Here is a 56,239-nt window from a genome sequence, read left to right on the forward strand (position 1 = left end):
GGTCCCCAGATGTCCAGCTCCGGCTCGAACAGGCAGAGCGACATGGGCAGTCCGTAGCCGCTGATGGACTTCGACAGGGTGACGATGTCGGGGGTGACGCCGGCCTCCTCGAACGAGAAGAACGCCCCTGTGCGCCCGCAGCCCATCTGGATGTCGTCGACGATCAGGAGCATGTCGCGGCGGTGGCACAGATCGGCGAGCGCCCGCAGCCACTCGGGGCGCGCCACATTGATGCCGCCCTCGCCCTGCACCGTCTCGACGATCACGGCGGCGGGCTTGTCGAGACCGGATCCCTGGTCCTCCAGGAGCCGTTCGAACCAGAGGAAGTCGGGCACTCTGCCGTCGAGGTAGTTGTCGAAGGGCATCGGGGTGCCGTGCACCAGCGGGATACCCGCCCCGGCCCGCTTGAAGGCGTTGCCGGTGACGGCCAGCGAACCCAGCGACATGCCGTGGAAGGCGTTGGTGAACGAGACGATCGACTCGCGCCCCTTCACCTTGCGGGCCAGCTTCAGCGCCGCCTCGACGGCGTTGGTGCCGGTCGGGCCGGGGAACATCACCTTGTACGGGAGGTCGCGCGGGCGCAGCACGTTGTTCTGGAAGGACTCCAGGAAGGCGCGCTTGGCGGTGGTGGCCATGTCGAGGCCGTGGGTGATGCCGTCGCGCTCGATGTAGTCGATCAGCGCGCGTTTCAGCACGGGATTGTTGTGGCCGTAGTTGAGAGAGCCCGCGCCGGCGAAGAAGTCGAGGTAGCTGTGGCCGTCCTCGTCGGTCAGACGGGAGCCCTGCGCACGGTCGAACACCGCGGGCCAGCCGCGGCAGTAGCTCCGTACCTCCGACTCCAGGGTCTCGAAGACACTCAGTGCGGGCGGGGTGATGGTCACAGGGGGATCTCCTGCTTGAGGGGGGTGTGACGGACGACGGTGCGGGGGTGCGGGGGCTCGGGAACGGAGCGGCCGGGGCAGGCGGACACGGTGGCGGCCGACGCGCCCGGAGACGGAACAGCGGACGCGCTCAGGTGTGGAAGGGACCGATGCGGTACAGCACTTCCGGCAGATGCGTTCCCTCGGGGAACAGTTCGCCCTCGAAGAGCACTTCGCGTTCCAGGGCGACGTCGTGGCGCTGCGCGTAGGAGGTGAACAGCCGGTCCGACGCGGTGTTGTCCGGGGTGACGGTCGTCTCGACCGAGGCCAGCCCCTGTGCGGCGGCGACCCGCGAGGTCAGTGCGTCCAGCAGCCTTCCCGCCAGTCCGGTCCCGCGGCGGCCGTGGTCGACGGCCACCTGCCAGACGACGAGGGTCCCGGGGCGGTCCGGCCGGAGGTATCCCGTCACGAAGGCGATGGGTTCGCCGGTCTCGTCGCGGGCGACCACGGAGGTCTCCGCGAAGTCACGGCACCACAGCAGGTAGCTGTACGAGGAGTTGAGGTCCAGGACCTCGGAGTCGCGGGCGATGCGCCAGATCGCGGCCCCGTCCTCCACTCGTGGGGTGTCGATGGTGAGAAATTCGCTTCGGGCACGTGCAAAATCTGCTGGTGCGGCGGTCATGCGAATTGAATTTACCCAGCAAATTCTCAAATTGCATCGACGCAAGGGGTTGGGCGGGGTGATCCGTCGTGTTATCACGCGGGCGCGTGCGCCAGTGCGATCCGGCTGCGTTTTCTACCGTTTTGGTGGTTATTTATCCGGCATAGCGGTCGCGTTGTGGAGTCGGTCACAAGGTCGTAACTCTCCTGTGGCGCAACGGAATTGCGTGGATCGGTCGCGAGTCGGACGCCGGAAAACTCAGGTGTTTAGGGGTCGGCAAAGCGGGCAGAAGAATGCGGGGAGCTGCTCTGAATGGAGCAGCTCCCCGCATTTGTGGAATATTGATGTCCCGGAGTGGATCTACTCGCTCGGCCAGGTTTCCGAAACGGCTTTGCGGGCAGCTTCGAAGTCGACCTGCCGGCCCGCATCGGCCAGCGCCGCCCCCAGAGCCGCGAGCGAGGACCGCACCGCGCCCCGCGTCGCATCCACACCGTAGTGATTGACCCGGATCATCTCCTTGGACAGCGCCCCGCCACCCGCGATCAGCGGCAGCGACGGGTCGGCCGCGAGCGCCCGCGCGACCAGCTCCGCGGCGTCGACCCCCGCGGGGGCGCGCAGCGTGGTCGCGACCGGTGCCGCCTCCTTCGCCTCGTGCACGTACGGCGACAGCCCGCCGCCGAGAGCCACCGCGCCGGCACGGGTCGCCGCGGCGGCCGAGGCGTGCCGGGCCGTCAGCGCGTCCAGGCCCTCGGTCTCGATCCGCTCCACACAGGCCTCCAGGGCCAGCATCTCCAGCTGGGCGGGGGCGTGCAGCAGCGCCTTGCGGCCGCCGTCGATCCAGCGCTCCTTCCAGTCCAGGAGCGAGAGGTACGAGCGGCGCGGGGCCTCGGGGTTGGCGGCGATCCGCTCCCAGGCCCGTTCGCTCACCGACACCGCCGAGACCCCGGCCGGGCCGCCCATCGCCTTCTGCGCGCCGATCACGCAGAGGTCGACGCCCCACACGTCCGGCAGCAGCGGCTCGGCGCCCACCGAGGCGACGGCGTCCAGCATGAACAGGGCCCCGTGCGAACGGACCACCTCACCGATCTCGGCGACCGGATTGGTGTTGCCCGTCGCCGCCTCGGCGTGCACCAGGGAGACGAAGTCGATCTCCGGGTGCTCGGCCAGCGCCCGCGCGACCTGGTCGGCGGTGACCGCCGTGTGGAACGGAACCGCCAGATCGACCACATTGGCACCGCAGTCCCGCAGCCAGTTCCCGAAGGTCTGCCCGTACGGGCCGGTGACGACGTTCAGCGCGGTCGAGCCGGGCCGGGCGCTGCCCCGGATGCAGCCTTCGAGGGGGAGCAGCGCCTCGCCCTGCATGATGACGACGTCCTGCTCGGTGGCGAGGAGGCCGGCCACCCGCTTCTCGATGGCCGCGAAGCGCGCGGCGGTGAGCGGGGCGAGGTCGAGGAAGGGGTGCGTCACGGTGGTGCTCTCTTCGGATCGGCTCGGCGCGGCGCGGGTGCCGCGTACGGACGGGGTTTGTCTCGAAGCGTACCCAGGGGGCCGCACCCCGCCTCGTACAGTGCTGCTCATGAGTGATCACACGGCACCGCGGGTGCTGCACGTGAAGGGGCGGGTGCTCGTCGGTCCCGAGGACGTCCGGGACGAGCTCTGGGCCGTCGACGGACGGATCTCGTACGAAAGGCCGGCCGGCGCGGACGACGCGGTGACCGTCACCGGCTGGGCGCTGCCGGGCCTGGTCGACGCGCACTGCCACGTCGGGCTCGACCATCACGGCGCCGTCGACGCGGCCACCAGCGAGAAGCAGGCCCTGGCCGACCGGGAGGCAGGTGCGCTGCTGCTGCGGGACGCGGGTTCGCCGGCCGACACCCGGTGGATCGACGACAGGGAGGACCTGCCGAAGATCATCAGGGCCGGCCGTCACATCGCCAGGCCCCGCAGGTACACCCGGAACTACGCCCACGAGATCGAGCCCGACGAACTGGTCGCGTACGTCGCGCAGGAGGCGCGCCGGGGTGACGGCTGGGTGAAGCTGGTCGGTGACTGGATCGACCGGGAGGTGGGTGACCTGACCGCCCTCTGGCCGCGTGAGGCGGTCGAGGCGGCCATCGCCGAGGCGCACCGGCTCGGTGCCCGGGTCACCGCGCACTGCTTCGCCGAGGACTCGCTGCGCGACCTCGTCGAGGCCGGGATCGACTGCATCGAGCACGCCACCGGGCTGACCGAGGACACCATTCCGCTCTTCGCCGAGCGCGGTGTCGCGATCGTCCCGACCCTGGTGAACATCGCCACGTTCCCCTCGCTCGCGGCGGGTGGCGACGCCAAGTTCCCCCGCTGGTCGGCGCATATGCGGCGGCTGCACGAGCGGCGCTACGACACCGTGCGCGCCGCGTACGACGCAGGGATTCTGGTCTTCGTCGGCACCGACGCGGGCGGGGTGCTCGCCCACGGGCTGGTGGCGGACGAGGTCGCCGAGCTGGTGAAGGCGGGCATCCCGGCCCTGGACGCGCTGTCCGCGACCACCTGGGGCGCGCGTCGGTGGCTCGGGCGGCCGGTGCTGGAGGAGGGCGCTCCGGCGGACCTGGTGGTGTACGACGAGGATCCGCGGGCGGACGTACGGGTGCTGGCGGCGCCGCGACGGGTGGTGCTGAACGGGCGGGTGATCGGCTGAGAGCCTGTCGGATCGCGGGGCCGCTCCGGCCCGGGGGCGTCGCGTTGACAGGCAGTTACCGCGTCCCCGCCGCGTCGTTGAACCATCTTCGCGCGCACCCCGGCGCAGTCGGCCTCCGAGCCCTCCACGCTCGGCGGATCGGGTGACTGCGAGGAACGAACGTACCGAGATATTCGAATACAAACGCGAAAACCCCCCTTTGGGGTGAACTCACGTCAGGTGTCTGCCAGTTCACCCTCCGTGCGTAAAGCTTTCGGGGTCGAGGTCACCGGTGCCCGCGATGTCCCCCATTGGACGGCGCCGGTGGCTCCATGTCTCATGTGGGGGTTCCACCATCTTGAACAGCAATACCTTCCGCCTGGCCGCCCTGGCGGTCGCCGTCGCTCCCGTCGCCCTGCTGGCCGCGGCCCCGGCGCACGCCGCCGCCGCGACCACCACGACCACCGGCGACGGGAAGGCGAGCGCGGTCGTGCTCCGTACCGCACTCGACGTCTCGCTCCTGAACAAGACGATCGATGTGCCGCTCAAGGCCACGCTCAACGAGGTGCAGGCGCCCGCCAGCGCCGACCGGACCGCGCTGAGCGTCCGGCTCGACGGGGTGGACGACGGACGGCCGTTCAGCGTCCTGAGCGCCGATGTGGCCACCGCGAGGGCCACCGTCGGCAAGCACAAGGCCGAGGGGTACAGCAATGTGGCGAAGGCCCGTGTGCATGTGCCCGGACTGCCGCTGCTCTCGCTGATCGAGGTCGAGCAGGTCACCTCCAAGGCGGTCTGCGAGGTGGGCAGGAAGCCGGTCGCCGAGTCGAACGTGCTCGGGCACGTGACGATCCTCGGCAAGCGGATCAGCCTCGCCGCGGGCGGTACCACACAGGTGAAGGTGCCGGGCGTCGGAGAGGTGACCCTCGACCTGTCGAAGACGCACACCACCTCGCGCACCGCCGCGGCGGCAGCGCTCCAGCTGAAGGTCTCCGTCAATCCGCTCAAGCTCAATGTCGCCGATGTGCAGGGCGAGGTCACGCTCGCCGAGGCGACCTGCGAGACGCCGAAGGGGGAGCCGGGCGGCGGTGACAACGGCGGCTCCGGCAACGGCGGTTCGACCGGTGGTGGCTCCAGCGACGGCGGCTCCGGCAACGGCGGTTCCACCAGTGGTGGCTCCAGCGACGGCGGCTCCGGCAACGGCGGGACCAGTGGCGCGAACACTTCCGGCGGCGGCAGCACGGGCGGCGATGTGAAGCCCCAGACCGGCACCGGCCACGCCCCCGACTCCAACCTCGCGGAGACGGGCGGCAGTTCGGCGACCCCGTACATCGCGGGCGGCGCGGCCCTGCTGCTGGCCGTGGGCGCCGGGGCGATGGTCATGGCCAGGCGGCGCGCCCAGGACTGAGCCGCTCGGCTCGGGGCTCGGGGCCCGGGGCGCGAGGGGGCGCCCGTGGGCCAGGGGGGGCGGGGAGCGGCGTTCGCGCAACGGAACGCCGCTCCCCGCGAGCCGTCGGCTCAGAGCCTGTCGGGTGACCTCGGATCGGATCGCGGGCGCGGTCTGGTGCGTGCGATTCCAAGGCGGAGGACGGAGTCGACGCGGAGCGTCGGCGACCGACGACAACGCGGGAAGCGTGCGCGCCAGGGCGTGACCGCCCGGTCCGAGGTCACCCGACAGGCTCTCAGCGCGTGACCGCGGCCAGCGTCTGCAGCGCCTGGTCGAGCGCCTGCAGGAAGCGATTGGTCGTCGCACGGTCGCGTACCGCCAGCCGCAGCCACTGCGGACCGAGCCCCGGAAACGTATCCCCACGCCGCGCCGCGAACCCCAGCGCCCGCAACCGCTCCCGTACCTCGTCGGCCCCTTCCAGGCGCACCAGCACGAACGGCGCCTCGGCCGGCTCCATCACCCGCACTTCGGTGAACTCCCTCAGCCCCGCGACCAGATGGGCCCGGTCCACCGCGATCCGCTCCGCCGCGGCGGCCGCCTCGGCCAGGGCCCGCGGCTCCACGCACGCCTCGGCCGCAGCCAGCGCCGGGGCCGACACCGGCCACAACGGCTGCGCCTTCGCCAGCACGCGGATCGTCTCCGGGGCGGCCAGTACGTAACCGATCCGCAGCCCCGCGAGCCCCCAGGTCTTGGTGAGACTGCGCAGCACCACGAGCCCGGGGACGTCCGTACGCCCGCACAGCGCCTCGCGCTCGCCCGGCACCGCGTCCATGAACGCCTCGTCGACGACCAGCGTCCGCCCGGGACGCGCCAGTTGCTCCAGCACCGCCGCCGGATGCAGGACCGACGTGGGGTTGGTCGGATTGCCGACCACCACCAGATCCGCGTCCTCGGGCACGGCCGCCGGATCCAGCCGGAAGCCGTCCTCGGCCGACAGCAGTACCCGCCGCACCTCGTGCCCGGCCGCGCGCAGCGCCGACTCCGGCTCGGTGAACTGCGGATGGACCACGACCGGACGGCGGGCCGGCAACGCCCGTGCGATCAGCACGAACGCCTCCGCCGCCCCCGCCGTCAGGAGCACGCGCTCCGTCGGAAGCCCGTGCCGGGCCGCGACCGCCGCCCGCGCCGGACGCCCGTCCGGGTAGGCGGCGAGCGTGCCCAGCGATGCAGCAATCCGCGCCCTCAGCCAGGCCGGGGGCGTATCCGCCCGTACGTTGACGGCGAGATCGGTCAGATCCCGTCCCCGTCCCCGTACTTCCGCGTCACCGTGGTGCCGCAGATCGTGCGTGCCCGCGCTTGCCGCGTCGGGACTTTCAGTGGGAGTGTGCATGACCGCCGTGGGGGTGGTGGTGATGATGGCCGTCGTCGTCGGGGTGGAAGTGCGGCTGCTGCGGCAGCCCCACCTTGTCCTCGAAGCCCGGCAGCGCGATCCGGTACACGCATGAGTCGCAGTTCATCCGCAGATCGCCCTCGACGGCCTCCCGGTAGCGCTCCATGACCAGGTCGTACAATTCCTCGGCCGCACCGATGACTTCGGCCGAGCGGACATCGAGCTCCGGGTGGGCGGCGGCCCACTCCTCGGTCTGATGACGCACCCGGTCCGGCAGGATGCCGGTGAAGAGGAAGTACGGCAGAACGACTATGCGCCCGGCACCCAGCTTCACGCAACGGTCGAGACCGGACGGTACGTCCGGGGCCGCGAGCGAGACGAACGCCGTCTCCACCCCCGCGTAGCCACGGCCCTCCCAGAACAGCCGCGCCGCCTTGTGCACCTCGGCGTTGGCGTCCGGGTCGGTCGAACCGCGCCCGACCAGCAGCACCGTCACCTCGGACCGGTCGGTGTCGCCGAGCACCGCGTCGACCCGGCGCTCCAGCACCTTCAGCAGCGCCGGGTGCGGGCCGAGCGGGCGGCCGTAGGTGTAGGAGATGCCGGGGTGACGCTCCTTCTCACGGGCCAGCGCCGCCGGAATGTCCCCCTTGGCGTGCCCGGCCGACACCAGCATCAGCGGCACGGCGGCGAAGCGCTTCACACCGCGCTCGACCAGCTCGGTCACGGCGTCGCCGAGCGGCGGCGGGGACAGCTCGATGAAGCCGCCCGCGACGGACAGTTCGGGGTGGCGCTCGCCCAGCTCGGTCACGAAGTCACGGAACGCCGCGGCCCCGCCCTCGTCCCTGGTGCCGTGTCCGGCGATGAGCAGTGCGGGCCGGTCGGACGTGGTGGTCACAGGTTCTCCTCGGTGTTCGTGGGGGGTACGGGGTGGTACAGCAGGGCGTTCAGGGCGGCGGCGGCGACCGCCGAGCCACCCTTCTCGGACACATTGCTCACGGCGGGCAGGCCGCTCTCGCGCAATGCCGCCTTCGACTCGGTCGCGCCGACGAAGCCGACCGGAAGCCCGATGACGAGCGCGGGCGCGGTGTCGAGGACGAGCAGTTCCTCCAGTGCGGTCGGCGCGTTGCCGATCACCCAGATCGCGCCGGGCCCGACCTGTTCGTACGCGAGCCGGATCGCGTGTGCCGAACGGGTCAGCCCGGGAGCGGACCTGGCCTCCTTGAGACGGCACACGGTCTCGCGGCGAGTGATGCCCGCCGCGACCATCTCCACGTCGGTGACGACCGGAGCGCCGGCGTGCAGCGCCGCGTGCGCGACGACGAGCGACGCCTCGTCGCAGACCAGGTCCGTCGCGTACGCCGGATCCGCCGCGGAGTGGATGACCCGCTCCACGACGGCCCGGGTCAGCGGGGGGAAGTGCGAGGTGTCCAGACGGGCGCGCAGCCGCCGGTACGACTCCTGCTCGATGGGGTGGACGGTTCTCTCCCAGGGCCGGTTCACTCGGCTCCCTCCTGTGCCGGGGCCGCGGTGGCCGACTGCCAGCGGTAGCCGCGCGGCGTCACCATGCGGCCGGCGATCTCCCGGGTGGCCGTGTTGCCCACCGTGACGACCGTCATCATGTCCACCGTCGCCGGGTCCAGAGCCGCCAGTGAGGTCACCCGGCTGCTCTCGTCGGGGCGCGAGGCATTGCGTACGACACCGACCGGAGTGGCCGCCTCCCGGTGCCCGGACAGGATCGACAGGGCCTTCGGGAGCTGCCAGTCACGGCCCCGGCTGCGCGGGTTGTAGAAGGTCACGATGATGTCGGCCTCGGCCGCGGCCCGTACCCGGCGCTCGATGACCTCCCACGGCGTGTGCAGATCGGAGAGGCTGATCGACACATGGTCGTGGCCCAGTGGGGCGCCGAGGATCGCGGCGGCCGCCAGCGCGGCCGTCACGCCCGGCACACCCACCACGTCGATGTCGGCACCGGCCTCGGCGAGCGCGGGTGACGCCATCGCGTACACGCCCGCGTCACCGCTGCCGATCAGTGCCACCGCATGCCCCTTGCGCGCCTCGGCGACCGCGGTGCGGGCCCGCTCCTCCTCGGCGCCCAGCCCCGACTCCAGGACCGTGGTGCCGGGCCGCAGCAGGTCCCGGATCTGGTCGACGTACTGGTCGAGCCCGACCAGCACCGAGGCCCGTCGCAGCTCCTCACGGGCGCGCGGCGTCAGCAGATCGCGTGCGCCGGGGCCGAGACCGACGACGGCCAGGCGCCCGCGCGGGGCCCGGCGCACCACCGCACACGTGGCCATCGCGGCCCGCCCCTCCACGGGGTTCGACTTCCGCTTCGGTACGAGGAGTTCGCCCCCCGCGGCGAGTGCGGCGGCCTCCGCGACGGAGGGTGTCCCGACGGCGGCGAGCGGCGCGTCGGACGGATTGGGCACCTCGACACGGGCCAACTCGTCCGCGGCGTACGTCCGCAGCGGCACGCCGAGCTGCGAGGCCGCGGCGACGATCCCCGGCTCGTCCGCCTTCGCGTCGACCGTCACCAACTCCGCGATGCTCAGCGGCGACAGCCCGGCCTCGCGCAGAGCGTCCCGGATCAGCCCGAGGACCTCCTCGGCCGGAGCGCCCTTGGACGCGCCGACCCCGACGGCGAGTGACGCGGGCCGCAACACAGCGGTCCGCGACCCGAGTTCCACGATCCGGTCGGTGACACGCAGCACCGCACCACCCCCGGCGCCGGGGGAGACACTCGCCGGCAACGGCGGCAACGGCCACACCGCATCAGCACGCAGCTCCACCCACGCCCCGTCGAGCATCGCGCGCGACACCCCCGCCACGTCGCCCTCCACGGGCAGGCCCAGCATGTCCAGCCCCGGCACCCCCGTCGCGTCCGTCGCCGTCGTCACGACCGGCGCCGCGCCCAGCACCTCACCGACCGCCCCGGCCAGCGCGTTCGCCCCGCCGCCGTGCCCGCCGAGCAGCGCCACCGCATGGCGTCCCGCCTCGTCGACGCAGACGACACCCGGGTCCGAGGCCTTGTCCGACAGCAGCGGCGCCAGCAGCCGCACCACGGCCCCCGTCGCCAGGAAACACACCAGCTGCTCGCACTCGGCGAACGCCCGCTGCACGGCCTCGCGCACCGGTCCCTCGTAGACCACGGTGCGGCCGGGCCAGGCCGCGGCCAGCCGGTCGCGGGCGACGGTGCCCGCCGCCGTGGCGGAGATCAGGCCGATCACTGGGTTGCTCCTTCACTTGCACGGACCGCGGGGCGGGTGCCCCACAGCAGAAAGACCGGGTTGGTCGCGGCGAGCCGCGTCACCTCACCGGGCAGCGGCGCCAGCCGGGAGGACTGCAGCAGCACGCCCTCGGGCACGAGCCCGGCACCGGCCAGCGCCGCCCGGACCTCGGGCACCCGGTCCAGCGCCGCCAGCGCCACCACCACCGAGCGCCGCGCCCGCCGGGCGCACGCCGTCACGATGGCGGGCAGCTCACGCCCGCCGCCCCCGACGAACACCGCGTCCGGGTCGGGCAGAGCGTCGAGCACGGCGGGCGCGGAGCCGTGCACCGCGCGCACATACACCGCGTGCGCGGCCGCGTTCGCCCTGATCCGCTCGACCCCGTCCGGGGTCTTCTCCACGGCGACGGCGGCCGCGCCGAGCCGCGCGCACTCCACCGCGACCGAACCCGAACCCGCACCGATGTCCCACACCAGGTCACCGGTGCGCGGCCCCAGCCGGGCCAGCGCCAGCGCCCGCACCTCGAACTTGGTGATCATCGAGTCGCGGTGCTCGAACTCCGTCTCGTCCAGCGCCCATCCGCCCGGCCCCGCGGGCGGCCCCGCGACGGTCCGTACCGGGGAGAGCACCCGGGACTCGTCCAGGCACAGCACCACACTCACCGGATCCGGCCAGTCGCGGGCCATCGCCTCGGCAGGGGTCAGCCGCTCGACGCGCTCCCGCTCCGGATCGCCGAGCGCCGTCGCCACGACCAGGGTGCGCCCCTCGGCACCGTGCACCAGCCCGGCCGCCAGCTGACCGGGCCCGGCGCCGGGCCCGGTCAGGACGGCCACCTTCGGGTGCGCCAGACACGCGTTCACCGCGGTACGCGGATCACGGCCGTGCGCACTGACCACGACCGAGTCGTCCCAGGCCAGCCCGAGCCGGGCGAACGCGACCGCGACGGAGGGCGAACCCGGCCGCACATCGAGCGCGCTCGCCCCGAAACGCTCCGCCAGCGCCCGTACGACCCCGAAGAACCCGGGGTCACCGGAGGCCAGCACGATCACCCGCGCCCCGCCCCCGTGCGCATGCTCCGCGATCCGGTCGAGCGCCGGCGCCAGCGGGCCGAGCACGATGCGCTCGACCTGCTCCGGCAGCCCCGCGGCTTCCAGATGACGCCGGGCGCCGACCACCAACGTGGCCGAGGCCAGCGCGTCCTGGGCATCGGAACCGAGCGGCTGACCCGTCCCCGTACCGAAGACCCGGATCGGCGCGGTCCCCATGCCGAAGACCGGGTTCACGAGCCGGACCGCCGGGCGCGCAGTTCGGCCCGCGCCGCCTTGTCGGCCTTGCGGAAGCCGTGGAAGTGCCCCGGGTGGTAGAGATGCGAGCGTGTCCCCGAAGCCGAAAGCGCCGGGCCGACCAGGAAGAGGGTGTGCTTCCAGAGCTTGTGCTCCTTGACCGTTTCCTCCAGGGTTCCGATCGTGCAGTGCAGTATCAGCTCCTCCGGCCAGGTCGCCTGGTACGCGATCACGACCGGCGTCGACGTCGGATAGCCGCCCTCCAGCAGCTCCTGGGTGAGCTGGCCCGACCGGGCGGCCGACAGGAACAGCGCCATCGTCGTGCCGTGGCGCGCGAATTCCCGTACTTCCTCGCCCGGCGGCATCGGCGTCTTGCCGCCACCGAGACGGGTCAGGATCACGGACTGCGCGACCTCCGGAATCGTCAGCTCCCGCTGCGCGATCGCCGCGACGGCGGAGAACGACGACACCCCCGGCACGATCTCGACCGCGACCCCCAGGCCGGCACAGCGGTCGACCTGTTCCTGCGTGCCGCCCCACAGCGCCGGATCGCCGGAGTGGATACGGGCCACCTTCAGCCCCTCGGCCGCCGCGCGTTCGTAGACGGCGACGACCTGCTCCAGCGACATCTGCGCCGAGTCGAGGATCTCCGCGCCCTCCCGGGCATGCTCCAGAACTTCCGCCTGCACCAGGCTGGCCGCCCAGATGACGACGTCGGCGTCCGCGATGGCCCGCGCCGCCCGGAAGGTCAGCAGATCGGCGGCGCCGGGGCCGGCACCGACGAACGTCACCTTGCCGTGGGTGGGCGCGGCGACCGTGCCGGCTGCGTCGACTGCTTCGGACATGGGACGGGGTCCTTTCGGGAAACGGAAAACGAGAGAAGCGGAGAAAGCTGAGAAAGCGGGGAAGGCGGAATAGCGGACAGACGGGCGGGACGTGAGACAGGGCGCGGTGAGATGCGCGCACCGGGGTCAATCGGCTAGCAAGAGCGCATGGCGGTGTTCGTCGCGCTCGGCGCGTTCCTGATGACCCTGGCCGGCGGCTGGGTCGCCCAACGCGTCACCGACCGCCGTCACCTGGTGCTCGGCTTCGCCGGCGGACTGATGCTCGGCGTGGTCGGCCTGGATCTGCTGCCGGAGGCGATCGGTGCCGCGGGCGATCCGGTCTTCGGCGTCCCGGCGGCCCTGCTGCTGTTCGTGGGCGGCTTCCTGGCCGCCCATCTGGTGGAGCGTCTGCTCGCCGTACGCCAGGCGGCACACGGCGCGGGCGAGGGCAGGGTGCCGCAGGTCGGACTCACGGCAGCGGCGGCGATGGTCGGCCACAGCCTGATGGACGGTGTCGCGCTCGGTGCGGCCTTCCAGGTGGGCGCCGGCATGGGAGCCGCCGTCGCCCTCGCCGTCATCACGCACGACTTCGCCGACGGCTTCAACACCTACACGGTCACCAGCCTGTACGGGAACGCCCGCCGCAAGGCCGTGTCCATGGTGCTCGCGGACGCCCTGGCACCGCTCGTGGGCGCGGCGACCACGCTGCTGTTCACCCTTCCGGAGGAAGCGCTCGGCTGCTATCTCGGCTTCTTCGGCGGTGTACTGCTCTACCTCGCCGCCGCCGAGATCCTGCCCGAGGCACACCACGCACATCCGGCCCGCTCCACGCTGCTGTGCACCGTGGCGGGTGTGGGCTTCATCTGGCTGGTGGTGGGCATCGCGGACTGACCACCGTGCCGGACCCCGGCGCCTCACAACTTCCCACCCCGCCCGCCGTCGCGCGGCGCGGGCGCGATCAGCGTCGACAGATACGGCAACGGCCCCTCGTCCAGCTCCGCCGCCGGCCGTATCGACTCCTCGGGCAGCCCGAGCGCCGAACCCCACACCGCGTCCTCGGCACGTCCCGTCTCCCGCAGCGCCGCGGCCACCTCCGCGGCCAGCCGCCCGAACTTGTACGCGACGACCGTTCCCGGACCTTCGAGAGCCTCCTTGAGGACCGCGGCCCCGGCGGTAACCGGCACCAGCGTCAATGGCTCCGTGCCCTCCGTCAGCACCGCACCGCTGCGGGCGGCCAGATCCTGCATGGCGGTGATCCCCGGCACGGTCTCCACGGCCGTCCCCGGCAGCAACTCACCGATCGTGTGCGCGAGATACGTGAACGTCGAGTACACATTGGGGTCGCCGATCGTCGCGAACGCCACCGAACCGTGCGTACGCAGCAGCTCCGCGACCCGCTCGCCCGCCGCGTCCCACGCCGCCTCCCGGCGCGCCCGGTCCGTCCGCTCGTTCAGCGCGAACACCACCCGCACGACCTTGTCGGCCGACACGTAGTGCAGCACCGTCGTCTCGGCCCGCCCCCGCTCACCGGTGTCCATCACCGGCACGACGACGACCGCCGCGTCACGCAGCGCGTTCACGCCCTTGACGGTCACCAGCTCCGGGTCACCGGGCCCGACACCGACGCCGACCAGCCTGCTCGTACCGTGACCGTGGTTCATCCCTTGCACCTCTCAACGAATCGGCGGGCCATACCGGGCGCCGAAGCCCCATGCGTATGCAGATAACTGGCATGCACGCCCTGCTGGACGAACCCCTCCACACGGCGCTCCGGCTGATGCAGACCCCACGCCGGCTGCGCCCCGGCGCCCGGCTCCAGCACGGTCCGGTGGAACTCGTGCCCGCGCACCCGCGTCCCGGGCGCCGCCAGCACGCTGTCGGAGACCGCCACGGCCTCCCGGTAGCCGAGCGTCAGCCGTTCGGACATCCGACCCCGGGCATCGAGCACCCCGCACATCGGCAGTCCGTCGAGCGAACGGGCCAGATACAACAGCCCCGCGCACTCGGCAGCCACCGGCGCCCCGGACTCCACCAGCTCGACAACGGCCTTGCGCAGCGCCTCGTTGGCCGACAGCTCCGACGCGTACACCTCCGGGAATCCGCCACCGACGACCAGCCCCCGAGTGCCCTCGGGCAACGCCTCGTCCCGCAACGGATCGAACGGCACGACCTCGGCCCCGGCGGCGGCGAGCAGCTCGGTGTGCTCGGCGTAGGAGAACGTGAACGCGGGCCCGGCCGCGACGGCGACCCTTGCGGCCCCGGCAACCGGCCCGCCGCACCCGGCGACCGCACCGGCCGCGTCCCACACCTCACCCGGCACCCCGGGCGCCGACCGGGCCAACGCCATGAGCGCGTCCAGGTCGCATCCCGCCCGCACCCGGTCCGCCATCGCCGCCACGGCGGCCGACGCGTCGGCCCGTCGCTCGGCCACCGGCACCAGCCCCAGATGCCGCGACGGCACGGCCACCCGCTCCGTCCGCCGCAGCACCCCCAGCACCGGCACGCCCGACTCGTCCAACGCGTCCCGCAACAGCGCCTCGTGCCGCGGGGAGCCGACCTTGTTCAGGATCACCCCGCCGATCCGCACCCGCGGATCCCACGAGGCGAAGCCGTGCACCAGCGCGGCCACGGACCGCGACTGCGACGACGCGTCGACGACCAGCACCACGGGCGCCCGCAGCAGCTTCGCGACCTGGGCGGTGGACGCCAGCTCGCCTTCCCCCGACGCCCCGTCGTACAGCCCCATCACACCTTCGACGACCGCCAGGTCGCAGCCCAGCGCCCCGTGCGCGAACAGTGGGGCGATCAGCTCGGACCCGCACATGTACGCGTCGAGGTTGCGCCCAGGGCGTCCCGTGGCCAGCGTGTGGTACCCGGGATCGATGTAGTCGGGCCCGACCTTGTGCGCGGACACGGCAAGACCCCGCCCCGCGAAGGCCGCCATCAGCCCCGTGGCCACGGTGGTCTTGCCGCTCCCCGAAGCGGGCGCGGCGATCACCAGACGCGGAACGTTCACCGCGGGCCCCTCACCATTCGATGCCCCGCTGACCCTTCTGACCGGCGTCCATCGGGTGCTTGACCTTCGACATGTCGGTCACCAGGTCGGCGGCCGCCACCAGCTTCTCGGGCGCGTTGCGCCCGGTGATGACCACATGCTGCGTACCGGGACGGCTCCGCAGCACCTCGATCACCTCGTCGGTGTCGACCCAGCCCCAGTGCATCGGGTACGCGAACTCGTCGAGTACGTAGAGCCGGTACGTCTCGGCGGCCAGGTCGCGCTTGACCTGCTCCCAGCCCTCGCGCGCCGCCTCCTCGTTGTTCAGCTGCTTGTCGCGCTGCACCCACGACCAGCCCTCGCCCATCTTGTGCCAGGCGACGGACCCGCCCTCGCCGCTGGCCCCGAGGACCTTCAGCGCGTTCTCCTCGCCGACCTTCCACTTCGCCGACTTGACGAACTGGAAGACCCCGATCGGCCACCCCTGATTCCAGGCGCGCAGTGCCAGCCCGAAGGCCGCCGTCGACTTCCCCTTCCCGATCCCGGTGTGCACCACCAGCAGCGGGCGGTTGCGGCGCTGACGGGTGGTGAGCCCGTCGTCCGGCACGGTGGTCGGCTGTCCCTGCGGCATTACGCGGCCCTCCTGCTGGTTCCCTGAACGTCCCTGACGAGCCCGGCGATCGAGTCGGCCCGCAGTTCGTCGAGCGTGACGGCGGTACCGCCCAGATCGCGCGCGAGACCTCCCGCGAGACCGAGCCGTACCGGCCCCGACTCGCAGTCCACGACGACGGAGGCGGTGCCCTCGGCCTCGTGCAGCCGCGCCGCCCGCGACGCCAGCGCCACCGGCTCGGGCCCCCCGGTCGCCCGCCCGTCGGTCACCACGACCAGCAACGGCCGCCGCGACGGATCGCGCAGCCGCTCCACCCGCAGCACCTCATGGGCCTTCAGCAGCCCGGCCGCCACGGGGGTGCGTCCCCCGGTCGGCAGCATCTCCAGCCGCGCCGCCGCCGCGTCCACCGACGACGTCGGAGGCAGTACCACCTCGGCGTCCCTGCCCCGGAAGGTGATGAGCCCGACCTTGTCCCGCCGCTGATACGCGTCCAGCAGCAGCGAAAGGACCGCACCCTTCACGGCGCTCATCCGCTGCCGGGCGGCCATCGACCCGGAGGCGTCCACCACGAACAGCACGAGGTTTCCCTCGCGCCCCTCCCGTGTCGCCTGCCGCAGATCGTCCCGCCGGACCACCAGTCCCCGCCCCGACCGCCCGCGTGCCCGCTGATGCGGGGCGGCGGCCTGCACGGTCGCCGCCAGATGCAGCTTGGTCAGGGCGCCTTGCGGACGCCGTGCGCCGGTCGTACGGCCGTGCTCGGTACGCGCCCGGGACCGCCGCCCCGCCGCGCCCTCGCCCAGACCGGGCACGCTCAGCATCTTCGTACGGAACGGCTCGGCGGCGCGTACGGGCTGCTGCTCACCGCCCCCGGAAGACCGCTGCCCCTGGCCCTGCCCCTGCTCGGGCACGGACTGCGCGGGCGTGTCGCCGGCCTCGCCCTCGGGCTGCGGCGGCGTGTCGGGGCCGTCGCCCCGCGGGGGACGGCCGCCGCCACCGGGGCCGTCCGGATCCGGGTCGTCGTCCTCGCCGCTGTTCTGCTCCAGCGTGTCGTCGAGCTTGTCCTCGTCCAGGCCCGGCGCGTCGAAGGGGTTGCGCCGACGCCGGTGCGGGAGCGCGAGCAGAGCGGCCTGCCGCACGTCCTCGGCGAGCACATCCGTACGTCCCGCCCACGCGGCCAGCGCCGTGGCCGTCCGTGCCATGACGATGTCCGCGCGCATCCCGTCGACCTCGAAGGCTGCGCAGGTGGCCGCGATCTGCCGCAACGCCTTGTCGCCGAGGCGCACTTCGGGGAGCAGGGCCCGCGCGGCGACGATCCGGGCGCGCAACGCACCCTCCTCGTCGGCCCACATGGCGGCGAATCCCGCCGGATCGTCGTCGTACGCCAGGCGTCGCCGCACGACCTCGACCCGCTGATCGGTCTCGCGGGACGCGGCGACCTCGACGGTCAGCCCGAACCGGTCGAGCAACTGCGGTCGCAGTTCCCCCTCTTCGGGGTTCATCGTCCCGACGAGCAGGAAACGTGCGGCGTGCCGTACGGAGACGCCTTCGCGCTCCACGTACGAGGCGCCCATGGCGGCGGCGTCCAGCAGCAGGTCCACGAGGTGGTCGTGGAGGAGGTTGACCTCGTCGACGTACAGGATCCCGCGATGCGCGTCGGCGAGCAGCCCCGGCTCGAAGGCCTTCACGCCCTCGGCGAGCGCCCGCTCGATGTCGAGCGCGCCGACGAGCCGGTCCTCGGACGCGCCGACGGGCAGCTCGACCGTGCGCGCCTTGCGCGACTCGCCGGTCCCGGGTTCGTGGGGGCCGTCCGGACACGCCGGATCGGGCGATGCGGGGTCGCACGAGAACCGGCAGCCGGGGACGACGGAGACCTCGGGCATGAGCGCGGCGAGGGCGCGCACGGCCGTGGACTTGGCGGTGCCCTTCTCGCCACGCACCAGCACTCCGCCGACAGCGGGAGAGACGGCGTTCAGCAGCAGCCCGAGCCGGAGATCGTCCTGCCCGACGACGGCGGTGAAGGGAAACGGGGTACTCACGCTGCGATCACTCCTTCGAGTGGCTGATGCACTGGCAGGGCGCCGCAGTCTGAGGAGGCTGCCAGGCTGTTGCCGTAGTCCCCGCCGACGCGGGGGTGGTCCGAAGTCGAACCCGTGGGCACTGCGCGGGATGACGTGCTCCCCGCCACCGCGGGGTTTTCCAGGGAGATCACGCTTCTCCCTCCAGATCACCCTCAAGTTCGAGGTAGGTCGCCCGGAGCCGGTCCAGGGTCTCCTGGTCCGGCTCCGCCCAAAGGCCCCGATCCGCTGCTTCCAGCAGGCGTTCGGTGATGCCCCTCAGCGCCCACGGATTGGACTTCCGCATGAAGTCCCGGTTCTCCGAGTCGAAGACGTACTCCGCGCTGAGCTTCTCGTACATCCAGTCGTCGACGACCCCCGCCGTGGCGTCGTACCCGAAGAGGTAATCCACGGTCGCGGCCATCTCGAAGGCACCCTTGTAGCCGTGGCGCCGCATTGCCGCCATCCACCGCGGATTCACCACCCGCGCCCGAAAAACGCGATGCGTCTCCTCGCCCAGCGTCCGCGTCTTCACCTGGTCCGGCGTGGCGCTGTCACCGACGTACGCCTCCGGCGACTCGCCGGTCAGATGCCGCACCATGGCGACCATGCCGCCGTGGTACTGGAAGTAGTCGTCCGCGTCGACCAGGTCGTGCTCGCGCGTGTCGACGTTCTTCGCCGCCACCGCGATCCGCCGGAACGCCGTCTCCATGTCGCCGCGCGCCGCCCGCCCGTCGAGCCCGCGCCCGTACGCGTAACCGCCCCAGACCGCGTACACCTCGGCCAGGTCCGCGTCGCTGCGCCAGTTCCGCGCGTCGATCAGCGGCAGCAGCCCTGCCCCGTACGCCCCCGGCTTGGACCCGAAGACACGTGCCGTGGCCCGCCGCCGGTCGCCGTGGACCGCCGTGTCCTCGTCGGCGTGCGCCCGTACGTAGTTGGCGTCGGCCGGCTCGTCCAGCTCCGCCACGGCCCGCACCGCGTCGTCGATCAGCCCCACCACATGCGGGAACGCGTCGCGGAAGAACCCGGAGATCCGCACCGTCACATCGATGCGGGGGCGCCCCAGCTCACTCACCGGCACGACCTCGAACCCGGTCACCCGCCGCGAGGCGTCGTCCCACACCGGCCGGCAGCCGAGCAGCGCCAGGATCTCCGCGATGTCGTCGCCCTGGGTACGCATGGCGGAGGTGCCCCACACGGTCAGGCCGACCGACTTCGGGTAGTCGCCCGTGTCGGTGAGATACCGGGCGATCAGGGAGTCGGCGAGCGACTGACCGACCTCCCACGACAGCCGCGACGGAATCGCCTTCGGGTCCACGGAGTAGAAGTTGCGTCCCGTCGGCAGCACATTGACGAGCCCGCGCGTGGGCGATCCGGACGGGCCGGCCGGTACGAAACCGCCGTCCAGGGCCCGCAGGATGTGGTCGATCTCGTCCGTCGTCCGCGCCAGCCGCGGTACGACCTCCTCGCACGCGAAGCCCAGCACGGCCACCGCGTCCGGGAGTTCGAAGCCCAGCACGTCCCGCACCAGCCCCGCCGCGGCGGCGATGTCCCAGCCGCGCTCCTCCATGCCCTCCGCGAGCCGGCGGCACAGCCGCTCCAGCAGATCGATCGCGTCGGATCCGGTGCGCGCCGGACCCTCGACCAGCTCGGTCAGTTCGACCGGCACCTTGACCGCGGCGCCGGGCTCGGCCAGCAACTCCTTCTCGCTGAGCCCGAAGTGCCCGGCGATCGTGGCCCGCAGCCCCGGCAGCGCGTTCGCCGTGCCGCCCCACACCTGGGAGGCGCGCAGCACGGCCAGCACCAGGTTGACCCGCGCCTCGTCGACGGGACCGCCGCCGAGGACGTGCAGACCGTCGCGGATCTGGACGTCCTTGATCTCGCAGAGGTAGCCGTCGATGTGCATGACGAACGAGTCGAAGTCGTCGTCGCCCGGCTGTTCGTCGACATGGAGGTCGTGGTGCAGCTCGGCGGCCTTCACCAGCGTCCAGATCTGCGCCCGCACCGCGGGAGCCTTGGCCGGGTCGAGATCGCTGACCAGTGCGTACTCGTCGAGCAACTGCTCCAGCTTGGCCAGGTCGCCATAGGTGTCGGCACGGGCCATCGGCGGCACCAGATGGTCCACCACCGTGGCGTGTCCGCGTCGCTTGGCCTGGGTGCCCTCGCCCGGGTCGTTGACGATGAACGGGTAGATCAGCGGCAGTTCGCCGAGTACGGCGTCGGGTCCGCAGCCGGCGGACAGGCCGAGGCCCTTGCCCGGCAGCCACTCCATCGTCCCGTGCTTGCCCATGTGGACGACGGCGTCCGCGCCGAACGAGTTCTCCAGCCAGCGGTACGTCGCCATGTAGTGGTGCGACGGCGGCATGTCCGGGTCGTGGTAGATCGCGATCGGGTTCTCGCCGAAGCCGCGCGGCGGCTGGATCAGCACCACCACGTTCCCGAACTGCAGCGAGGCGAGGACGATCTCGTCCCCGTCCACGTACAGCGAACCCGGCGGCTCGCCCCAGTGCTCCAGCATCGAGTCGCGCAGCCCCGGTTCCAGCGTGTCGAACCAGGCCCGGTAGTCGGCGAGCGGCACCCGCGCGGGGGCGGCCGCGAGCTGATCCTCGGTCAGCCACTCGACGTCGTGCCCACCGGCCTCGATCAGACGGTGGATCAGCTCGTCGCCGTTGTCCGGGTACCCGTCGACCGCGTAACCGGCCTCCCGCAGGGCGTCCAGGACCCGTACCGCCGACGCGGGCGTGTCCAGGCCGACGGCGTTGCCGACGCGGGAGTGCTTGGTCGGGTAGGCGGTGAAGACGAGCGCGAGCTTCTTCTCGGCGTTCGCCTTGTGCTTGAGAGCGGCGTGGCGCACCGCGATACCGGCGACACGCGCGGCGCGCTCGGGGTCGGCGCGGTACACCGGCACGTCGTCGGGTCCCTGCTCCTTGAAGGAGAACGGGACGGTGATCAGCCGGCCGTCGAACTCGGGGATCGCGACCTGCATGGCGGCGTCCATGGGGGAGAGCGCGGCGTCCGACGCCTCCCACGCGGCATGCGAGGAGGTCAGGCACAGGCCCTGCAGCACCGGAACGTCCAGATCGGCCAGCGCGCCGATGTCCCAGGCCTCGTCGTCGCCCCCGGCGGAGGCGTCCGACGCGCGGGTGCCGCCCGCCGCGAGGACCGTGGCGACCAGGGCGTCCGCCCTGCCGAGCAGCTCGTAGAGACCGGCGTCCGCGCCGCGCAGCGAACCGCAGTACACCGGCAGGGCGTTGGCGCCGCGTGCCTCGACCGCGTCGCAGAGGACGTCCACGAACGACGTGTTCCCCGAGAGCTGGTGCGCCCGGTAGAAGAGCACGCCGACGGTCGGGCGGCCCTCGACGAACTCACGGCCGCCGTGCAGGCCCCACTCGGGCATCGTCTGCGGCTCGGCGAAGCCGTGACCGGTCAGCAGGACGGTGTCGGAGAGGAAGCGGGCCAGTTCCACGAGGTTTCCGGGGCCGCCCTCCACGAGGTAGCGCAGCGCCTCGGCGACGACACCGGCCGGCACGGACGACTCGGCCATCAGCTCCGCGTCCGGCACGGCCTCGCCGCCCAGCAGCACGGTGGGGATGCCGGACGCCTTGAGGACGGCCAGCCCGTCCTCCCAGGCGCGTTTGCCGCCCAGGAGACGGACGACGGCGACGGAGGAACCCTCGATCAGTGCGGGGAGTTCCTCGTGGGCGTCGAGGCGGGTGGGGTTGCCGATCCGGTACGGCGCGCCGGAGGCGCGGGCGGCCAGGAGGTCCGTGTCGGCGGTCGACAGCAACAGCACGGTGCTCGTAGGTGCGTTCATGCGCGTGCTCCAGGTGCTCCGGGGGCGATGAAGGGAAGTCCTGAGGGCGCGCCCGACTCGATGAGCCGGAGCAGCGCGTCGGTGTCCGCGTGTTCCTCGATGAGGTCGCCGAGGCGATCGAGCTGTTCCTCGCGCAGCGTGGCGAAGGCGGTGTCGGGGGCGGGGACGAAGCGTCGGCCGGCGGCCCGCGCGATCTCGGTCAGGAAGCGGCGGCGGAATTCGTCGCTCTCCAGCGAGCCGTGCCAGTGGGTGCCCCACACGGCGCCGGCCCGGCAGCCGTCCAGGAACGCCTCGCCGCCGTGTACGTCGGCGACGCCGTGATGGATCTCGTACCCCTCGACGGGGGCGCCGAGCGCCTCGCCCGAGGGGCGGGCGAGGGTCTTCTCGCGGTCGAAGCGGACGCGTACGGGCAGCAGGCCGAGGCCGTCGACGTGCCCGGCCCGCGACTCGACCTCGTCCTCGATGTGTTCGCCGAGGATCTGGAAGCCGCCGCAGATGCCGAGGACCGGTCCGCCCTCGGCGGCGCGCCGGACCAGGGCGTCGGCGAGACCGCGCTCGCGCAGCCAGGCCAGCGCCTTCACGGTGCCGCGGGTGCCCGGCACGACGACGAGGTCGGCGTCGGCCAGCTCCTCGGCGCGGTCCACGAACCGCACGACGACGCCCGGTTCGGCGGCCAGCGCGTCCACATCGGTGAAGTTCGACATCAGCGGTACGGCGCACACGGCGACGCGCAGCACGTCCTCGCCGTGCGGCGGCGCGACGACCGACTCGCGCACGGTCCCGCGCAACGAGACCCGCAGCCCGTCCTCCTCGTCGATGCCGAGGCCGTGGGCGAAGGGCAGCACCCCGTACGTCCGCCGTCCGGTGATCCCGCGCAGCATCTCCAGGCCCGGCTCCAGCAGCGACACGTCACCGCGGAACTTGTTGACGAGGTAGCCCGCGATCAGCGACTGGTCCTCGGCGTCGAGCAGCGCCGTCGTACCGAAGAAGGAGGCGAAGACGCCCCCGCGGTCGATGTCGCCGACGACCACCACCGGGAAGCGGGCCGCTCGTGCGATGCCCATGTTCACGATGTCCGTGCGCCGCAGATTGATCTCGGCCGGACTGCCCGCCCCCTCGCAGATCACTGCGTCATAGGTGCCCCGAAGCCGCTCCAGACAGTCCACGACCGTGGAGAGGAGCGCTTCCTGCCGGCCCCCGTGGTAGCCGCGTGCGCTCATCTCGCCGACCGGCCGGCCCATCAGGACGACCTGGCTGGAGCGGTCGCCGCCGGGCTTGAGCAGGACGGGGTTCATCAGCGCGGACGGCTCCACCCGCGCGGCCTGGGCCTGCATGGCCTGGGCGCGCCCGATCTCGGCGCCCTCGCGGGTGACGAACGAGTTCAGCGACATGTTCTGCGCCTTGAACGGCGCCACCTTCACGCCCTGGCGCACGAGCCAGCGGCAGATGCCCGCCGTGACGACGCTCTTGCCCGCGTCCGAGGTGGTTCCGGCGACCAGCAGCCCGCCGCTCATGTATGTCTCCGTCCTGCGATCCGAGTCCCTGCCGCGGCAGTTGCCGCGGTCCGGCGCCCCGCGATGCGTCGTGCGGCGAGGCCGGCGCCCAGCCGTCCCGCCACGCACACGCCCAGGGCGAGCGCGCTCACCCGGCGCGACAGCCGTACCGCGCGTTCGATGTCCTCGGTCTCCACCGCCCGGCCCTGTGCCCCGTTGAGGACGGGGCGGTGCTCGACCCTTCCGCCGTACGCGAGGGTCCCGCCGAGCCGCACGCCGAGCGCGCCCGCGAACGCGGCCTCCACCGGGCCCGCGTTGGGGCTCGGGTGCTTGGCGGCGTCGGCCCGCCAGGCCCGTACCGCGCCACGTGGCCGCCCCCCGGCGGCCACGGCGAGCAGGGCCGTGAGCCGGGCACCGGGCCAGCCGGCGATGTCGTCGAGGCGGGCGGAGGCCCAGCCGTAGCGCCGGTGGCGGGGGGACTTGTGGCCGACCATGGCGTCGAGGGTGTTGACGGCCCGGAAGCCGACGAGCCCCGGCACCCCGCCCAGCGCGCCCCACACCAGGGCGCCGACCACCGCGTCCGAGGTGTTCTCGGCCACGGACTCCACCACGGCGCGGGCGATCTGCGGTCCGTCGAGGGAGTGCGGGTCGCGTCCGCACAGATGCGGCAGCCGTTCGCGGGCCGAGCCGATGTCGCCGGCCGCCAGGGCGTCACCGATCGTCAGGGCCTCACGCCCCAGGGACGTACCGCCGACGACGGACCAGGTGGCGGCCGCGGTCAGCGCGACACGGGCGGCGGGACGGCCGCGCACGGCACGGGTGATCAGCGCGGCACCACCCGCGGCGCCCCCGGCCAGGACGAGGGTGTGCAGCGCGCCCCACCCGCGGTGGTCGCGCCACAGACGGCGTTCGACGCCCGCCGCGGCCCGCCCGAAGGCGGCGACCGGATGCCCCCTGCGGGGGTCACCGAGCAGCAGGTCGCCGATCAGACCGGCCGTGGCGCCGTACGCGAAGATGCGGTCGGCACGCACGGCTCAACCGGCCGACGCGCCTCGAAGGACCTTCGTACAGGCGGCTCTCGACGAGAGCGCCACAGCAACGGACGCACGGCAGCCAGGCATGGCGATATGTCCTCACTCAGGGTCCGCGCCCTGGTTCGACGTGACCGGCGACGAGAGTCTCCTGGCTCCCGGATCCGCAGTTCCCCCGGCCTTCCAGCCCGCTCGCGCGCGCCGTGACTTCCGGTGTGGGGGACTGCTCCCCGGTGACAGTGGCGGGACCGCGCCGGATTCGCACCGGCTTCCTCTGCTGTCGCCGTAATTGGCTCCGGCAGTCCACCACGCTCCGCGAACGCCCGTCAACTTGCCGTTGACCTGCGTCGGCGCAGTGTGCTGAGGCCCACATCGTGCCGGGCACGCCGGAACGGGCCGGCCACACGAGGTGTGTCCGGCCCGTCGGGGAGTGCGCGGGGGAGGGCTCAGGCGACGATCAGATAGATCCCGTACGCGACCGCCGCCGCGCACAGCCCGAAGCAGATGTACGCGCCGGCGCGGGCCAGCAGCAGCGAGCCGCCGGAGCCGCCCTGCGCCGCCGGTTCGGGCTGCTTGGAGAGACCGACGATGCCCAGGGTGAAGAGACCCACCAGTGCGACGGTGACAACGAGGGAGACGCCGAAGACGGAGCCGAGGGCTGCCCAGTCGATGTTCATGCTGAATCCTTAGAGCGTCCGACAATCGGGGGGTGGGAGAAGGCACGGGGTTGGGTGCGTGCAGCCGCACGGCGGAGGATTGAGTCACGGCGGCGCCACGGCGATTGACGACGACGCGGCAGATGCCGCGACGCCGCCCTCCGATTGCCGGACGCTCTTTGGACGGCCGGCCCAGTGCCTCTCCCGGCAAGCTTTGCCCCGTCGCGCCGTCCAGCACGCACGCTCGCGGCGTTGGCCAAAAGTCCTGGTAGCTCCGCTACAAGGACTTCCGGCCGCCTTGCGATCGCACGCACTGGACGACACTCCTCACGGGGCAAACATTGCCGGTCACGGCACTAGACGGTGGCGGGTCGCGCCGGGTCCTGGGGGGTTCCGGCCGGGGCCGGAATGGTGGTCTTGAGGTCCTGGGCCGTGGCCTGGGCCGCGGTGGGCGGCGGGCTGACGGCGGCGATGGCCGTGGTGACGACGCCTGCGGGCTCGGCCGCGCCGTCCGCCGGCGCGACGTCGCCGTGGCCGACCGGCTTGCGGCGCGACACCAGCCAGATCGAGCCGGAGCCCGCGACCAGCAGCGCCGCGACGACGACGACCCCCCAGGTGCCCTGCTTGGTGAGGAGTTCCGCGCCCGCGCCGACCAGGCCCGCGGCCGGCAGGGTCAGACCCCAGGCGACGAACATCCGGGTGGCGGTGGACCAGCGGACCACACCGCCCTGACGGCCGAGACCCGCGCCCATGACGGCGCCGGAGCAGGACTGGGTGGTGGAGAGGGAGAAGCCGAGGTGCGAGGAGGCCAGGATGACCGTGGCCGCGCTGGTCTGGGCGGCGAAGCCCTGCGGCGGCCTGAGGTCGGTGAGGCCGCTGCCCATGGTGCGGATGATGCGCCAGCCGCCCAGGTAGGTGCCGAGCGCGATGGCCGTACCGGCGGCGACGATGACCCAGACCGGCGGGTTGGCGCCGGGGTGCAGGACGCCGCCGGTGACCAGGGCCAGGGTGATGATGCCCATGGTCTTCTGCGCGTCGTTGGTGCCGTGGGCGAGGGAGACCAGTCCGGCCGAGGCGATCTGACCGGCGCGGTAGCCCTTGGCGGTGGCCTTCTCCTGGGCGTCGTTGCGGATCTTCCCGCCGATCCGGTACGTCAGCCTGGTGGCCAGCAGCGCGGCCAGGCCGGCGACGATCGGGGCGGCGACGGCGGGGAGCAGAACCTTGGTGACGACCGTGCCGCCGTTGACCGACGACCAGCCCGCCGACATCACGGCGGCACCGATCAGGCCGCCGAACAGGGCGTGCGAGGAGCTGGACGGCAGTCCGACCAGCCAGGTCAGCAGATTCCAGAGAATGGCGCCGACGAGTGCCGCGAAGATGACTTCTGTCCGCAACCCGTCCTCGTTGATGATCCCGCCGGAGATCGTCTTGGCGACCTCCACGGACAGGAACGCGCCGACGAGGTTGAGAACGGCGGACATGGCCACCGCTGTCTTCGGTCTGAGCGCACCGGTCGAGATGGTCGTCGCCATCGCGTTGGCGGTGTCGTGGAAACCGTTCGTGAAATCGAACACTAGAGCTGTCACGATCACAATCGCGAGGAGCAGCGTGATGTGTTCCATTTACCCAGGCAATCGTTCGACGTCATTGGCACGTGGACCGTAGGCAACCTGGGTGAACGGAAGATGAACTGAGAAGGGCACTGTGGTGACTCGAAGCGGAGGCGGGTCACGCTGTTTGTCCTCCCCGGTGCGGCACGTGCCCGGGACGGGGCCTCCAGGGGGCTGATTTCGGCCCCCGACACCCCTTTTGAGAACTTCACCGGTTTGTGACTTCTGTGGCCGATCGCATGTCCGTTCGGCATCCGGGCTGACAGGATCTCCGCATGAGCGATCAGCAGCGGGACGCGATCGGACGGGCCTGGGACGCGGTCGTCGCCACCGCCCGCAGGACGGCGGCGGACGGCCTCGTCGTGGGAACCTCGGGAAACGTGTCGGCCAGGGTCGGCGGGACGGTCCTGGTCACCCCCAGCGCAGTGCCGTACGAGAGGCTCGGCCCCGAAGACGTCGTCGGCGTCGATCTGGAGGGCAACCGAGTCCTCGGCGAACTGGCCCCGACCAGCGAACTCCCGCTCCATCTCGCGATTTACCGGAACAGCGACGCGGCCGCTGTCGTGCACACCCACGCGGTGCACGCCACGGCCGTCTCCACCCTGGTCCCCGAGGTGCCCCCGGTCCACTACGCCGCCGCCATGCTCGGCGGCACCGTCCGGGTCGCGGCCTACGCGCGCTACGGAACCGAGGAGCTGGCCGAGAACATGCTCGCCGCCCTGCGGGACCGCACGGGCTGCCTGCTCCAGAACCACGGGACCGTCACCCACGGAGCCACCCTCGAAGAGGCGTACGACCGGACCGCCCAGCTGGAATGGCTCTGCCGGCTCTGGCTCGCCGCGAGCTCCGTACCCGGACGGACCCCGAACCTCCTCTCCGCGGCCCAGCTGCGCGACGTACAGGAAGCACTGAAGGGGTACGGACAGCCGGGCTGACCCGGCCGGTCCCGCCCCCACCGGGCCACCGGACGGCCCCGTCCGCTGGCAGGGTGCACAACACCCCACGACACTGGAGCCGTGCGCCCGGCAACAGTCACGGCAGCAGCCGTCACCACGATCCTCGGCGTCGGTGCGGCAGCGGTCGCCGCCGGCCGGTACGCCAGCGACGCCGCCCTCAGGGCGCCGTCCGGACGACCGCTCCCGGCCGACCGCAGACTCACCGTGCATGCCACGGCCGCCGGGCAGATCACCCTGACCCGCTCCTTCGCCGCCCTGCGGCCCGGTACATACGGACTGGTGGGCGACGACCTCCACGCCGTGGTCGGCCCGGTGATCGAACACGCCCACCACGCCCCCGACACCGTCGTCCGCAGACTCGAACGCGTCGACCGAGGCAGCCTGGAACCCGGCGCCCAGGTCCGGATCACCCCGCAGCTGCACAGCGGCGACCCCGCCTCGGCCCTCGGCCTCGAATACGAGGAGGTCGGGATCCCCGGTGAACTCGGCACCCTGCCCGCCTGGTTCCTGCCCGGCCCCCGCGACACCTGGGTGATCACCGTGCACGGGCTCGGGACCACCTGGGAACACCCCATGAACGTCATGGGGTTCCTGCACGATCTGCGGCTGCCCGTGCTCGATCTCGCCTACCGCGGTGACGCCGGGGCCCCGCGTTCCCCCGACGGCCTCGCCCATCTCGGCGAATCCGAATGGCGCGACCTGGACGCGGCGATCCGCTTCGCCGTGCGGTACGGGGCCGAGAAGGTCGTCCTGCACGGCTGGTCCACCGGCGCCTCGATGGCGCTGCACGCGGCCGTCAACTCCGCGCTGCGCGACCGGATCGGCGGCCTCGTCCTCGACTCCCCGGTCCTGGACTGGGCCGCCACGCTGCGCGCCCTGGCCGCCGCCCGCGGCGTCCCCGCCGTGTTGCTGCCGCTCGCCGTACGGGCCGCGCAGGGGCAGACCGGGCTGCACGGCGCCCGGCTCCTGGACGACTCGATCGCATCGGCGCTCCGTGCCCCGACCCTGATCTTCCACGGCCCGGACGACACCCTGGCCCCCTGGCAGCCCTCCCGCGATCTCGCCGCCCGTCGCCCGGAACTCGTGGCGCTGCACGCCGTACCGCAGGCTCCGCATGCGGCGATGTGGAATGCCGATCCGGTCCACTACGAAGAGATCCTGCGCCGCTTCCTCACGCCTCTGATGTGAGCCGATGCGAGGGATCGGCCGTTCGGTGCCGGAGCCGGCCCGGCACCCCACCGCCCGCGAATCAAGGTTCCGTTTGGGCTTTCGGGCCGTCAGGGGCAAGACTGCTCCCCGTGACGTCCCGTACTCCGCGCGACTCCAGGCTGCGACTTGTCCGCCCGCGACCCCTCGCCACCGCTCGCAAGGCCGTGACCACCCGGCGCACCAGGCCGGCCCCGCGCCCCCCGGAGGGCACCCCACCCCGGGCGGAACTGGCCCGCCAGGCCAGGACGGCCCTCGCCGACGCCGTACGGATCGCCCGCTGGGCGGCGGACGGCGCGATCCCCGGCGCTCCGCCGCCGGCCGCCCACGCTCTCGAACGGGCCGCGACGGCCCTGGAGTTGTCCCCGGCCCAGGTGCGCTCCGGCTGGGACCGGGCCCGCCTCGCCGGACTCGTCGAACTGCACGGGGGCACCGCACGTCCCGGTTGGCGGCTGCGCGCCTGGGACCGCGACGACTCCGCCGTGCTGCGCGGCTGGGTGGCGCTCTTCGACGCCTGGTCGCTCGTCCACCCCGCGCCCGACGGCATCGAGTCGACCGCGGTCGCCGAGGCCGTCGAGGCCGTGCCGCAGGTGCTCTCCCTCCTCCAGCTCTCGGCCGGCCCGGTCACCGTGCCCGCCCTCCTGGACCTTCTCGGCCAGCGCGTCGCGGAACTCCACGAGGAACGCTGCGAGGTGCCGTACGGACCGCAGGCGGTGCCCGGACCGGCCGATGCCGCCCCCGCGGCACACCCCGCCGCCCTGGTCGCCCTTCTGCTGGACTGGGCCCTGGAGGGGCTGGCCGCCGTCGGTGCGCTCACCCTGGGCGCCGGGCACGCCACCCTCACCCCGCTCGGCAACTGGGCGGTCTGGGTCAAGCTGGAACAGATCTGCGTGGCGGCGCAGAGCCCGGCCGGGAACATCGAGCAGTCCGCCGCCGACATGCTCCTCGGCTGCGCCCGGCTCACCCCCGGCCCGGCCCGCGACGAGTACCGCGCCTGGCTCGCCGCCCGCCCCGTCGGCAGCGCCGTCGCCGAACTCCTCGCCGTCGCCCGGGGCGAGGACGCGCTGCTGCGCGGGCTCGCCTTCGAGGCGCTCCGGGTCGTGGGCGCCCCCGCCGAACCCGAGGTGCGCTCCGTCGCCGACGACCCCTCGCTGCGCCCCTACGCACTGCTGTGGCTGGCCGAGTACGAGGGAACCGACCCCGAGGACGCCCAGGACGTCCTCAGCCGGGAGGAGGCCACCTGGCTCTGGGTGGACACCGCCGCGGCCGTCGCCGACCACGGGGAGACCGGGCTGCTGGTCCGCCATCTCGACTCGGCCGTCCAGGGCACCGTCCCGGCGCTGCTGGACGAGGTACGGGCCGTCGGACACCCGCGTACCGTGCAGGTCCTGGTCGCCCTGGCCGCCGCGCACCCGGATCCCGCGCTGGCCAAGGCGATGCGCCGGGCCGCGTTCCAGGTGCACACGGGCGGCGCGTAGCACGGGTGTGTCCGCGCCGGACGGGCCCGGTCCCGGGCCCGTCCGGCCGTCAGAGCCTGTCGGGTGGCCTCCGACCGGGCGGGCGCGGTCCGGTGCGCATGCTTCCCGCGTCGTCGGTCGCCGACGCTCCTTCCCCGAGCTCTCAGCCGCGTTCGAGCAGGGGAGACCCCATCCGACTCCCTCGTCCGCCTCAGAACCGCACGCACCGGACCGCGTCCGCCGTCCGGTCCGAGACCACCCGACAGACCCTCAGCCGGCCGACCCCGGCGCGTACGTCCCGAAGCTCCACACATTGCCCTCCGCGTCCCGCGCCATGTAGTCGCGCGAGCCGTAGTCCTGGTCCGTGGGCGGCATCAGGATCTCCACCCCGTGCTCCACGGCGCGGGCGTGATGCGCGTCGACCTCGTCCACCACGACGTAGACACCGGCCGGTCCCGCGTCCCGCATCGCCTTGGCGAAGACACCCTCACGCCCCTTGGAGCCCAGCATCACCCTGCCGTTGCCGCAGGACAGCTCCGCGTGGAGCACCTGGTTGTTCTCACCCTCGTACACCGCTTCCTGGGTGAAGCCGAGGCCCTCCGTCAGCGTCTTGATCGCGGCCTTCGCGTCGTCGTACAGAATCGTCGGATAGATCGTCGGAACGCCGGCCGGTGCGCCTGCCATGGCGCTCACCTCTTCCCGTACTCCATGAAGCGCTTCCCCGAATTCTGTGATCTGCGTCTCAGATCTGGTCCCAGTCTTCCATCGGCCACCGACAACGGCCCGGCCTGGCCCGTCCCACCCGGCCCGGCAGGGAGACCGCCCCGCGGTCGGGCGAACGGCCGGGTTCAGCGGAAGGTGTTGCAGTCGGCCATGTCGCCGCGGCGGAATCCGGCGGTGAACCACTGCTGCCGCTGCGCGGACGAACCGTGCGTCCAGGACTCCGGCGTGACCCGGCCCTGGAACCTCTCCTGGATCCGGTCGTCCCCGACCGCGGCGGCCGCGTCCAGCCCGTCCCGGATGTCCGACCGCGTCAGCGAGGTGATCAGCGGCCGACCGGTCGACTCGTCGGGCGTCGTCGTCGCGTGATGCGCCCAGACCCCGGCGTAGCAGTCCGCCTGCAGCTCCATCTTGACCGCGTCGCTGTTCGCGCCGGCGCGACCGCCCTGCGCCCGGCTCAGCGTCCCCATGAGGTCCTGCACATGGTGTCCGTATTCATGGGCGACGACGTACGCCTGGGCGAACGGGCCGCCGCCGGAGCCGAACTTCGTCCGCAGTTCGTCGAAGAACCCGAGATCCAGATAGACCTGCCGGTCGCCCGGACAGTAGAACGGCCCGACCGCCGAGGTCGCGGAGCCGCACGCGGTGCCGATCCGGTCGGTGAACAGGACCGTCCGGGCGTCCGTGTACGTTCCGCCCCGCCGCCGGAACTCCTGCCCCCAGTAGTCCTGCACGCTGTTGACGACCGCGACGATCCGGCAGTCCTCCCTGGTGTTCGCGTCCTGCCCGGTCCGGCAGGTCCGCTGCACCTGCGCGGCCGACGAGGCGGTCGCCGTCGTGCCCGAGCCGCCGGACGACAGGCCGAGCTGATCGGGACCGACACCGAAGAACAGCCCCAGCAGCAGCGCGACGAGCCCCACGATGCCGCCGCCCACGGTGGCCCTGCCGCCGGGGACGCGGCTGCCGCGCACGTCCTGGACCTCGGACGTGTCCAGGTCCGCGTCGTCGTCGAACTGCATGGGGCACCACCCTCTGCTCCGGCCGTGGTGGTCTCGCCACCTCCGCCGAGTATTGGGCAGTTCACTCGGCGATGCCCTTTTTGGTCGCGCGGTGGAGTGGGGCGGCAGCGCTGAGCGAGCCTCGGCAAGTGCCGTGAACTCATGCGGAAAAGAAGTTGCACACCGCCAGTAGACTGACCCCCATGGCAAATCTCCCTGTGCATGAGTAGCGGCGTCGAGTCGAACTCAGTCATCGTCCCGTCCGCCGTCCACACCGCCCTGGAGTTTTACCGTGATCACCGCTTCCGGCATCGAGCTGCGCGCCGGCGCCCGCATCCTCATCGAGTCCGCCTCCTTCCGCATCTCCAAGGGTGACCGGATCGGCCTCGTCGGCCGCAACGGAGCGGGCAAGACCACGCTCACCAAGTGCCTGGCGGGCGAGGGCAACCCCGCGGGCGGCAGCATCACGCGCTCCGGCGAGGTCGGCTACCTCCCGCAGGACCCGCGCACCGGTGACCTCGACGTACTCGCCCGGGACCGCATCCTCTCCGCCCGCGGTCTCGACGAGATCCTGCGCAAGATGCGTGAGAACGAGGAACGGATGGCGAACGGCAAGGGCGCCACCCGTGAGAAGGCGATGAAGAAGTACGAGCGCCTGGAGACGGAGTTCCTCACCAAGGGCGGTTACGCCGCCGAGGCCGAGGCCGCCACCATCGCCGCCGCGCTCAGCCTGCCCGACCGGGTGCTCGGACAGCCGCTCCACACGCTCTCCGGCGGTCAGCGCCGCCGCGTCGAGCTGGCCCGCATCCTGTTCTCGGACGCCGACATCCTGCTGCTCGACGAGCCGACCAACCACCTCGACGCCGACTCGATCGTCTGGCTGCGCGACTACCTCAAGACCTACCGCGGCGGCTTCATCGTGATCTCCCACGATGTCGAGCTCGTCGAGACGGTCGTCAACAAGGTCTTCTACCTCGACGCCAACCGCTCGCAGATCGACATCTACAACATGGGCTGGAAGCTCTACCAGCAGCAGCGCGAGGCGGACGAGAAGCGCCGCAAGCGCGAGCGGCAGAACGCCGAGAAGAAGGCCGCGGCCCTCAACTCGCAGGCCGACAAGATGCGCGCCAAGGCCACCAAGACCGTCGCCGCGCAGAACATGGCCAAGCGTGCCGAGCGGTTGCTCTCCGGCCTGGAGGCCGTCCGGGTCTCCGACAAGGTCGCCAAGCTGCGCTTCCCCGAGCCCGCGCCGTGCGGCAGGACCCCCCTGATGGCGGAGGGGCTGTCCAAGTCGTACGGCTCGCTCGAAATCTTCACCGATGTGGACCTCGCCATCGACAAGGGCTCCCGGGTCGTCATCCTCGGACTCAACGGCGCGGGCAAGACCACGCTGCTCCGGCTCCTCGGCGGCGCCGAGAAGCCCGACACCGGCCAGGTCATCGAGGGGCACGGACTCAAGCTCGGCTACTACGCCCAGGAGCACGAGACCCTCGACCCGGACCGCTCCGTGCTGGAGAACATGCGCTCCGCGGCGCCCGACCTCGACCTCGTCGACGTCCGCAAGACGCTGGGCTCGTTCCTCTTCTCCGGCGACGACGTCGACAAGCCCGCAGGAGTCCTCTCCGGCGGCGAGAAGACCCGTCTCGCGCTGGCGACCCTGGTGGTCTCCTCCGCCAACGTGCTGCTCCTGGACGAGCCGACGAACAACCTCGACCCGGCCAGCCGCGAGGAGATCCTCGGCGCGCTGCGCACCTACAAGGGCGCCGTCGTCCTCGTCACGCACGACGAGGGGGCGGTCGAGGCCCTTCAGCCGGAGCGCATCATCCTGCTGCCCGACGGGGTCGAGGACCTGTGGGGTGCGGACTACCAGGACCTGGTCGCCCTGGCCTGATCCCCGTCCGGCCACCGTCTGATCCACTCCGAATGGATCATTCGGCCTACGCGTGATCCATCATCTGCGTGAGTACGTCTCGTACCTCGGCGCGGCGCCCGGCAGATGGCTGCCGGGCGCACCCGTTCGGGGGCGGCGATCCCCGTGTGGCCCTGACCTGGCGGTTCATCCCGGGCTTGTCCCCACCCCTCTCCACAGCCCCACGGAATGGGGGATTCCGGTCGTGTAGACCCGTTCCCCGGGCGGTAATCCGGTTGCATGGACCTTGCCGAATGGGTGGCCAGGAAGCCCCCGAGGGGTGATCATGAGAGTCCAGAGCGCACTTCCCATGAGGAGGCACGGGTGGCCGAGACTCTGAAGAAGGGCAGCCGGGTTACCGGCGCCGCGCGCGACAAGCTCGCGGCAGACCTGAAGAAGAAGTACGACTCCGGTGCGAGCATCCGGGCGTTGGCCGAAGAGACCGGCCGCTCCTATGGATTCGTCCACCGGATGCTCAGTGAGTCCGGAGTCACGCTGCGTGGACGCGGCGGAGCGACACGAGGCAAGAAGGCCGCCACGGCCTGACGGCCCTCGGCGGATCGGGGCAGGGTCGTCAGGCCCGTCCCGGGGCTCACCGGTTTCGGCGGTGGCCACCCGGTCGATCGTGATGTCGATCGGGTGGTTACTGTTCAGTCACTTAGGATCTTTCGTTTGGATCGAGCCCGGCCTGATCCAAACGCGAGGCCCTGGCTCGACCTGCTGACTGACCCGAACCGGAGGCGCTCCATGACCTCGCTCGACTCTGTGCTCGACCAGGACGGCGTACGACTCACCGTCGATGACGCGGTTGCCACGGTGACCCTCACCAATCCGGCCAAGCGCAACGCTCAGTCCCCCGCTCTGTGGCGGGCGTTGACGGAGGCCGGACGGGCGCTGCCCGGCAGTGTGCGGGTCGTCGTGCTCCGTGGCGAGGGCAAGTCCTTCTCCGCGGGTCTCGACCGGCAGGCGTTCACCCCCGAGGGGTTCGACGGCGAGCCGTCCTTCCTCGACATGGCGCGCGGCCCGGAGTCCGAGCTCGACGCGACCATCGCCGAGTACCAGGAGGCGTTCACCTGGTGGCGCCGCAACGACATCGTGTCGATCGCGGCTGTCCAGGGGCATGCGATCGGTGCCGGCTTCCAGCTCGCTCTCGCCTGCGATCTGCGGATCGTCGCCGAGGACGTTCAGTTCGCCATGCGTGAGACCGGTCTCGGTCTCGTCCCCGACCTCACCGGCACCCACCCCCTGGTGCACCTGGTGGGGTACGCCCGCGCGCTCGAAATCTGCGCCACGGGCCGCTTCGTGCACGCCGAGGAGGCCGAGCGCACCGGACTGGCCAACCTCGTGGTCCCCGGCGACGAGCTGGACTCCGCGGCCCGCGACCTGGCCGGCGCGCTGCTGGCCGCCCCGCGCGACGCGGTCGTGGAGACCAAGGCGCTGCTGAGCGGCGCCGTCTCCCGTGGCTACGAGGAGCAGCGCACCGCCGAACGCGCCGCGCAGGGCCGGCGACTGCGCGACCTGGCGGGCATCACCGACTGAGCACCGACGACCGCCGCCGGGCGGGCCCGGCCCCCGACCCGTCCGGCGATCAGTCCCGTCCCACCACCGCCGTGACCAGCACCGCGACCGAGGGGTGCCCGTCCACCGCGGCCGCCACCGCGCCGCGCACCGCACGGGCCACATCGAGCGCCCGATGGTCCGGATCGGTCGCCAGCTCGACCCGTACATGATCGGGCCCGGTGTGCACGGCATCGCCCAGCACCCGGGTCAGCGTCACGACACCGGGAACAGCCGCGGCCGCGATCCCTGCCGGCCCCTGCGGTCTCGCCGCGGGCACCCCGACCGGTGCGGGCGCCCGCACCGGCGGCCGGGCCGGGGTGTCCAGCAGTTCCGTCACCCGGAGATCGGCCCCGGCGACCACCAGACCCAGCCGCCGCCCGGCCGCCGTCAGCAGCGCCGAGCGCAGCGCCGACGCCGCCGCGGGCAGCGGCCGGTCGGACATCGCCGACATGGTCGCCTCCATCCACAGCGGCCCCGGCGGCAGCGCGCTCGGCGGCGGTTCCACTTCCGGGGCCGGGGCCCCGTCCGGATCCGCCACCCGGATCCTGAGCTCCCCGAGCACCGCACCGGGACCCGGTCCGCCCACCGCGTCACGCAGCACCGCCACCGCGGCCCGCTCCGAGATCCATGCCCCGTCCGCCGGACCGCCCAGGGGAATCAGCCGACCCGGTCCGAGCCGTCGTCGAACCGCCGCCGTCCACCCGTCGGCCCTGTCCGGGCTGTCAGCCGTCGTCATTTCCCCAGCCTGCCGCATCCATGACGCGGTACGGGGCAAGCGCACCTAGTGTGGGCAAAGAGGTCCAACCTGCCCCGAAGGGAAGAGTGGCGATGACCGACACCCCCCAGCGCAACCGTCCCGACAGCCCCGACAAGGAGCCGAGCACGCTCATCAAGCGTGGTGGCGGAGACCCGGCCACCCGTGGCCGCACGACCATCGCCGACGGTGTCGTCGAGAAGATCGCGGGAATGGCGGCGCGCGACGTGGTCGGCGTCCACGCGATGGGCAGCGGCCTCTCGCGCACGTTCGGCGCGGTGCGCGACCGGGTGCCCGGTGGTGGCAGGTCCGTCACCCGCGGGGTGAAGGCGGAGGTAGGTGAATCACAGACCGCGCTCGATCTGGAGATCGTCGTCGACTACGGCGTCTCGATCGGCGACGTCGCCCGCGACGTACGGGAGAACGTGATCGCGGCGGTCGAGCGGATGACCGGCCTGGAGGTCGTCGAGGTCAATATCGCGGTGAGCGATGTGAAGCTGCCCGACGAGCCCGACGACGAGGACCAGCCCGAGCCACGTCTCCAGTAGGCCTTCCACCGAAGGCAGTTGAGGAGCACACGATGAGCATGGCGGTGGTCGGCATGGTGGCCGGCATGGCGCTCGGATTCGCCGGGTACTTCGGCGGATTCGGGGCCTTTCTGCTGGTGGCGGCGTTGGGGGCGATCGGCTTCGTCGCCGGTCGCTTCCTGGAGGGCGACCTGGATCCCGGCGACTTCTTCCGGAGTCGCGAGCGCGGCGACCGACGGCGGTGACGGCGTTGTCGGGGGTGAGCGGCCGGGTGGCCGCGGGTGAGCGCGGGGAGACCAGGATCGCCGACCGGGTGGTCGCGAAGATCGCCGCACAGGCGGCGAAGGAGGCGATCGGCGAACCGCCGGAGGAGGGCGCCTCGCCGCGCGCCACGGTCACAGTGCACCGGGACACCGCCCGGGTGCGGGTGAGCCTGGAGCTCGGATACCCCACCGACATCGGCCGCCAGTGCGGCGGGGTGCGTCGGCATGTCGTCGAGCGGGTGATGGCGTTGGCCGGGATGGAGGTGCCCGAGGTCGTCGTAAGGGTCGAGCGCCTGTATCCGACGGGAGCGGGTGTCGCGGCACGGGGGAGGGTCCGATGACGGAGCCCCAGGACCCGGAGGACGGCACGCGACGGCCGCCCGCCGCCCCGCCCGCCGAACAGGGGGACGTGCTCGAACTCGACCGGTCCGCCTCCTGCGCCGCGTACGACCCGGTGCCCGTACGGCCGGACGACGACGGCAGGGCGGGCCGCTTCTGGTCCGCGCGCCGTATCCCCGCGGCGGTCCTCGCCCTGGTGGTCCTCGGCGCCACCGGTCTGCTGCTCTACGACGTGGCGGCGGTACGGGCCGGTCGCCCCGGGATGAAGTGGCGGCGCACACTGGCCGACGAACTCGCCCACCGGCCGCTGGACGACGTCTGGGTGCTGGCCGGCGCGGCGGCCGCCGTGGCGATCGGACTGTGGCTGCTGGTGCTCGCCGTCACCCCAGGACTCCGCGCCGTGCTGCCGATGCGCCGCGACCGGCCCGGAGTGCGGGCGGGCCTCGACCGGCCCGCCGCGGCTCTGGCCCTGCGCGACCGGGCCGTCGAGATCTCCGGTGTCCAGTCGGTACGGGTCCGGATGAGCCGGAGCAGGGCCGTGGTGCGTGCGGTGTCGCACTTCCGCGAGCTCGACGACGTACGGGCCGATCTGGACACCGTGCTCGCGACCGGCATCAAGGAACTGGGGCTGGCCAGACCGCCCAGCCTGTCCGTGCATGTCCGCCGTCCCACGAGAAAGGGGTGAGCCCGTTGCTCAGGACCGTCAACCGGATCCTGCTCGGCCTGGCCGCGGTGGTGCTGGTCTGCGTCGGCGGTGCGGTGCTCGCCGCCGGGCTCGGCCTCTCCGTGCCGTCCTGGTGGCCCTGGTACGGCAGGAGCGATGTGCTCCTCGGCGAGACCGACCGGGACCACTGGAGCGGCGAGGGCTGGTGGTGGCCCGCGGTGATCGCGGCCCTGGCGATCGTGGTCGTCCTCGCCCTGTGGTGGCTGCTGGCCCAGCCGCGCCGGGCCCGCCTCGCCGAGGTGCTGGTGGACAGCGGTGACGGCGAGGGCGCGCTGCTCCGGGGCCGGGCCCTGGAAGGCGTGCTCGCCGACGAGGCGGGAAGCCTGGACGGCGTGGCCCGCGCCCAGGTCGTGCTGACCGGCCGACGCGGTTCGCCGCACGCCAGGATCCGTCTGCTGATGGAGCCGCACGCGGCGCCGGAGGAGACACTCGGCCGTCTCACCGACGAGGCGCTGGCCCATGCACGGGATTCCGCGGGGCTGGCGCGGCTGCCGGCCGAGGTGCGGTTGAGGGCGGTCAGGCACCGCGCGGAAAGGGTGAGCTGACGGGCCTCGCGACGGCTGTCCGCGATGACCGGGCGGGGGCGGGAAAGGTGCCCCGTCCGGTCATCGGTGCGGCGGCCCGGTTCAGAAGCCGTGCCGGGAGCCGCCGTCGATCGGCAGCATGACGCCCGTCAGATACGACGCCGCGGGCGAGAGCAGGAACGCCGTCGTCCGGCCGAACTCCTCCGGAGTCCCGTAACGGCGCAGCGGGATTCGCGCCTCATTGGCCGCACGGGACGCCTCCGCGTCGCCCGAGAGCGCATCCAGCTCACGCACCCGGTCCGTGTCGATCCGGGCCGGCAGCACGCCGACCACCCGGATGCCCCGGGGACCGAGCTCGTCGGCCAGGGACTTGGCGAATCCGGCCAGACCGGGGCGCAGACCGTTGGAGATCGTCAGCCCGGCGATCGGCTCGTACACGGAGCCGGAGAGCACGAAACCGATGACGCCGCCCTCGCCGAGCGTGGCCGCCGCGGCCCTGGCCAGGCGCACCGCGCCCAGGAACACCGACTCGAAGGCCGACTGCCACTGCTCGTCGGTGTTGTCGGCGACGAAGCCGGGCGCCGGTCCGCCGACGCTGATCAGAATGCCGTCGAGCCGTCCGAAGCGCTCGTGCGCGCCGTCCAGCAGGCGCTGCGCGGAGGCGGGGTCGCCGTTGTCGGCGGCGACCCCGACGGCGTCCGGCCCCAGCTCGGCGGCGGCCGACTCGGCGCGCTTCTCGTCCCGACCGGTGATGATCACCCTCGCGCCGTCCTCGGCCAGCGCACGAGCGGTGGCGTTGCCCAGCCCCCGGGTCGCTCCGGTGACGATGTACACACGGTCCTTCAGTCCAAGATCCATGGGGTCTATCCTGCCGTGCCGCCCTCCAGCGTGTCCTCCCCGGCCAGTGCCATGGCGGTGCCCACCAGTCCGATATGGCTGAACGCCTGCGGGAAGTTGCCGAGCTGCCGGTGCCCGGCGATGTCGTACTCCTCGGCGAGCAGCCCCACATCGTTGCGGAGTGTCAGAAGCTGCTCGAAGAGCTCTCCGGCCTCCTTGGCGCGCCCGGTCAGGAGCAGGGCGTCGGCCAGCCAGAACGAGCAGGCCAGAAAGGCTCCTTCGCTGCCGGGCAGCCCGTCGATCGAGGAGCCGTCCGTGCTGTAGCGGCGGACCAGGCAGCCGCTGCCCAGCTCTTCCCGGACCGCGTCGACCGTCCCGATCATCCGGGGATCGTCCGGCGGCAGGAAACCGGTCCGGGCGATCAGCAGCGTGGCGGCGTCCAGATTCCGGGAGCCGTAGGACTGGGTGAAGGTGTTCCGCACCGGGTCGAAGCCCTTCTCGCAGACCTCCCGGTGCACGGCGTCCCGCATCACCCGCCACCGGTCCGCGTCGCCGGCCAGCGAGGGGTTCTTCTCCAGGGAGCGCACGGCACGGTCGGCGGCGACCCAGGCCATCACCTTGGAGTGCACGAAGTGGCGGCGCTGGCCACGGATCTCCCACAGGCCCTCGTCCGGCTCGCGCCAGGTCGACTCCAGGAAGCCGAGCAGGCTGAGCTGCAGATTCCAGGCGTGCGGCCTCTCGTCCAGACCCGCCTCGCGCGCGAGCCGCAACGAGTCGATGACCTCGCCGTACACATCGAGCTGGCGCTGGCGGACCGCGGCGTTGCCGATCCGGACCGGGGTGGAGTTCTCGTAACCGCTCAGCCACGGGAGTTCCGACTCGGGCAGTCGGCGCTCGCCCGCCAGGCCGTACATGATCTGCAGATCTGCCGGGTCCCCGGCAACGGCCCGCAGCAGCCAGTCGCGCCAGGCGGCGGCCTCCTCCAGATAGCCGGCCGAGATGAGGGCGCCGAGGGTGAGCGTGGAGTCCCGCAGCCAGCAGTAGCGGTAGTCCCAGTTCCGTACGCCGCCGATCTCCTCGGGCAGCGAGGTGGTGGGAGCCGCCACGATGCCGCCGGTGGGGGCAAAGGTGAGCGCCTTCAGGGTGATCAGCGAGCGGATCACCGCCTCCCGGTACGGGCCCCGGTACTTGCACGGTGCGGACCACTCGGCCCAGTCGGACAGGGTGTTCTCCAGGGCTTCGAACGGGTCGACGAGATCGGGGCGGGGCGAGTGCGAGGGGTGCCAGGTCAGGACGAACGCCACCCGCTCGCCGGTGGAGACGGTGAACGACGAGCAGGTGGAGAACTGCTGGCCCCAGGTCTTGACCGGTGGTTCGCTGCGCAGCCAGGCGGAATCCGGTCCCGCGACCGCCACCCGGTGCCCCTCCGAGCGGCGCACCCACGGCACGACCGTGCCGAAGTCGAAGCGCAGCCGGATCACGGAGGTCATGTCGACGGTGCCGCTGATGCCCTCGACGATGCGCATGACCTCGGGTTCCTGGTCGCGCTGCGGCATGAAGTCGATGACCTTGACCGTGCCGGTACGGGTCACCCAGTACGTCTCCAGGACGAGGGAGTCACCCGCGTAGCGGCGTCGGGTGCAGGAGTCGGCGCCCTTCGGGGCGATCCGCCAGTGGCCGTTGTCCTCGTCGCCGAGGAGGGCCGCGAAACAGGCGCCCGAGTCGAAGCGGGGCAGACAGAGCCAGTCCACGGAACCGTTCCTGCCGACCAGGGCGGCTGTCTGCAGATCGCCGATGAGGGCGTAGTCCTCGATGCGTGGGGTCACGTTCTGGCGTGTTCCCGAACCTGGGCCCCGTTAAGCAGTTCCTGTCCCACGAGAAGCGGGGGGTCACGCCGACGCGGAGCCCGGACGGCCCGGCCGGAAGCCGCAGGGTCGGGCTCAGGCCTTCGCGGGTTCCGGCTGCTGCGGGCCGGACGTCTCCTGCTCCCCGGCGGCGGCCTCGGCCGCGGCCGTTGTCCGGTCGCGCTTCTCCCTGCGGGCGAGGACCACGAAGCCGACCGGAACACCGGCGGCGAACAGCCACCACTGCACGGCGTACGCCATGTGCGGGCCGATCGAGCTGTCGTCGGGGGAGGCGATCAGTTCCGGGGAGCCGCCGGCCGGCTCGGGGCCGGTCTGCTCGATGTACCCGCCGAGTACCGGCCGGGAGAGCCTCTTGGCCTCCTGGGAGCTGCTGATCAGCATCACCTGGCGGTCCGGCAGGTCCGAGATGTCCTTGATGCCGCTGGCGCTCGTCGTCTCGTCGGCCTTGAGCCGTCCGGTGACGGTCACCTCGCCCCTGGGCGCGGCGGGCACGTCGGGGAAGGCGCGCTGACTCTCGGCGGAGGGCACCCAGCCGCGGTTGACGAGGACCGTGCCGCCGCCCTTGAGGTCGAGCGGGATCAGGACGTGGACACCGATCCGGCCGTCTGTGGAGGTCCTGCGGCGTACGACCACTTCGTGCGCGGTGTCGTACGTACCCGTGGCGGTCACCGTGCGCCAGTAGTCGGAGCGCGGAACCGTGTGGCCCGGGGAGGTGAGCGAGGCGACCGGAACCGGTCTCGCCTTGAGGTTGCGGGAGATCAGTGCGTTCTGCGCGACCTTGTGCTCATGCCGGTGCAGCTGCCAGAAGCCCAGCTCGACCATCGTGGGAATCAGCACGAGGGAGAGGAGGGCGAGGATCAGCCACTGCCGGGTCAACAGGAAGCGGTACACCCCATGACGGTACAACTGCGTCATGGGGTGCATCGCGCAGGGGTGGGGGAAGGGGGTGCGGCGGCCGGTGGTCAGACTTTGTCGATGATGCCCACCTTCCCCTCGGCGCGGGCGCAGTGACCGCCGCAGAACCAGTGCCCGTCGACCTCGACACCCTGGCCGATGATCTGGACCCTGCAGTGTTCACAGATGGGCGCCATGCGGTGAATGGCGCAGGAGAAGCAGTCGAAGACATGCACGGCGCCCTGCGCGTGCACCTCGAAGGACATGCCGTAGTCGTTTCCGCAAACCTCGCAACGTGCCATGCGCCACAGGGTGGGACGCCGGAGCTGCGGCGGGCGAGCGGCGGGCGGGCGAGTCGCCCCGGTTCACTCCGATGACGGCGCGGCCGGCTGTGTCCGGGCCGGCGCCACGTCGCGCAGCAGATGCGTGAAGGCGCTCTCGTCCAGGACCGGGGTACCGAACGACTTCGCCTTCACCGTCTTCGACGTCGCCGAGTCCGGGTCGTTGGTGACGAGCAGACTGGTCAGCCGGGACACGCTGGTCGCCACATGCAGCCCGGCCTCCACGGCCCGGTCCTCCAACAGCTCGCGGTCGACGGAGGTGTCCCCGGAGAACGCGACCCGCATGCCCTGCATGAGGGGTTTGTCCTTCTCGTACCGTCCGGGGTTCGGATACGGGCACGCCGGGCGCTTGCGCGAGGGACGCCAGCTGTTGTGGCCGTACGAAGGCTGGTACCCGATCCGGGGTGTGACCGGGGAGTCCGACCACTCGGTCAGCGGCCGGCACTCCAGCAGCGGCAGCCGCACCCCGCCCCGCGCCGCCGCGTGCAGACTCGGCCGGAACGCCTCGGCCAGCACCCTGGCGTCGTCCAGCGCGTGGTGGGCGCGCTGCTGCACGACCCCGAAGTGCGCGGCCAGCGACTCCAGCTTGTGGTTGGGCAGCGGCAGCCGCAGCTCCTTGGAGAGCGCGATGGTGCACAGCCGGTGCTCGACGGGGGCGGTGACCGAGGCCCGTGCGTACTCCCGGGCCAGCATCGACCAGTCGAAGGCCGCGTTGTGCGCGACGAGCACACGGTCCGCGAGCCGCTCGGACAGTTCGGCGGCGATCTCCGGGAAGAGCGGAGCGCCTTCGAGGACGTCGCTGGTCAGCCCGTGGATCCAGACAGGACCGGGATCGCGCTGGGGGTTGACGAGGGTGTACCAGTGGTCCTCGACATCGCCCTGCGCGTCCAGGCGGTAGACGGCGGCGGACACGATCCGGTCGTCCCGTGCGAGTCCGGTGGTCTCCACGTCGACGACCGCGTACCCCTGCGGGTACGCGGTCGGCCACGGTGCTGCGGTCTGGCGGTCGTCGAGCATGGTCACAGAGAATACGGGCCGCGACTGACAGTCTCCTATTCGGCAGCCTCCCGCTCCGGCGCGGAGGTTCCGGGGCACGAGGCGTGCTGCACGGGGCCGGCCAGCAGCCCCGCCACCAAGGCCCGTACGGAGTCCGCGAACAGCCGGTCCGGATCGGCGGGCCGGGCCAGAGCGCGGGCCAGTGCCGGGTCGTCCTCCGAGGCGGCCGCGGTCCACAGATCGCCCTCGCCGGGGGACTGCACGGGGGAACGCTCGCGGTTGCGTTCGACGAGCAGGAAGCCGACGGTGTGGAACTGCACCGCCCGGACCGCGGCGGCCGCCCGCGCCCCGCGCAGTCCCGCGGCGTGCACCTCGCGGACGAGGGCCTGCTGTGCGGGGAGGAACATCCGCTCGGTGAGGCCCCGTTCATGGACCATCGCGATCAGATGCGGACGGGCCCGCAGTTCGCGGCGCAGAGTGCGGGCGACGGAGACGATGCGGGACGCCGGGGTCCGGCCGACGGGGCGGAGGGTGCCCATCTCCCGCACGGTGCGCTCGACGAGGGCGTCCAGCAACGACTCGCGGTTGCCGACGTGCCAGTAGATCGACGTGACCGCCGTGCCGAGTTCGGCGGCGAGCCCGCGCATGGTGAGGGACTGCGAGCCGTGCCGCCTCACCAGGGTGGCAGCCGTTTCCAGGACCTCTTCGCGGGTCAGTGACGATCGCGGCACAGTGCTCCTTGATTGCCGAACTCCGTTACGTGCATGTCTATTTACCCTTCATCGGTGACGGTGTAACTGTGTTACAGAGCCGCACGAAAGCCCGGACGCGAAGGAGCGAAGAAGCGAAGAAGCGGGGACGCGAAGAAACGGAGACGAGAAGTCACGGAGTCACGGACACACGGAGAACCGATTCACGGCCGACCGGTCCTCGGACGGCCGAGAAGGGTGGTACGGCATGGCACGTGTACGGTACGGCGCGCGCACCGCGGCCGAGATCGCGGCGGCCCGCGCGGCCCGCTCCAAGCTCCCCGACATCTGGTCCACCGGTGTGGTGGCCCTCTGGGAGAGCGACCCCGACGCGGTGGCGGCCGTTCTCCCGCCGCCCCTCGGACCCGCCGGACGCCCGCTGGTCCGGGCCACCATCAGCACGGTCGAACTGCCCGGCTACCCACTCGGTGCGGGCTCCGTCTCCGTCGCCGCCGTCCATGACGGGCACGAGGGCTGGTATCCGCTCGTCATGCCGATGACCCATGAACGGGCGCTGATCGGCGGCCGTGAGGTGTTCGGCGAACCGAAGAAGCTCGGCGAGGTGACCGTCGAACGCGACGGCCTCGTCGTCCGCGCCGCACTCGCCCGGCACGGGATCGCGTTCGTCGAGGTGCGCGGCGCGGTCGGCGGACCGCTCCCGCTGCCGGAACCGACGGCCAAGCTCGACTTCTACTTCAAGTTCCTGCCCGCCGTGGACGGCGAGGGCTTCGACTCCGACCCCGTCCTGATCCACTGCACGCGCCACGAGAAGGTCCGCAGGCTGGAGAGGATCTCGGGCGACGTGGTGCTGCGCGAGTCGGTGTACGACCCGGTCGCGGACCTCCCCGTACGCCGGCTGGTCGACCTCACCATCGGCGAGAAGACCAGCGACCAGCGGGGCGAAGCCGTGCGGCGGGTGAGCGCCGAGGCGCTGCTGCCGTACATCCACCAGCGTTACGACGACCCGCAGCAGATCCATGACGGCCCGCCGGAAGGAAGTGCCCGATGAGGCTGGAGGAGGGCCAGGTCGCCGTCGTCACCGGCGCGGCGAGCGGCATCGGCCTCGCGCTGGTGCGCAGGTTCGCGGCCGAGGGGCTGAAGGTCGTCCTCGCCGATGTGGAGGAGGGCGCGCTGGAGAGGGCGGCGGACGAACTGCGCCGGAACGGCGCGCGGGTGCTGGCCCGGGTCGTCGACGTCGGCGAACGGGAGTCCGTACAGGCCCTGGCCGAAGCCGCGTACGACACCTTCGGCGCGGTGCATGTGCTGTGCAACAACGCCGGTGTCGGCTCCGGGGCCGAGGGCCGGATGTGGGAGCACGAGCCGAACGACTGGAAGTGGGCCTTCGCCGTCAATGTGTGGGGTGTCTTCCACGGCATCCAGGCGTTCGTGCCCCGCATGATCGCGGACGGCGGCCCGGGGCACGTCGTCAACACCTCGTCCGGCGACGGCGGGATCGCCCCGCTGCCGACCGCCTCCGTGTACGCGGTCACCAAGTCCGCCGTCGTCACGATGACCGAGTCGCTGTACGCGCATCTGAAGGCGGAGGGGGCGGCGGTCGGCGCCTCGGTGCTCTTCCCCGGCCCGCACATGCTCCGCACCGGGCTGTGGGAGTCGCACCGCAACCGGCCCGAGCGGTACGCGAAGGAGCGCCCGCGCAGGACCCCGTACCGCAGCCTCGACCAGTGGGAGTGCGCCATGCGGGCGGCGGGTCACGAGGTGGAGTTCACCCCGGTCGAGGACGTCGCGCAGACCGTCGTGGACGGGATACGCGCCGACCGTTTCTGGATGCTGCCGGAGAGCGAGCACAGCGACCGGCAGATCCGCGCCAGGTCGCAGTCGATGCTCGACCGGGCCGAACCGTCGTACCTGGAGAGTTTCATACTCGACTGAGGAGCGAGCGATGACCGACGACCCGTACCTGATCATCTCCTCCGACTGCCACGCCGGACTGCCCACCGAGGAGTACCGGCCCTACCTCGACCCCCGTTTCCACCGGGACTTCGACGAATTCCTCGCCGGCCGCGACCGCCGCCGCGAGGAGATGACCCGTCTCGGCGTACGCAACGAGGCCTTCGCGGACAAGTGGTTCCATGACAACGAGGAAGGTCTGAAGGGCGGTTGGGACGCCGCCCGGCGCCTGAAGGAACTGGACGGCGACGGGGTGGCGGCCGAGGTCGTCTTCCCGGACGCGGACGCCGTCGACAGCCGGACCGCCGCCCCGTTCGGCGTGGGCCTCGGACTCTCCGGCGACCAGGACCCGGAGCTGGGCATGGCGGGCGCGCAGGCCCACAACCGCTGGCTCGCCGACTTCGTCTCGCAGAACCCCGAACGCCACTGCGGGGTCGCCCTGTTGCCCGTCACCGGCGAGGTCGACCGGGTGGTCGCGGAGATCCACCGGGCGAAGGAGTCCGGGCTCGGCGCGCTCATGATCCCCTCCATGTGGGTGGACAAGGCCCCGTATCACGACCGCCGTTACGACCCCGTGTGGGCGGCAGCCGCCGAGACGGCCATGCCGGTCGTCACGCACTCCGGAGCGGCCCCGCGCCACGAGTACGGGGACCACCTCGGCATCTATGTCTCCGAGGTCACCTGGTGGCCGTCCCGCCCGCTCTGGTTCCTGCTCTGGTCGGGGGCCTTCGAACGCCACCCCGGGCTGCGGTTCGGGGTCGCCGAGTCCGGCTGCTGGTGGCTGCCGAATCTTCTCTGGTTCATGGACCGGCTCTATCTCGGCGCCCACGGCGGAAAGAAGCTCTCGCCGTTCGCCGAGCTGAAGCGGCCCCCGCACGAGTACCTCGACCGCCAGGTCTTCGTCTGCGCCACCAACACCAAACGCCGCGAACTCGCCCAGCGGTACGAGATCGGCGTCGACAACATCCTGTGGGGCAGCGACTTCCCCCACCCGGAAGGCACCTGGCCGAACACCGCCCGGTGGCTGCGCGACACCTTCCACGACATCCCCGTCGCCGAGACCCGCCGCATGCTGGGCCTCGCCGCCGCGGACGTCTTCGGCTTCGACACGGCGAAGCTCGCCCCGATCGCCGAGCGCATCGGTCCCACCCCCGGGGACCTGGGCCAGAGCGCCGACCAGGCAGCGGTCGAGGCGTCCTGGGCGAGGTCGCGCGAAGCGGGCCGGCACTGGCTGACCGGCCGCGACTTCCCGGTCCTGGGAGCCGACTGATGGACCGTCGTACGGATCGCTACACCGTCATCTCCGCCGACTGCCACGCCGGAGCCGACCTCCTCGACTACCGGTCGTACCTGGAGACGAAGCACCACGACGACTTCGACGCGTGGGCGACGGCCTACGTCAACCCGTACGAGGACCTCCTCGCCGACACCGCCGACCGCAACTGGAACTCCGCACGCCGCGTCGCGGAGCTGGAGGCGGACGGCATCGTCGCGGAGGTCGTCTTCCCCAACACCATCCCGCCCTTCTTCCCCTCCGCCGCCCTGATGGCGCCCGCGCCCTCCCGGGCCGAGTACGAGCAGCGCTGGGCGGGTCTGCGTGCCCACAACCGCTGGCTCGCCGACTTCTGCGCGCAGGCGCCGGGCCGGCGCGCGGGTGTCGCGCAGATCCTCCTCAACGATCCCGAGGAGGCCGTCCGAGAGGTCCGCCGCACCAAGGAGGCGGGCCTGACCGGCGGCATCCTGCTGCCCGGTGCCCCGCCCGGCTCCGGCGTCCCGGAGCTGTACTCCCAGGTCTACGACCCGCTGTGGGCGGTCTGCGCGGAACTGGACGTACCGGTGAACCACCACGGCGGCTCGGCCTCCCCGCCGCTCGGCGACGAACCGGCGGCCCGTGCCGTCTTCATGGTGGAGACGACCTGGTTCTCGCACCGGGCGCTGTGGCACCTGGTCTTCGGCGGGGCGTTCCGCCGCCATCCCGGACTGAAACTCGTCCTCACCGAACAGGGATCCGGCTGGATCCCCGGTGTCGTGGAGATGCTGGACTACTACCACGGCCGACTGGTGGCGGCGGCCGGACGAGCCGCCACCGCCGAGTCCAAGTTCGGTGCGGGCCTTGCCGCTTCCATGGGCGCGAGCCCGAGCGAGGTGTGGCGCGACAACTGCTACGTCGGCGCCAGCTTCATGCGACCGCACGAGGTGCCGCTGCGCGACCGGATCGGCCTCGACAAGATCATGTGGGGCAGCGACTACCCGCACGACGAGGGCACCCATCCGTACTCCCGGGAGGGCCTGCGGATCGCGTACGCGGGCCTGCCGCCCGCCGAGATCGCGGCGATGACCGGCGGCAACGCCGCCCGTGTCTACGGCTTCGACCTGGCCGCCCTCGACCGCATCGCCGCGACCGTCGGCCCGACGGTGGACGAGATCGCCGAACCCCTGAAGGAGGCCCCGCCCGACGCGACCAGCCCCGCCTTCGCGCCCGGCGGGTCGGTACGCGTCTGGTGACGGGGCGGAGTGAGACCATCCCCGGGTGACGGGTACCCAGACGCATGACGAAGCACACGACAACGGCCTCGGCGCGCGGCTGAACTGGCTGCGCGCCGCGGTCCTCGGCGCGAACGACGGCGTGGTCTCCACCGCCGGCCTGGTCGTCGGCGTGGCCGGCGCCACCGGCGACCGCGGCACCCTGCTCACGGCGGGCCTGGCCGGCCTGCTGGCCGGATCCATGTCGATGGCGGCGGGCGAGTACGTCTCGGTGTCCACCCAGCGCGACTCGGAACGGGCCGCGCTGGCCATGGAGAAGCGGGAGCTGGCCGATGCTCCGGAGGCCGAACTCGTCGAACTCACCGGCCTGTTGGAGGACAAGGGGCTGAGCCGGGAGGTCGCCCGCGAGGCCGCGCTCCAGCTGACCGAACGCGATGCGCTCCGCGCCCACGCGGAGGTGGAGCTGGGCATCGACCCGGACGAGCTGACGAACCCGTGGCACGCGGCGGGCGCGAGCTTCCTGGCCTTCACGGTGGGCGCGCTGCTGCCGCTGCTGGCGATCGTGCTGCCCCCGGCGCCGCTGCGACTGATCGTGACCGTGGTGTCGGTACTGGCGGCGCTGGCACTGACGGGCTGGTGGAGCGCCCGCCTGGGCGAGGCCGCGGCAGGACCGGCGGTGCTGCGGAACATGGGCGGGGGAGCGCTGGCGATGGCGGTCACGTACGCGGCGGGGGAGTTGCTGGGGGCGGTGGGGGTCTGACTGCGCGGACCGCGCTGGAACGCCTGCTGCGCCTTGCTCCGTCAACCCTCCCCGTGCCACGGCACGTTCCCGGATCGACGGAAAGCCGACCTCTGTTCGACGCCCCCGCGCGCTCCCGTCCGCACCGTACCCGCGGGCGACGGTCGGGTCGGTATGCCGCACACCTGCCTTTGCTCGGTGTCCTACAGGGTTTTCGCGGCTCGGTCCATGAAGGCGTCGAGCACGCCGTCGGCGACCTTGACGTTGCCGTGCGGGCGGGTGGCGCCGGGGATGGTGCGTACCGCGGCCGCCTCCCGCGCGAGCTCGGCCGCTGCGGTGAACGAGCGGGTGGCCTTGCCCTTCTCGCCCTTGGCGCGGTGTTCGAGCCCGTCACAGGTGTGCTCAAGGGCCTTGGCCCACAGGGTGAGTGCGTCCAGCCAGGGCTTGGTCTCGGCGGCGAAGCCCGGGTCGGTGACGGTTCTGCGGATCTCGGTGGGGGCTTCGGCGAGTGAGCGTGTCTGTGCGCGCAGTGCCGTGACCGCTTGGTGTTTCCTGCCCGTGTGCCAGGATCGTTCGATGGCGTCCAGCCGGGCCTTGAGCGCGGGGGCCGCGGGCTGCCATGGCGTGCCGGTCCAGCTGGGCGCCATGTGCTGGGTGTCGAGGAAGGTCAGCAGGGCGTGGGTGCCTTGCGGGTCGTGGGCGGTCATGTGTGCCGCGGCGCTGTGCCAGGAGTCAGTGGGCCGGTAGGCGTGCGGGTTCCAGGCGTAGTCGGCACCGGTGAATTCGGCGATCTTGCTGGCCGATGCCTGGTTCATGGGGTTGAGCGCGACGCCGCTGAGGTGCTCGCCGAGCCTGGGGGTGCGCTTCGCGTAGGGGGCGAGCAGCAGGCGTCCGGCGGCGTGGTCGTAGTCGTTGGTGGGGTAGTTGTCCCAGAGCAGCACGTCGTGGCCCCACACGTCGGCCGCTCGACGGGTCTGTGCGGTGGTGATGGAGGTGGGCACCACGTCGGCGCCCGTCCACCACACCTGCACGCGGTCGTCCAGGGCGCGGCGCAGGGTCTTCTTGTACGGGGTGTCGGCGAGGTCGCTGTACTGCGTGGGCACGAACTGCAGCGGGCGCATGCCGCGGTGCCGGTCGACGAACTCGCGCTGCACGCGGTTGGTGAGGTCGGCCTGAGCGGCGGCGGCGGACTGCTCCGAGACGGGCCCGTAACGGGCGTAGTCCGCGGCACCGTTCCATACGGGCAGCGGGTGGATGTCGTCGAAGGCCAGGGCGAAGTCCCGGATCCCCAGGTTGTACAGGGACCGGAGCTTGCCGGTCAGGGCCTGGCGGTCGCCCGCATCGTTGTAGGTGATGGACTTGCCCGGGGACAGGACATAGGTGAAGCGCACGTGGTGGTCGGCGGCGTGCCGGGCCAGCTCGGCCAGCTCGCGTTCCAGTTTCCTCGGGTAGCGCTCGCGCCAGCGGTCACGTTCGTACGGGTCGTCCTTGGGCGCATACAGGTAGGTGTTCAGTTTGACGGAGCCGTAGAAGGCGATCTGGTCCAGGCGCTCCTCGTGGGTCCAGGGCTTGCCGTAGAACCCCTCGACGACCCCGCGCAGCGGCATGGCGGGGTGGTCGACGACCGTGGCGCCTGCTATCCGGCCGCCGGCGGTCAGCTGGGTGAAGGTCTGGGCGGCGTAGCGGACACCGTCGCCGTCGGCGCCCGCGAGCAGCACTTCGATGTGGCCGTCGAGGCTGCTGGTGGTGATCTGGTAGCCCTCGGGCGGCAGTGTCCCGGCGGTGAAGGCATTGCTGCGTCCCAGCTTGTCGGCCATGTGCGGAGCCGAGACGGTTCCGATGACAACAGCCATCGGCCCTGCGGGACGCGAGGCACCGCTGAGGGGAGAGACACGGACGTCGGTGGCACCCGCGCGGCGCAATGCCGCTTTCACCAGAGCGACGGAGCGGGCCTCGGTGCCCTGTGCGGTGAGCAGGTCCACCCGACGCGGCACCGAGAGATCGGGCCCGGTACGGCGTATCTGCTGCGGGGTCGGCGACACCCGTGGCAGGTCATCACCGGTGACGGATGCCCGGGTGATCGAGGGCGCGTCGGGGGTACTGCGGGAGCCTGCTGCGTGGTCGTGCCTCCCCACTGCGCCCAGGGGTGCGCAGCCTGCGAGCAGCAGCCCGCCGCCCAGCCATGCGGTGACGGTCCTGCGGCGGATCATCGGCCCTGCTCCGCGCGGCGGGCACCGAGCAGGGCCCAGGCGGCCAGCAGCAGCAGGACGAGCCAGCTGCCGGGCACCAGGAGGAACAGAGAGGTGGCGACGGAGGAGACCGGGTCGCCCAGTGGCAGGACCAGCCAGTACGCCACGGCACTGGTGAGGATCACCACCAGAGCGGCCAGCGGCCACACCAGCGCCCCCGCCACTTTGGCACGACCGCTCCATCCGCGAGCCGGCAACCACACGGCCAGGCCGATCAGCCAGCCGACGACGGGCAGCAGGAACCCCCCGAAGACCAGTAGCACCACGGCTGTCGTCTGCGCGGGTGTGCAGCCGCGCGCGGAGGCGCGAGGTACAGCCGGTGCGGGGGCGTCCGGGGCAGGGGGAGAGGTACGGTTCATGAAGGTTCCTGTGGGTGCGGAGGGTACGCGGGGCCGCTCCTGGCCGGAGGGATTCCGGCGGGCGGCAGCTCGGTGACGGTGATGATCGCTCACCCAGCCAGCGTTTCCGCGCCTTGTCCGCCCCCTGTGGGCAGAGTATGGGCGGACCGTAACAAAGCTTCCGGAGAGGGCCTGAGCTGCCCGGATCGGCCGGCAGAGGTAGCCATAATTTCCTTATGCCCAAGATTCTGCTCATCGAGGACGACCAGTCCCTGCGCGACGGCCTTCAGCTGGCCCTGGAGCACCAGGGCCACCGGGTCCACGCCGCTGCGTCCGGCCACGCGGGTCTCACGGCGCTGCGGACAACGCACACCGACCTGGTCGTCCTCGACCTGATGCTGCCGGACACCGACGGTTTCGAAATCTGCCGCCGCATCCGCGACTCCTGGCCGGTACCCGTCATCATGCTCACGGCCCGCGGCGACGACTCCGACATCGTGCGCGGCCTCGACGCGGGCGCGGACGACTACGTCGTCAAGCCCGTACGCGGCCGGGTCCTCGACGCCCGTATCCGCGCAGTCCTACGCGGGCAGGACCCCTCACCCGCGACCACAGCCGCCGAGATCCACGAGGAGCTCACCGTGGACCGCTCCGGCCTCAGCATTACCAAGAACGGACACCCCGTCGCCCTCACCCCGCTGGAACTACGCCTGCTGCTGCACCTGTCGGCGGACCCCGGTCACGTGTTCGCCCGGCAGGAACTGCTCGAAACGGTATGGGGCCACGACCCGTCGGCCGACGTACGCCTGGTGGACTCCGGTATCGCCCGGCTTCGTACGAAGATCGAGGATGATCCGGCGTCCGCCCGCTACATACAGACGGCGCGCGGCTTCGGCTACCGCTTCGGACCGCTGTGAAGCGCCCCTCGCCGGTCAAGCGCTTCACGCTCGGGCTGCGGGGCCGCCTGATCGCCGGATACCTGCTGGTCGCGGCCGTCAGCGTAGTGGCGACGGCGGGATTCACCTACTACCAGGCGCACATCTCGATCCTTCGGACCGGACAGGACACCCTCCTCAACAGCCTGCGGGACACGACCACCACGTTCGCCGACGACCTGCCCTACCCGCCCACCCGCGCCCAGCTCACCTCCTTCGCCGGAAAGCTGGCCTCCGGCAGCGGCTTCCGGATCATCACCGTCACCTACGGCACCCAATCCGTGACCTCGGCCCAGGGCGGCCCTGGAATCCCCGAAACCCTCCGCCGTGATGTCACCGCCAACCGGGAACTGACCTTCCAGCGCGTGACCCAGGACGGCACCCCCTGGCTCACAGCCGGCACCCCGATCACCTTCGCCGACAGCAGACAACCGTCCGGCATCGAGGTCTACGGAGCCACCCCGCTGCGCTCCCTCAGCGACGCGAAGGCCGCCGTGTGGGTCGCCTCCCAGTACGGCGCGATCCCCGCGCTCGTCCTCGCCGTGCCGCCCGCACTGCTCGCAGCCCGCGGCGTACTGCGCCCCGTGCGACGGCTCCAGCACGGCGCCCGACGCATGGCCGACGGCGATCTCACCAGCCGTATCAAGGCCACCGGAAACGACGAACTGGCCGACCTCACCAGGGCGTTCAACGAATCGACCGCCGCACTGGAGGCCACGGTCGGTGAACTCCGCAGAATGGAAGCCTCCGCCCGCCGCTTCGCTGCCGACGTCTCCCACGAACTGCGGACGCCCGTCGCCACGATGGTCGCCGTCAGCGACGTCCTCGACGACAGCGCCGACACCCTCCAGCCGGATATAGGCCGGGCCGCCCGCCTGGTCACCACCGAAGCCGACCGCCTCGCACGGCTCGTCGACGACCTGATGGAAATCTCCCGCTTCGACGCCGGCGCCAATACCCTGATGGCCCACGACATCGACGTGGCCGAGGCTGTACGTGCCTGCCTACGCGCCCGCGGCTGGCAGGACGAAGTCTCCACCGACCTCCCCGAACACCCCGTCACCGCGCGCCTGGACCCCCGCCGCCTCGACGTCGTCATAGCCAACCTCATCGGCAACGCCCTGCGCCACGGAGCGCCGCCCGTGACCGTCCGGGTGACCGCGTCCGAGGGCGACGAGGATTGCGTACGGATCAACGTCACCGACCACGGCGGCGGGCTGTCTCCCGAGACCGCCGCGCATCTCTTCGACCGCTTCTACAAAGCTGACCAGGCCCGGTCGCGTTCCGAGGGCAGCGGCCTCGGCCTCGCCATCGCCTGGGAGAACACCCGCCTGCACGGCGGCACCCTGACCGCAGTCAACGGCCCGCACGGCGGAGCAGTCTTCACTGCAGAATTCCCACGCACCCCCACAGCAGGAGACGGTACGTGACACAAAGCAGCCGCCTCCTTCGCTCTCTTCTCCCTGTGCTCCTACTCGGCCTCACAAGCTGCGGCACCGGTCCGGCGATCGACGCCTCCAAGCCCATGGGAGCAGGCGAGCCGGCCACCGGAATCGTGGCAGGCACCGCCGTCCATTTCCTCAAGGACGGAGCGCTGCACCCCGTCGAGCGCTCCGCCGCCGGCATCACATCACCCACCGAAGCAGTCCGCGCCCTCCTCACCGGCCCCTCACCCGAAGACCGCAAGCAGGGTCTGACCAGCGCACTACCACCCCTGACCGGAACGTTGGAAACTGTCTCGGCCAAGGTGACCGCCACCCCGAACGCCCCCGGGCGGCTGCGCGTCACCCTCCCCTACGACCCGACCACACTCACCCCTCTCGCACTCGGACAGCTCACGTGCACGGCGTCCGCCACAGCACCGGTGGAACTGACCGGTACAGGCCACACCACCCCGGCCACCCACTGCTCCGACTACGCTGTGCGACATCCCGTGAGTTCTCCTGAGTCCCCCTGAGTGAGCCCCTGTGCCCGTGGCCAGGAAATTGTTCCTCCTCGGGCGCTCTGCGGTCTCGTGACGTAATTTCGGGATTCTTGTAGCGTTCTCCGGCTCTGTTGATGACGGTCAGCAGCATTTCTCGCGTAGTTCGGGAGGCATTCCGACGGCCGACGCGGAGCTGCCATACACGACGGCGGAGGCTCACCGCCGTTCGCCCGGTCCGGCGGGCCCTGGTGCGAACTGCCGCGCGATCCACAGCGGTACGCCCTCGGCGCGGGCTCGGGCCGCCAGGGCGGCCTCCGGTTCAGCGGCGCCCACCCTCACGCGGCGGGGGCCGTGTCCCAGGGCCCGGGCGCCACACGGACGCCGGGCCCCGGGGACGTCCTACTTGCTGACGGCGAAGCGCATCAGGGCGTGCTCGTCGCCCTGCTTGATCTTCCCCGTCACATTGATCACTTCGAGTTTCCACGTGTCGCCGAACCGTACGGCCTTGGCCACCGCGCAGCCGTTGTCCTGGGTGAGCAGGCTGGGCCATATGTCGGCGACCTGCTGCGAGCTCCCCCCGGTGGCGTCGTAGACCTTGAAGCTGATGTTGCGGGCCTTCTGGAAGGAACTGCCCTTCTTGAAGGCGGCAGCGACGAACACGATCGACGTGATGTTGCGCGGGATGCGCGCGAACTCGACCGTGACGGTCTCGTCGTCGCCCTCCCCGCGCCCGGTCTGGTTGTCGCCGCTGTGCACCAGGGAGCCGTTTCCCATGGGGTCCAGCGAGTCGAGGCCGGCCAGGCGCACCGGGTCCCCGTCCTGCGTGGCGACGGCGATCAGGTCGAGGTCCGTTCCGGCCTTGCGGCGGAGCAGGCCCATGACACCGCCGCTGCTGCCGGCCGTGGGGTCCCAGGACACGCCGATGGACAGATGGGTCACTCCGTCCAGGTCTGCGGGACCGTCTTCCTTGGTGAGTGTGATCATGCGGGCCATCCTTCTGTCACGGGTACTACAACACGCAGAGTGTGCCTGGCGCCTCGGCGGTTGCGTGCGACGGGTCCCCGTGGGCACGTACGAGGGGGTGCCGCGCGCTTCGGGAGGCCCGCACGGGGCTTCGGCGCCACTTCGCGTCCGGGCGACCGTGCCGTTCGTCGTCGTGGCCGGCCGGGTCCCCGCAACTGCCGTGTTCCGCACGGCGGTTCTTCCTCCGCCCGAGGTCCGGTACAGGGACCGTCCGGGACCCGCATTGGCAGAAGCCACCAAAGACTGCTGACACCGCGTCTCGCATACTTGTTGGTAACAACCTCTAGTCCGCAGCCGACCTGCGGCTCTACGGTGCTCGCATGCCGTCCAACCTGCCCGATGTCGTGCTCTGGTCCATACCGGCCTTCGTGCTGCTCACCGTCCTCGAAATGGCACTCCATCACTTCCATCCCGATGAGGAAGCAGCCGGATACGAGGCCAAGGACGCCGCCACCAGCATCACGATGGGGCTCGG

General features: G+C 71.9%; 53 protein-coding genes and 1 riboswitch (2 of these 54 only partly in view). Of the genes, 23 read left to right on the forward strand and 30 right to left on the reverse strand.

Going from position 1 to position 56,239, the window contains the following annotated elements:
* The 3 genes from ectB to ACIQCZ_RS23300 all read right to left on the reverse strand — a co-directional run.
* On the reverse strand, positions 1 to 881 hold the 5' portion of the coding sequence (gene ectB / locus ACIQCZ_RS23290; RefSeq protein WP_402284609.1) for a diaminobutyrate--2-oxoglutarate transaminase. The gene continues 388 nt to the left of window position 1, outside the view; 881 of the gene's 1,269 nt are visible here — the first part of the coding sequence; it begins with the start codon at positions 879 to 881; the stop codon falls past the left edge of the window.
* 130 nt (positions 882 to 1,011) lie between these two features.
* On the reverse strand, positions 1,012 to 1,476 hold the full coding sequence (ectA, locus tag ACIQCZ_RS23295) for a diaminobutyrate acetyltransferase (RefSeq protein ID WP_402284685.1): 465 nt from the start codon (positions 1,474 to 1,476) through the stop codon (positions 1,012 to 1,014).
* A gap of 405 nt (positions 1,477 to 1,881) precedes the next feature.
* A complete protein-coding gene (locus ACIQCZ_RS23300; protein ID WP_402284610.1) occupies positions 1,882 to 2,988 on the reverse strand; it encodes a pyridoxal-phosphate-dependent aminotransferase family protein in 1,107 nt (368 codons plus the stop codon).
* A gap of 133 nt (positions 2,989 to 3,121) precedes the next feature.
* Here ACIQCZ_RS23300 and ACIQCZ_RS23305 point away from each other — a divergent pair, with 133 nt between their 5' ends.
* Together ACIQCZ_RS23305 and ACIQCZ_RS23310 are read left to right on the forward strand one after the other, a co-directional pair.
* Positions 3,122 to 4,198 (forward strand): amidohydrolase family protein, encoded by a 1,077-nt coding sequence (locus tag ACIQCZ_RS23305; protein ID WP_402284686.1) that lies wholly within the window; start codon positions 3,122 to 3,124, stop codon positions 4,196 to 4,198.
* 337 nt (positions 4,199 to 4,535) lie between these two features.
* Positions 4,536 to 5,582 (forward strand): SCO1860 family LAETG-anchored protein, encoded by a 1,047-nt coding sequence (locus ACIQCZ_RS23310; RefSeq protein ID WP_402284611.1) that lies wholly within the window; start codon positions 4,536 to 4,538, stop codon positions 5,580 to 5,582.
* 274 nt (positions 5,583 to 5,856) lie between these two features.
* Here the strand turns inward: ACIQCZ_RS23310 and cobC are convergent, their stop codons facing one another.
* Genes cobC through cobM form a run of 6 tightly spaced genes read right to left on the reverse strand, consistent with a single transcriptional unit; the run spans position 5,857 to position 12,303 of the window.
* Positions 5,857 to 6,951, reverse strand: a complete 1,095-nt coding sequence (cobC, locus tag ACIQCZ_RS23315; RefSeq protein WP_402284612.1) for an Rv2231c family pyridoxal phosphate-dependent protein CobC — start codon at positions 6,949 to 6,951, stop codon at positions 5,857 to 5,859.
* The gene (locus ACIQCZ_RS23320; protein ID WP_402284613.1) at positions 6,935 to 7,846 is read right to left on the reverse strand and encodes a sirohydrochlorin chelatase; all 912 of its coding nucleotides are present in this window, start codon (positions 7,844 to 7,846) and stop codon (positions 6,935 to 6,937) included. The genes cobC and ACIQCZ_RS23320 overlap by 17 nt, the downstream gene beginning before the upstream one ends.
* Positions 7,843 to 8,451 carry a precorrin-8X methylmutase gene (locus ACIQCZ_RS23325; protein ID WP_391739819.1) on the reverse strand — a complete coding sequence of 203 codons (609 nt, stop codon included), beginning with the start codon at positions 8,449 to 8,451 and terminating at the stop codon, positions 7,843 to 7,845. The genes ACIQCZ_RS23320 and ACIQCZ_RS23325 overlap by 4 nt, the downstream gene beginning before the upstream one ends.
* Complete coding sequence (gene cobJ, locus ACIQCZ_RS23330) at positions 8,448 to 10,175, reverse strand: precorrin-3B C(17)-methyltransferase (RefSeq protein WP_402284614.1); 1,728 nt, start codon at positions 10,173 to 10,175, stop codon at positions 8,448 to 8,450. The genes ACIQCZ_RS23325 and cobJ overlap by 4 nt, the downstream gene beginning before the upstream one ends.
* A complete protein-coding gene (gene cbiE, locus ACIQCZ_RS23335; protein WP_402284615.1) occupies positions 10,172 to 11,440 on the reverse strand; it encodes a precorrin-6y C5,15-methyltransferase (decarboxylating) subunit CbiE in 1,269 nt (422 codons plus the stop codon). Before cbiE ends, cobJ begins: the two co-directional genes overlap by 4 nt.
* Positions 11,441 to 11,454: 14 nt before the next feature.
* A complete protein-coding gene (gene cobM, locus ACIQCZ_RS23340; RefSeq protein ID WP_402284616.1) occupies positions 11,455 to 12,303 on the reverse strand; it encodes a precorrin-4 C(11)-methyltransferase in 849 nt (282 codons plus the stop codon).
* A gap of 147 nt (positions 12,304 to 12,450) precedes the next feature.
* On the opposite strand from cobM, the gene ACIQCZ_RS23345 reads away from it, so the two are divergent.
* On the forward strand, positions 12,451 to 13,173 hold the full coding sequence (locus tag ACIQCZ_RS23345; RefSeq protein ID WP_402284617.1) for a ZIP family metal transporter: 723 nt from the start codon (positions 12,451 to 12,453) through the stop codon (positions 13,171 to 13,173).
* A 23-nt stretch (positions 13,174 to 13,196) separates the two neighbouring features.
* Here the strand turns inward: ACIQCZ_RS23345 and cobI are convergent, their stop codons facing one another.
* From cobI to ACIQCZ_RS23390, 9 genes are all read right to left on the reverse strand, one after another.
* Entirely contained in the window at positions 13,197 to 13,943 is a 747-nt protein-coding gene (gene cobI, locus ACIQCZ_RS23350; RefSeq protein WP_402284618.1) for a precorrin-2 C(20)-methyltransferase, read from the reverse strand.
* Entirely contained in the window at positions 13,940 to 15,298 is a 1,359-nt protein-coding gene (locus ACIQCZ_RS23355) for a cobyrinate a,c-diamide synthase (RefSeq protein ID WP_402284619.1), read from the reverse strand. The genes cobI and ACIQCZ_RS23355 overlap by 4 nt, the downstream gene beginning before the upstream one ends.
* Before the next feature lie 10 nt (positions 15,299 to 15,308).
* The gene (cobO, locus tag ACIQCZ_RS23360) at positions 15,309 to 15,908 is read right to left on the reverse strand and encodes a cob(I)yrinic acid a,c-diamide adenosyltransferase (RefSeq protein ID WP_402284620.1); all 600 of its coding nucleotides are present in this window, start codon (positions 15,906 to 15,908) and stop codon (positions 15,309 to 15,311) included.
* On the reverse strand, positions 15,908 to 17,923 hold the full coding sequence (locus ACIQCZ_RS23365) for a putative cobaltochelatase (RefSeq protein ID WP_402284621.1): 2,016 nt from the start codon (positions 17,921 to 17,923) through the stop codon (positions 15,908 to 15,910). The genes cobO and ACIQCZ_RS23365 overlap by 1 nt, the downstream gene beginning before the upstream one ends.
* A 169-nt stretch (positions 17,924 to 18,092) precedes the next feature.
* Positions 18,093 to 21,755, reverse strand: a complete 3,663-nt coding sequence (gene cobN / locus ACIQCZ_RS23370; protein WP_402284622.1) for a cobaltochelatase subunit CobN — start codon at positions 21,753 to 21,755, stop codon at positions 18,093 to 18,095.
* Entirely contained in the window at positions 21,752 to 23,269 is a 1,518-nt protein-coding gene (locus ACIQCZ_RS23375; RefSeq protein ID WP_402284623.1) for a cobyric acid synthase, read from the reverse strand. Before ACIQCZ_RS23375 ends, cobN begins: the two co-directional genes overlap by 4 nt.
* A complete protein-coding gene (locus tag ACIQCZ_RS23380) occupies positions 23,266 to 24,279 on the reverse strand; it encodes a cobalamin biosynthesis protein (protein WP_402284624.1) in 1,014 nt (337 codons plus the stop codon). Before ACIQCZ_RS23380 ends, ACIQCZ_RS23375 begins: the two co-directional genes overlap by 4 nt.
* 144 nt (positions 24,280 to 24,423) lie before the next feature.
* A riboswitch (cobalamin riboswitch) is annotated at positions 24,424 to 24,555 on the reverse strand.
* Between the two features lie 170 nt (positions 24,556 to 24,725).
* The gene (locus ACIQCZ_RS23385) at positions 24,726 to 24,956 is read right to left on the reverse strand and encodes a hypothetical protein (RefSeq protein WP_376275408.1); all 231 of its coding nucleotides are present in this window, start codon (positions 24,954 to 24,956) and stop codon (positions 24,726 to 24,728) included.
* Between the two features lie 335 nt (positions 24,957 to 25,291).
* Positions 25,292 to 26,557, reverse strand: coding sequence for an anion permease (locus ACIQCZ_RS23390; RefSeq protein ID WP_402284625.1), 1,266 nt, complete (start codon positions 26,555 to 26,557; stop codon positions 25,292 to 25,294).
* A gap of 263 nt (positions 26,558 to 26,820) precedes the next feature.
* Between ACIQCZ_RS23390 and ACIQCZ_RS23395 the strand changes: the two genes are divergently transcribed.
* The 3 genes from ACIQCZ_RS23395 (at position 26,821) to ACIQCZ_RS23405 (ending at position 30,185) form a co-directional block, all read left to right on the forward strand.
* Positions 26,821 to 27,480, forward strand: a complete 660-nt coding sequence (locus ACIQCZ_RS23395) for a class II aldolase/adducin family protein (RefSeq protein ID WP_402284626.1) — start codon at positions 26,821 to 26,823, stop codon at positions 27,478 to 27,480.
* An 81-nt stretch (positions 27,481 to 27,561) separates the two neighbouring features.
* On the forward strand, positions 27,562 to 28,689 hold the full coding sequence (locus tag ACIQCZ_RS23400; RefSeq protein ID WP_402284627.1) for an alpha/beta hydrolase: 1,128 nt from the start codon (positions 27,562 to 27,564) through the stop codon (positions 28,687 to 28,689).
* A gap of 185 nt (positions 28,690 to 28,874) precedes the next feature.
* Positions 28,875 to 30,185, forward strand: coding sequence for a hypothetical protein (locus tag ACIQCZ_RS23405; RefSeq protein ID WP_402284687.1), 1,311 nt, complete (start codon positions 28,875 to 28,877; stop codon positions 30,183 to 30,185).
* 249 nt (positions 30,186 to 30,434) lie between these two features.
* On the opposite strand, the gene ACIQCZ_RS23410 is transcribed toward ACIQCZ_RS23405, so the two are convergent.
* Together ACIQCZ_RS23410 and ACIQCZ_RS23415 are read right to left on the reverse strand one after the other, a co-directional pair.
* The gene (locus tag ACIQCZ_RS23410; protein ID WP_402284628.1) at positions 30,435 to 30,848 is read right to left on the reverse strand and encodes a VOC family protein; all 414 of its coding nucleotides are present in this window, start codon (positions 30,846 to 30,848) and stop codon (positions 30,435 to 30,437) included.
* A 164-nt stretch (positions 30,849 to 31,012) separates the two neighbouring features.
* Positions 31,013 to 31,903: a neutral zinc metallopeptidase gene (locus ACIQCZ_RS23415; RefSeq protein WP_402284629.1), complete on the reverse strand. Its 891-nt coding sequence runs from the start codon at positions 31,901 to 31,903 to the stop codon at positions 31,013 to 31,015.
* Positions 31,904 to 32,174: 271 nt separating this feature from the next.
* On the opposite strand from ACIQCZ_RS23415, the gene ACIQCZ_RS23420 reads away from it, so the two are divergent.
* The 3 genes from ACIQCZ_RS23420 to ACIQCZ_RS23430 all read left to right on the forward strand — a co-directional run bounded on the left by ACIQCZ_RS23420 (position 32,175) and on the right by ACIQCZ_RS23430 (position 35,330).
* A complete protein-coding gene (locus tag ACIQCZ_RS23420; RefSeq protein ID WP_376210109.1) occupies positions 32,175 to 33,773 on the forward strand; it encodes an ABC-F family ATP-binding cassette domain-containing protein in 1,599 nt (532 codons plus the stop codon).
* 342 nt (positions 33,774 to 34,115) lie between these two features.
* Complete coding sequence (locus ACIQCZ_RS23425) at positions 34,116 to 34,337, forward strand: helix-turn-helix domain-containing protein (RefSeq protein WP_018518904.1); 222 nt, start codon at positions 34,116 to 34,118, stop codon at positions 34,335 to 34,337.
* Positions 34,338 to 34,538: 201 nt separating this feature from the next.
* Positions 34,539 to 35,330, forward strand: coding sequence for an enoyl-CoA hydratase/isomerase family protein (locus ACIQCZ_RS23430; RefSeq protein ID WP_402284630.1), 792 nt, complete (start codon positions 34,539 to 34,541; stop codon positions 35,328 to 35,330).
* A gap of 49 nt (positions 35,331 to 35,379) precedes the next feature.
* Here ACIQCZ_RS23430 and ACIQCZ_RS23435 read toward each other — a convergent pair whose 3' ends face one another.
* Positions 35,380 to 36,087, reverse strand: coding sequence for a hypothetical protein (locus ACIQCZ_RS23435; RefSeq protein ID WP_402284631.1), 708 nt, complete (start codon positions 36,085 to 36,087; stop codon positions 35,380 to 35,382).
* A gap of 92 nt (positions 36,088 to 36,179) precedes the next feature.
* Between ACIQCZ_RS23435 and ACIQCZ_RS23440 the strand changes: the two genes are divergently transcribed.
* From ACIQCZ_RS23440 to amaP, 5 genes are read left to right on the forward strand one after another with little or no spacing between them, the layout of a single operon-like run.
* Positions 36,180 to 36,653 (forward strand): Asp23/Gls24 family envelope stress response protein, encoded by a 474-nt coding sequence (locus ACIQCZ_RS23440; RefSeq protein ID WP_376220622.1) that lies wholly within the window; start codon positions 36,180 to 36,182, stop codon positions 36,651 to 36,653.
* A 32-nt stretch (positions 36,654 to 36,685) separates the two neighbouring features.
* On the forward strand, positions 36,686 to 36,877 hold the full coding sequence (locus ACIQCZ_RS23445; protein ID WP_351083660.1) for a hypothetical protein: 192 nt from the start codon (positions 36,686 to 36,688) through the stop codon (positions 36,875 to 36,877).
* 5 nt (positions 36,878 to 36,882) lie between these two features.
* On the forward strand, positions 36,883 to 37,236 hold the full coding sequence (locus ACIQCZ_RS23450; RefSeq protein WP_402284688.1) for a hypothetical protein: 354 nt from the start codon (positions 36,883 to 36,885) through the stop codon (positions 37,234 to 37,236).
* A complete protein-coding gene (locus ACIQCZ_RS23455; protein WP_402284632.1) occupies positions 37,233 to 37,919 on the forward strand; it encodes a DUF6286 domain-containing protein in 687 nt (228 codons plus the stop codon). Before ACIQCZ_RS23450 ends, ACIQCZ_RS23455 begins: the two co-directional genes overlap by 4 nt.
* Positions 37,916 to 38,503, forward strand: a complete 588-nt coding sequence (gene amaP, locus ACIQCZ_RS23460; protein ID WP_402284633.1) for an alkaline shock response membrane anchor protein AmaP — start codon at positions 37,916 to 37,918, stop codon at positions 38,501 to 38,503. The genes ACIQCZ_RS23455 and amaP overlap by 4 nt, the downstream gene beginning before the upstream one ends.
* A gap of 81 nt (positions 38,504 to 38,584) precedes the next feature.
* Here amaP and ACIQCZ_RS23465 read toward each other — a convergent pair whose 3' ends face one another.
* The 6 genes from ACIQCZ_RS23465 to ACIQCZ_RS23490 form a co-directional block, all read right to left on the reverse strand.
* A complete protein-coding gene (locus ACIQCZ_RS23465) occupies positions 38,585 to 39,340 on the reverse strand; it encodes an SDR family oxidoreductase (protein WP_376220631.1) in 756 nt (251 codons plus the stop codon).
* A gap of 5 nt (positions 39,341 to 39,345) precedes the next feature.
* Positions 39,346 to 41,145 carry a glycoside hydrolase family 15 protein gene (locus ACIQCZ_RS23470; RefSeq protein ID WP_402284634.1) on the reverse strand — a complete coding sequence of 600 codons (1,800 nt, stop codon included), beginning with the start codon at positions 41,143 to 41,145 and terminating at the stop codon, positions 39,346 to 39,348.
* A gap of 114 nt (positions 41,146 to 41,259) precedes the next feature.
* Positions 41,260 to 42,075: an SURF1 family protein gene (locus tag ACIQCZ_RS23475; protein ID WP_402284689.1), complete on the reverse strand. Its 816-nt coding sequence runs from the start codon at positions 42,073 to 42,075 to the stop codon at positions 41,260 to 41,262.
* A 71-nt stretch (positions 42,076 to 42,146) separates the two neighbouring features.
* On the reverse strand, positions 42,147 to 42,380 hold the full coding sequence (locus ACIQCZ_RS23480) for a hypothetical protein (protein WP_072482991.1): 234 nt from the start codon (positions 42,378 to 42,380) through the stop codon (positions 42,147 to 42,149).
* Between the two features lie 63 nt (positions 42,381 to 42,443).
* Positions 42,444 to 43,442, reverse strand: coding sequence for a DEDDh family exonuclease (locus tag ACIQCZ_RS23485; RefSeq protein ID WP_376220635.1), 999 nt, complete (start codon positions 43,440 to 43,442; stop codon positions 42,444 to 42,446).
* Positions 43,443 to 43,471: 29 nt separating this feature from the next.
* A complete protein-coding gene (locus ACIQCZ_RS23490; protein WP_402284635.1) occupies positions 43,472 to 44,146 on the reverse strand; it encodes a TetR/AcrR family transcriptional regulator in 675 nt (224 codons plus the stop codon).
* 226 nt (positions 44,147 to 44,372) lie between these two features.
* Between ACIQCZ_RS23490 and ACIQCZ_RS23495 the strand changes: the two genes are divergently transcribed.
* Genes ACIQCZ_RS23495 through ACIQCZ_RS23515 form a run of 5 tightly spaced genes read left to right on the forward strand, consistent with a single transcriptional unit; the run spans position 44,373 to position 49,316 of the window.
* On the forward strand, positions 44,373 to 45,173 hold the full coding sequence (locus tag ACIQCZ_RS23495) for an acetoacetate decarboxylase family protein (RefSeq protein WP_402284636.1): 801 nt from the start codon (positions 44,373 to 44,375) through the stop codon (positions 45,171 to 45,173).
* Positions 45,170 to 46,054 (forward strand): SDR family NAD(P)-dependent oxidoreductase, encoded by an 885-nt coding sequence (locus tag ACIQCZ_RS23500; protein ID WP_402284637.1) that lies wholly within the window; start codon positions 45,170 to 45,172, stop codon positions 46,052 to 46,054. Before ACIQCZ_RS23495 ends, ACIQCZ_RS23500 begins: the two co-directional genes overlap by 4 nt.
* Positions 46,055 to 46,064: 10 nt before the next feature.
* Entirely contained in the window at positions 46,065 to 47,342 is a 1,278-nt protein-coding gene (locus ACIQCZ_RS23505; protein ID WP_402284638.1) for an amidohydrolase family protein, read from the forward strand.
* Positions 47,342 to 48,577 (forward strand): amidohydrolase family protein, encoded by a 1,236-nt coding sequence (locus ACIQCZ_RS23510; RefSeq protein ID WP_402284639.1) that lies wholly within the window; start codon positions 47,342 to 47,344, stop codon positions 48,575 to 48,577. Before ACIQCZ_RS23505 ends, ACIQCZ_RS23510 begins: the two co-directional genes overlap by 1 nt.
* A gap of 25 nt (positions 48,578 to 48,602) precedes the next feature.
* A complete protein-coding gene (locus ACIQCZ_RS23515) occupies positions 48,603 to 49,316 on the forward strand; it encodes a VIT family protein (RefSeq protein ID WP_402284640.1) in 714 nt (237 codons plus the stop codon).
* Between the two features lie 182 nt (positions 49,317 to 49,498).
* On the opposite strand, the gene ACIQCZ_RS23520 is transcribed toward ACIQCZ_RS23515, so the two are convergent.
* A complete protein-coding gene (locus ACIQCZ_RS23520) occupies positions 49,499 to 51,505 on the reverse strand; it encodes a beta-N-acetylglucosaminidase domain-containing protein (RefSeq protein WP_402284641.1) in 2,007 nt (668 codons plus the stop codon).
* Positions 51,502 to 51,903: a hypothetical protein gene (locus ACIQCZ_RS23525; RefSeq protein ID WP_402284642.1), complete on the reverse strand. Its 402-nt coding sequence runs from the start codon at positions 51,901 to 51,903 to the stop codon at positions 51,502 to 51,504. Before ACIQCZ_RS23525 ends, ACIQCZ_RS23520 begins: the two co-directional genes overlap by 4 nt.
* Before the next feature lie 215 nt (positions 51,904 to 52,118).
* On the opposite strand from ACIQCZ_RS23525, the gene ACIQCZ_RS23530 reads away from it, so the two are divergent.
* The 3 genes from ACIQCZ_RS23530 to ACIQCZ_RS23540 all read left to right on the forward strand — a co-directional run bounded on the left by ACIQCZ_RS23530 (position 52,119) and on the right by ACIQCZ_RS23540 (position 54,774).
* On the forward strand, positions 52,119 to 52,799 hold the full coding sequence (locus ACIQCZ_RS23530; protein WP_402284643.1) for a response regulator: 681 nt from the start codon (positions 52,119 to 52,121) through the stop codon (positions 52,797 to 52,799).
* Positions 52,796 to 54,247 (forward strand): ATP-binding protein, encoded by a 1,452-nt coding sequence (locus ACIQCZ_RS23535; RefSeq protein ID WP_402284644.1) that lies wholly within the window; start codon positions 52,796 to 52,798, stop codon positions 54,245 to 54,247. Before ACIQCZ_RS23530 ends, ACIQCZ_RS23535 begins: the two co-directional genes overlap by 4 nt.
* A 95-nt stretch (positions 54,248 to 54,342) precedes the next feature.
* A complete protein-coding gene (locus ACIQCZ_RS23540) occupies positions 54,343 to 54,774 on the forward strand; it encodes a hypothetical protein (RefSeq protein WP_402284645.1) in 432 nt (143 codons plus the stop codon).
* A 366-nt stretch (positions 54,775 to 55,140) separates the two neighbouring features.
* Here ACIQCZ_RS23540 and ACIQCZ_RS23545 read toward each other — a convergent pair whose 3' ends face one another.
* The gene (locus ACIQCZ_RS23545; protein WP_402284646.1) at positions 55,141 to 55,725 is read right to left on the reverse strand and encodes a TerD family protein; all 585 of its coding nucleotides are present in this window, start codon (positions 55,723 to 55,725) and stop codon (positions 55,141 to 55,143) included.
* Between the two features lie 359 nt (positions 55,726 to 56,084).
* On the opposite strand from ACIQCZ_RS23545, the gene ACIQCZ_RS23550 reads away from it, so the two are divergent.
* Positions 56,085 to 56,239, forward strand: partial view of a sterol desaturase family protein gene (locus ACIQCZ_RS23550; protein WP_402284647.1) — the 5' portion only. It continues 724 nt past the right edge of the window; 155 of the gene's 879 nt are visible here — the first part of the coding sequence; its start codon is at positions 56,085 to 56,087; the stop codon falls past the right edge of the window.

The organism is Streptomyces sp. NPDC093149 (genome assembly GCF_044754145.1).
GTDB lineage: Bacteria > Actinomycetota > Actinomycetes > Streptomycetales > Streptomycetaceae > Streptomyces.

Excerpts from the sequence above, each read along its gene's own strand:
- ACIQCZ_RS23520 (WP_402284641.1), bottom strand. The coding sequence starts at position 51,505 with ATGATCCGCCGCAGGACCGTCACCGCATGGCTGGGCGGCGGGCTGCTG.
- cobN (WP_402284622.1), bottom strand. The coding sequence starts at position 21,755 with ATGAACGCACCTACGAGCACCGTGCTGTTGCTGTCGACCGCCGACACG.
- ACIQCZ_RS23510 (WP_402284639.1), top strand. The coding sequence starts at position 47,342 with ATGGACCGTCGTACGGATCGCTACACCGTCATCTCCGCCGACTGCCAC.
- cobO (WP_402284620.1), bottom strand. The coding sequence starts at position 15,908 with ATGCCGCAGGGACAGCCGACCACCGTGCCGGACGACGGGCTCACCACC.
- ACIQCZ_RS23445 (WP_351083660.1), top strand. The coding sequence starts at position 36,686 with ATGAGCATGGCGGTGGTCGGCATGGTGGCCGGCATGGCGCTCGGATTC.
- cobI (WP_402284618.1), bottom strand. The coding sequence starts at position 13,943 with ATGAACCACGGTCACGGTACGAGCAGGCTGGTCGGCGTCGGTGTCGGG.
- ACIQCZ_RS23530 (WP_402284643.1), top strand. The coding sequence starts at position 52,119 with ATGCCCAAGATTCTGCTCATCGAGGACGACCAGTCCCTGCGCGACGGC.
- ACIQCZ_RS23390 (WP_402284625.1), bottom strand. The coding sequence starts at position 26,557 with ATGGAACACATCACGCTGCTCCTCGCGATTGTGATCGTGACAGCTCTA.
- cobC (WP_402284612.1), bottom strand. The coding sequence starts at position 6,951 with ATGCACACTCCCACTGAAAGTCCCGACGCGGCAAGCGCGGGCACGCAC.
- ACIQCZ_RS23465 (WP_376220631.1), bottom strand. The coding sequence starts at position 39,340 with ATGGATCTTGGACTGAAGGACCGTGTGTACATCGTCACCGGAGCGACC.
- ACIQCZ_RS23435 (WP_402284631.1), bottom strand. The coding sequence starts at position 36,087 with ATGACGACGGCTGACAGCCCGGACAGGGCCGACGGGTGGACGGCGGCG.
- ACIQCZ_RS23375 (WP_402284623.1), bottom strand. The coding sequence starts at position 23,269 with ATGAGCGGCGGGCTGCTGGTCGCCGGAACCACCTCGGACGCGGGCAAG.
- ACIQCZ_RS23455 (WP_402284632.1), top strand. The coding sequence starts at position 37,233 with ATGACGGAGCCCCAGGACCCGGAGGACGGCACGCGACGGCCGCCCGCC.
- ACIQCZ_RS23545 (WP_402284646.1), bottom strand. The coding sequence starts at position 55,725 with ATGATCACACTCACCAAGGAAGACGGTCCCGCAGACCTGGACGGAGTG.
- cbiE (WP_402284615.1), bottom strand. The coding sequence starts at position 11,440 with ATGGGGACCGCGCCGATCCGGGTCTTCGGTACGGGGACGGGTCAGCCG.
- ACIQCZ_RS23345 (WP_402284617.1), top strand. The coding sequence starts at position 12,451 with ATGGCGGTGTTCGTCGCGCTCGGCGCGTTCCTGATGACCCTGGCCGGC.
- ACIQCZ_RS23410 (WP_402284628.1), bottom strand. The coding sequence starts at position 30,848 with ATGGCAGGCGCACCGGCCGGCGTTCCGACGATCTATCCGACGATTCTG.
- ACIQCZ_RS23395 (WP_402284626.1), top strand. The coding sequence starts at position 26,821 with ATGAGCGATCAGCAGCGGGACGCGATCGGACGGGCCTGGGACGCGGTC.
- ACIQCZ_RS23385 (WP_376275408.1), bottom strand. The coding sequence starts at position 24,956 with ATGAACATCGACTGGGCAGCCCTCGGCTCCGTCTTCGGCGTCTCCCTC.
- ACIQCZ_RS23500 (WP_402284637.1), top strand. The coding sequence starts at position 45,170 with ATGAGGCTGGAGGAGGGCCAGGTCGCCGTCGTCACCGGCGCGGCGAGC.
- ACIQCZ_RS23440 (WP_376220622.1), top strand. The coding sequence starts at position 36,180 with ATGACCGACACCCCCCAGCGCAACCGTCCCGACAGCCCCGACAAGGAG.
- ACIQCZ_RS23540 (WP_402284645.1), top strand. The coding sequence starts at position 54,343 with ATGGGAGCAGGCGAGCCGGCCACCGGAATCGTGGCAGGCACCGCCGTC.
- ACIQCZ_RS23415 (WP_402284629.1), bottom strand. The coding sequence starts at position 31,903 with ATGCAGTTCGACGACGACGCGGACCTGGACACGTCCGAGGTCCAGGAC.
- cobM (WP_402284616.1), bottom strand. The coding sequence starts at position 12,303 with ATGTCCGAAGCAGTCGACGCAGCCGGCACGGTCGCCGCGCCCACCCAC.
- ACIQCZ_RS23430 (WP_402284630.1), top strand. The coding sequence starts at position 34,539 with ATGACCTCGCTCGACTCTGTGCTCGACCAGGACGGCGTACGACTCACC.
- ACIQCZ_RS23505 (WP_402284638.1), top strand. The coding sequence starts at position 46,065 with ATGACCGACGACCCGTACCTGATCATCTCCTCCGACTGCCACGCCGGA.
- ACIQCZ_RS23495 (WP_402284636.1), top strand. The coding sequence starts at position 44,373 with ATGGCACGTGTACGGTACGGCGCGCGCACCGCGGCCGAGATCGCGGCG.
- ACIQCZ_RS23480 (WP_072482991.1), bottom strand. The coding sequence starts at position 42,380 with ATGGCACGTTGCGAGGTTTGCGGAAACGACTACGGCATGTCCTTCGAG.
- ACIQCZ_RS23525 (WP_402284642.1), bottom strand. The coding sequence starts at position 51,903 with ATGAACCGTACCTCTCCCCCTGCCCCGGACGCCCCCGCACCGGCTGTA.